Source organism: Rhodococcus sp. MS16, from assembly GCF_013277795.1.
In the GTDB taxonomy this organism is placed as follows: Bacteria; Actinomycetota; Actinomycetes; order Mycobacteriales; family Mycobacteriaceae; genus Rhodococcus_F; species Rhodococcus_F globerula.
On record NZ_VBTM01000010.1, the window covers coordinates 55,478 to 113,148 of the forward strand.

The following is a 57,671-nucleotide window of genomic DNA, read 5'->3' on the forward strand; positions in this document are numbered from 1 at the left end:
TCCCTGGCAACGTCAGCAGTAGCCGGTGCAACCGTAATCGACTGCGCTGCTTCGATTATCGGACTGTCCAACAGCGGCTCCAATAACCCGATCACGGTATAGGAGCTGACAGCACCTGCCAACATTTCGGGTGCGTCCACGATGTGACGGGCAACAGCTTCGGGCAAGTGTGCGGTGGTCTGTACAAAGGGAATGCCCTCGTGAAATCGGCGAAATACCACCGTATACACCACATCCGTATCCAACCGGAGCCTGCTTGCCGCTTCGATGTCCACACGCCGAACCAGTGGCGCGACGACTTCCATTGTCGTGTCCTTCGACAGGTTCATCAGGTCTTCGATGGACCCCAGATGCCGCAGATACTGGCCGGTGTTCTCCGTCACGAACGTGCCACGACCCGGGACCCGATACACGATGCCTTCGGAAACCAGGTCGTGGAATGCTCGTCGAACCGTCTGGCGGCTCACGCCGTGCCGCGCCGCCAGTTCGGATTCGGTGGGTAGCTGAAGGCCGTCGCGGTAAGTTCCGGCGGATATCTGCTGACGAAGCTCACGGGAGAGGCGTTGATACGCCGGCTCCGTCTCTCTTTCCTTACCGCTCATAGCATTCAGATTCTACTGGCTCACCGAGTGGTCACAGACCACCGCGCGCAACCAGCTGCGCGACGATGACATTGCGCTGAATCTCGTTGGTGCCCTCGCCCACGATCATCAGTGGGGCGTCCCGGAAGTAGCGCTCTACGTCGTATTCCGTCGAATAACCGTAGCCACCGTGAATGCGAACCGCGGACAACGCAATTTCCATGGCAACCTCGGACGCATACAGCTTGGCCATTCCGGCTTCCATGTCGCACCGCTCGCCGCTGTCGTACTTCTCTGCCGCGTGCCAGGTCAATTGCCGAGCCGCGGTCAGCTTCGTCGCCATGTCCGCGAGGTAGTTACCGATCGACTGATGCTTCCAGATCGGTTTGCCGAAGCTTTCACGCTGCTGCGCGTAGGCAAGCGAATCCTCGAGTGCAGCGGTCGCAACACCGAGCGCCCGGCAAGCCACCTGGATACGGCCGGTTTCGAGGCCCTTCATCATCTGACCGAAGCCCTTACCGGGCACGCCGCCGAGGATCGCATCTTCGGAGATGCGGTAGTTGTCGAAGGACAACTCGCAGCTCTCGACGCCCTTGTAGCCGAGCTTGGGGAGATCACGGGAAACGTTGAGCCCCTCGCCCTGTTCGACCAGGACGATCGAGATACCGGCATGCCGCGGACTTGCCGAAGGATCCGTCTTGCACAACAGTGCGATCACACCGGATCGCCGCGCATTGGTGATCCAGGTCTTGGCTCCGTTGATGACCAGATCGGTACCGTCACTCTTGGCGTTGGTTGTCATCGCCTGCAGATCGGAGCCACCACCCGGTTCGGTAAGAGCCATGGTGGCTCGAATTTCACCGGTTGCCATCAGCGGCAGATACTTCAGTTTCTGTTCCTCGGTGCCGAACAGGGTGATGAGCTTGGCTACCACCGTATGGCCACCCATTGCACCCGCTAGCGTCATCCAACCTCTGGACAGCTCCTGGGTTACCTGCGCATAGCAAGGCATCGATACAGGGCATCCACCGTATTCCTCGGGAATGGCGAGGCCGTAGATCCCGATCTGCTTCATCTGGTCGATCCACTTTTCGGGATATTCGTTCGCGTGCTCCACCTCCTGCACGGAAGGCTTGACCTCGCGATCTATGAACGATCGCACCGTGTCGACCAGGAAGGTCTCTTCGTCGTTGAGCTTGAGCATGAATCCGCCTCGACATTGTTCAAAGTTTGTACGGCCATATTTAGCCATTGTTGGCCCTTTGTCAACACTTCGCCTTGACAGTCACCCGCAAATGCTGCCAGCATCGTGGGAAAACCAGTGCAATTCTGGAAATAGCCACGCAATTTCGACTGATTCACGGCAACTCACCACATTTTCAACTGGCCGTACATTTGGGCCCTGATCGAGGTAATCGACACACGTGACTAACAACGAGTACCGATCTGTCCGACGCCGCACCGCCCTGGTCGCTCCCGGATCAGACGAGCGCAAAGCACGCAAAGCACTGAACTCGACCGCGGACGAGGTGATCCTCGATCTCGAGGACGCCGTCACCACGGCCAATAAACACACCGCCCGCGAGCTTGTCACCGAACTCGTTCGCGAGTTCGGCGCTTCCCGAACCGTGTCCGTACGCGTCAACGGACCGACGACCCCGTGGTTCGTCGCCGACATGACCGCGTGCGGCCTACTCGGCAAATCGTTGACCAGTGCGATAGTCCCGAAGGTGGAATCTGCCGAGGAACTCCTCGAAGCGCAGCGACTTCTCGTGGCAGCAGGCGGACACTCCGTTACCCTGCAAGCGCTCATCGAGACGCCGTTGGGCGTCTCGAACGTCGACGCCGTCACCCGATCGACGACGCGCCTGCAGGCAATCGTCATCGGATACGCCGATCTCGGTGCAGCACTGGGACGCTCGCGGACCGCTCTCCCGGAGCACTGGCTGGCCGTGCAGGACAGAATTCTGATCGCCTGCCGCACTGCCGGTATCGCTGCCATCGACGGCCCCTTCCTCGGGATCACCGACGACGACGCCTTCCGCCACTCCGCGGCCTGGACCAGCGCGCTCGGATTCGACGGAAAGTGGGTTATCCACCCGGCGCAGATCGATTCCGCTACTGCGGCATTCACACCATCGGACTCCGATGTCACCGACGCCCGACGCGTCTTGGGCGCACTCGAAGAAGCCGAAGCCTCCGGCGCCGGCGCCGCACAACTCGACGGCCAGATGCTCGACGAAGCCGTCGCCGTGGCAGCGCGTCGCACACTCGCCCGAGCAGAAGGAGTCAGCGCATGAGCGCACAGAATGGGAGCGACCATTACGCCGCCGAGCACTATGTCGGTGGACCGTATTTCGACGAACTCACCCACGGGCAGGTTTTCGACGAAGCTCCCGCCGTCACGCTGACGAGTGGCCTTGCCGCCACCCATCAGGGCATCCTCGGCGACCGGATGCGACTTTCCCTCGACGCCCATCTCTCGACTGCAGTCACGGGAAGTGCTGCACCCGTTGCCAATCCTGGTTTGGTCACCGACATCGCGATCGGCCAGTCCACGGTGGTTACCCACCACGTGAAGGCCAACCTGTTCTACCGCGGACTGCGATTCCACCGCTTCCCACTACTCGGCGACACCCTGTACACGCGTACCGAGGTGGTAGGACTGCGCGAAAACTCGTCCAAGCCCGGCCGCGCCCCCACCGGCCTTGCGGCACTGCGGATGACGTCCACCGACCAGAACGGCAACACCGTTCTCGACTTCTACCGATGTGCGATGCTGCCACTGAGCGGCAATCCTGACGACGGGCGCACGCGGCACGACGACGATCTGTCGTCCATCGGCCCTGACGCGCTCGCCCCGTACGTGACGCCGAAAGACTGGAACCTCGACGCTTACCGAAACAAGGTTCCCGGCAAGCACTTCGATCAGGCACTGGTCGGTTCGATCCACCGCAGCAGCGGCGACGTCGTCTCCAGCGCACCCGAACTCGCCCGGTTGAGCCTCAACATCGCGGCGACACATCACGACGAACGCGTCGGCGCCCATGGCCGTCTTGTCTACGGTGGCCACACCATCGGTATCGCCCTCGCGCAGGCAACTCGGGCACTCCCGAACCTGGTCACCGTTCTCGGATGGCATTCGTGTGATCACACCGGACCCGTCCACGAAGGCGATACGCTCACGAGCGAACTCCGCGTCGAGAGCGCCACTCCACTCGAACACGGCACAGCCGTCGAGCTTCGATCACTTGTTTACTCCCACAACAGCTCTGCCACCGACACTCCCGTGCTGGACTGGCGATTCACAGCTCTGATGGCATGACCGACACGCTAAGGACCATCATGACCACCCAGAACACCTCCGCTGGCCCGTTGGCCGGACTCCGCATCATCGAGATCTCCAGCTTCGTCGCGGCTCCCCTGTGCGGGCTGACCCTCTCCCAACTCGGCGCCGAGGTCATCCGAATCGATCCCATCGGCGGCGCTTCCGATTACAACCGTTGGCCGGTGACCGACCAGGGCGAGAGCATCTACTGGACGGGCCTGAACAAGGGCAAGAAGTCACTCGCCGTGAACATGCGCTCCGACGAGGGGCAGGAATTGGTGCAACAACTCGTCACCGCGCCCGGCCCCGGCAACGGCATCCTGGTCACCAACGCGGGCGGGCGCGCGTGGATGAGCCACGCCACCCTCGCCGCCCTGCGAGAAGACGTCATCACCCTCGAAATCCTGGGCCGCCGCGACGGCTCCCCCGGAGTCGACTACACCGTCAACGCCGGGTTGGGATTTCCGATGATGACCGGGCCTGCAGACCACGCCGGCGTCGTCAATCACGTACTTCCGGCCTGGGACATGGCCTGCGGGTTGCATGCGGCACTGGCAATTACATCTGCAGCACGCAAACGGGACGCCACCGGCGAGGGTTCACAGATCACCCTCCCCCTCGAAGACGTCGCGCTCGCAACGGCGGGCACACTCGGGTACTTCACCGAGGTCCAGATCAACGGACACAGCCGCACGTCCGGCGGCAACGCGGTGTACGGAACGTACGGAATCGATTTTCTCACCAGCGACAACGAACGTTTCATGATCGTCGCGCTGACCACCCGCCATTTCCGTGACCTCACGGCCATGACCGGAACAACCGAAGCCGTCGAAGCCGTCGAAGCTGCCTTGGGCGCAGATTTCACCACCGAAGCCGACAGGTACACCCACCGCGAGGTGCTCACCGCACTGTTCTCGCGTTGGTTTCGTGAACACAGCGGTAGCGAAGTTGCTGCAGCACTGGACAAGACATCGATCCTGTCCGAGCGCTACCGGAGTTTCGAAACGGTTGTCGAATCCGGCGAACTCGAAAAGAACCCGATGTTCACGACGCTCGAACAACCTCGTATCGGTTCCTACCTCGCCGCCGGTCATCCCGCATCATTCAACGGAACTCACTTCACGACCGGACCCGCCCCGGTAGTCGGCGAAGATTCCGTGACCGTACTGGCCGAGATCCTCGGCACGACTGCAGATCGTGCGGCCGAGCTGGCAAAGAACGGCATAGTCGGCACTGCCTCACTCTGATCACCCGCATACAACTTCGGCCTCGGGAAACCCTCCCGAGGCCGAAGTTGTAGGTACACAAGAACTGTCAGAGGCCAAGATCTTTTGCAATGATGGTTTTCATGACTTCACTTGTACCACCGTAGATTCGCGTGACGCGTGTATCAGCGTAGAGGCGAGCGATGGGGTACTCGGTGATGTACCCGTACCCACCGTGCAACTGGAGGCATTTGTCGATTACTCGACCGGCCGCCTCAGTACAGAACAGCTTTGCCTTTGCTGCATCGGCGATGGTCAGCGTGCCACGGTCATGACACTCCAGTGCGTTGTCGGACACCAACTGGATTGCATCAACTTCGGTAGCGCACTCCGCCAGAACGAATTTGGTGTTCTGGAACGCCGCAACCGGCTTGCCGAAGACCTTGCGATCCTTGACGTAATCGATGGCAAATCGAAGTGCTGCTGTGGCCGTCGCGGCCGCACCGAAAGCAATGGTCAATCGTTCTTGAGCCAGGTTGTGGGTCAGATAGCCGAAGCCGTAGCCTTCTTCGCCGAGACGATCCTCGACAGGCACCTGGACGTCGACAAACGACAGCTCCGCGGTGTCCGAGGTCTTGAGCCCGATCTTGTTGATCTTGCGCCCCACCGAGAAACCCGGTGACGATGTATCGACCACCAGAATCGACAATCCACTACGACGGTTCTCCGCGGTACTGGGCGCGGTCCGGCACACCACCAGAATGCGATCGGCAAGCACGCCGCCGGTGATGAACGTCTTGGCTCCGTTGAGCACATAGTGCGTACCGTCCTCGGACAGCTTGGCCGACGTCGCGATGTTCGCCAGATCCGAGCCCGTTCCCGGTTCGGTCATCGCAATCGCGAACATCAGATCGCCGGATGCAAACCCGGGCAGCCACCGATTCTTCTGTTCCTCGTTTGCGTACTCGAGCAGGTACGGCAGGATGAGGTTCGTATGGACCGACTGCGAGCCGAACGACGCCCCGGCCGCGGCAACTTCCTCAGCTACGACGACATTGAACTTGAGCGAGGACTCACCGCCTCCGCCATATTCCTCCGGAACCTGAATTCCGAGTACGCCCAGCTCACCCAACCGGCGATAGAAATCACGGGGCGGGTGACCGTCTTCTTCCCACTTCTCGTGGACTGGCGTCACTTCCTTCGCGATGAAATCGCGGACGGTTGCCCGGAATGCCTCGTGATCCTCGTTGAACACGGTGCGCTGCATGTATGAACTCCAGTCGGTCAAGGGAAACGAGGGTGATCCTTTTTCTCACCTTGCCTCAATTTGCTGCGTGCGATCCAACACCCATCACCTATGTGTCCGATAGGGCATTCCAATACCCCCTGACCTGCGATACATAGGTAACCGCTATCGTTCCGATCACCGACGCGACATTGCCGAAAGTGATCCAGAACACGTTGAATAGGACTGCCGGCAACGCACACAATCGATCGCTTCGAGGCCGTGCTTCGATCACGATCGCCACCGCCTACCAACCTCGAAGGGACGCCCGTGACCAACATCGCGCAGCATCGTAACGACGTCCAACCAGAATCGTCTGTCGTCCCGGTCTTCGGCACCCGCAAGCGTGCATGGACGATGACCGGACTGGTCGTCTTCCTCTACGTCGTCAACTACGCCGACAAAGCAGTCCTCGGAATCATCGCTCAGCCGCTTGCACGTGAGCTCGGACTGAAGTCGTCGCAAATCGGCATGGTCGGCTCACTGTTCTTCCTGATGTTCTGCATCGGTGGCTTCATGGCCGGACCCCTGAACAAGTACCTGACCCTTCGTTGGGCGCTGCTGATCTTGGCGGCGATCTGGTCCGTGGTCATGCTCCCCCTCGTTCTCGGCGCAAGTCTCGCAATGCTGATCGTCTCGAGGATGCTGCTCGGACTTGCCGAAGGACCCAGTTCGGCTCTGATGCACACCGCCGCATATTCGTGGCACCCACCGGCCAAGCGCGGCCTTCCCGGCGCGATGCTCGCCGGATCCGCTTCCGTCGCAAAGATCGCCCTCGCTCCCGTGCTGACGTTCATCGCCGTTCATTACGGTTGGCGCGCAGCAGTTCTCTCGCTCTCCGTTCTCGGTCTGGTGTGGATGGGTTGCTGGCTGGCCGGTTGGTCCGAAGGACCGTACACGAGCAAGGCAGTCAAGGCGACCAAGCAAGCAGATACCGAAGAAGCAGTCGAGACGACTGCAAAAGCAGTCACCGAACCGAACGTTCCGTGGCGCAAGATCCTGCTCTCCCGCACGTTTGTCAGCTGCTGCTTCCTCATCGCCGCCATCTACGCGCTGACCACCGTCGTCCTCACCTGGCTGCCGTCGTACTTCGAGGTCGGCCTCGGTTACAGTGCGATGCAAGCCGGTTCGATGTTTGCACTGCCGTCGATCGTGGGCCTGATCCTCATGATCACCTCCGGTTCCGTCACCGACAAGTTGATCGGCCGCGGTTTCACGTCTCGCACAGTTCGCATCATCGTTCCCTGTGTCGGCGTTCTGATCTGCGGATCGATTCTCCTGTTCCTCCCCCAGATCTCCGCTCCCGCCCTCGCGGTCGCCATGGTGTCGATCGGCTACGGATTCTCGGCAATCACTTTCCCACTCATCAACGCCGCGATCTCCGAACTGTGCCCGCCGCAGCAGACTGCCGGAACCATGGGATTCTTCCTCGCCATCATGTCGATCGGTGGCCTGATTGCGCCTTACGCAACGGGAGTCATCGTGGATAACGCCGCAACGGCTGCCGACGGTTATGCCCAGTCCTTCCAGGCAATCGGCATCATCGGCGTCATTGCAGCGGTTCTGGTACTCGTCTTCGCCAATCCCGACCGCGACCGAAAGCTCATCCGCGGCTGAGAACTCCACTCATAGCCATTCGCTAACAAAGCCATTCACCGAAAGACATTGCCGGGTCGGCCTTGCTCGTGATCGACTCGAAGCACGCCCCGACCGCACAGTCGCAACACCGGGCACGAACAGCAGGAGAGACACATGCGAGATGCCGTCATCGTCGACGCAGTACGTACACCGATCGGCCGACGCGGCCGCGCCCTCTCGGAGATCCATCCGGCGGATCTGTCTGCACACGTGCTGCGTGCACTCGCCGAACGGACCGGACTCGACGCGGCAACGGTCGACGACGTGATCTGGGGATGCGTCAGTCAGGTCGGCGAACAAGCCGGAAGCATCGCCCGCACAGCCGCACTCGCCGCCGGTTGGCCCGACAGCGTTCCCGGGGTCACGCTGACCCGCGCCTGCGGATCGAGCCAACAGGCAGTCTCCTTCGCCGCGGCCACCGTCATCTCCGGTCAGAACGACGTGGTCGTAGCGGGCGGCGTCGAGTCGATGTCGCGAGTGCCGATGGGAACTGCCAGCAAGAACGGTGAGCATTTTCCCGCTTCGGTACTCGAACGATTCGGCGTCGACGGATTCAGTCAAGGAACCGGCGCCGAGATGATGGCTCGCAAATGGGCACTCACACGGACGGCTCTCGACGAATACTCCCTCCGCTCACACGAACTCGCGGCGCGCGCTACCGATGCGGGTGCATTTACCGGACAGATTGCTCCGATCGCCGACTTATCTCAGGACGAAGGAATTCGGCGAGGAGGAAGCCTGGAGTCGCTCGCGAAACTGCCGGCAGCGTTCGACGCAGACGGAGTGATCCACGCCGGCAACTCTTCTCAGATTTCCGACGGAGCGGGCGCCACACTCGTCACGACCAGTGAGTACGCCCGAGCACGTGGCTGGAAGCCCCTCGTCCGTATTCACACAGCAGTTGTCGCGGCCGATGATCCTGTCATCATGCTCACCGGTCCGATTGCCGCCACGGCAAAGGCATTGGAGCGGTCAGGGTTGTCCATCGACGACATCGGCGCCTTCGAGATCAACGAGGCATTCGCGCCCGTCCCACTGGCCTGGTTGGCGGAAACCGGCGCCGCCATCGATCGTCTGAATCCGCTCGGCGGCGCGATCGCGGTCGGCCACCCGCTCGGAGGATCCGGCGCAATTCTGATGACTCGGCTCGCGCATCACATGCGCGATAACGGAATCCGTTACGGACTGCAGTCGATGTGCGAAGCCGGCGGCATGGCCAACGCGACAATTCTCGAATTGATCTGACCCGACGTCATTGTCCGGTCTACTCGTCATCCAGCAGGAAAGAAGAACTTAATTCATGAAACTCGAGGGACTTTCCACCGCGATCACCGGCGGCGCTTCAGGTTTGGGCCTGGCAACCGCTCGACGGCTACTCGACGCCGGAGCACACGTCACGCTGATCGACCTGCCTTCGTCCGAAGGTAAGCAGATAGCAGCCGATCTCGGGGCTGCGGCACAATTCGTCGAGGCCGACATCACCGACAGCGAACAATTCACGGAAGCACTCGACGCGGCGCACGCACGCGGTGGCTTACGCGCTGTTGTCCATTGCGCGGGTGCCGGACGTCGCATGCGCATTCTCGACAAGGACGGAAAAGCCGGATCGGTCGAGGATTTCGAGTTCGTCGTCAAACTCAATCTCGTCGGTTCGTTCAACGCACTCCGTCTCGGCGCCGAGCGGATGGCAGAACTCGATGTCGTGGACGGTGAGCGCGGCGCCATCGTCATGACGGCGTCGGTCGCAGCCTTCGAAGGTCAGATCGGCCAGATCAACTACACGGCATCCAAAGCCGGGATCGTCGGTATGACCGTCACCGCTGCCCGCGATCTCGCCAGCCGAGGTATCCGCGTCAACACCATCGCGCCAGGCATCATGGACACACCATTGCTGGCACGTCTGCGCGAAGACGTGCGGGCAGGCCTCGAAGCCTCGGTTCCCAATCCGTCGCGGTTGGGCCGCCCCGACGAGTTCGGCCAGCTGGCGGTATCGATCCTCGAAAACGGCTACCTCAACGGCGAAACCATCAGACTCGACGGCGCTATCCGGATGGCGCCCAGGTGACGGGCGGGGGCATGACTGCCAATCCACAACTGCGCCACAATATGCAGTATCCAGACACCACCATGGCGTACTGGGCGCCCAGCATGGCGGCTCTCTACGGTGACCGCCTCGCCGTCGTGGACGGTGAGCGTACATGCACGTTCCGCGAACTCGGTGAGCGCAGTGCACAATTCGCCGGCGCGCTGCGACAGTCCGGGGTCGGTGTCGGTGATGTCGTGTTGCTGCACCTCGGAAACTGCGTCGAGTTCCTGCAGGCTTACTACGGCTGCCTGCAGGCCGGGGCAACGGTCACGTTGGTCAACCCCTTGCAGCCGGAACCGGGATTGCGCAAGCAGATCGAGGAGACGTCGGCCGTCGCTGCGGTCACTCAAAGCGCACAGCTGCACACACTCCTCGGGGCAGCGTCGGGAACCTCCGTCCGCACGATCGTCATGGTTCAGGACCCCGACGTCGCCGTTGACGCACCGGAGCCCGTCGTCGCGTTCGGCTCCTTCATCGCGGGTCTACCCACCGAATTCACCCCTGCCTCCGTCCGAAGTGACGACGTCGCGCACATTGCGTTCACCGGCGGCACCACCGGAGTCTCCAAAGGCGTTCGCGTTCTTCACCGCAACGTAGTCGGCAACGTCACCCAGATGTGTGGCTGGCGAACCGGGCACGAGTTGGGCGTAGGTGCCGACGGACTCGTCACGCCGCGGCCCATCGACGGCCTCGACGTGCTCGGGCCGACGCCGGGAACGGGGGCGACTATCGTGGTCTCGCCTCTCTTCCACGCACATTCGTTGCTCAACACGTCGTTCCTGTTGATTTCCGGGCTCACTCAAGTATTTGCCGGCCGGTTCGAACCCGGTCGGATGCTCGAATTGATCGAAAAGCACGGCGCCACCTATCTCACCGGCTCACCAGCCATGTGGCACGCACTGTCGGTCCACCCCGACGCGAACGTGCGCAACACCGACAGCGTCTGCGTCGTGTCCTCGGGCGCCGCCCCGATCGACAGCGTCACGCTAGCAGCTCTCCGCCGCGCATTTCCCAAAGCTCTTGTCGTCGAGGGTTACGGGCTGACCGAGGCGACCTGTGTTGTCACGGCAGCTCCGCTGATCAACGGTTCGGAATACCGTCAGGGCAGCGTCGGGTTCCCGATCTTCGACACCGAGATCCAGATTCGCGACCAGATCGACAGGCACACAGTGCTCGCCGAGAACGAACGCGGCGAACTGTGGGTACGCGGACCTCAAGTCACCGACGGCTATCTCGGCCACCCGGAAACCACTGCACAGCAATTTGTCGACGGGTGGCTGGACACCGGAGACATCGCATACGAAGATTCGGACGGATACCTCTTCATCTGCGACCGCGCCAAAGACATGCTCATCTACAAGGGGTACAACGTCTATCCCCGTGAACTCGAGGAAATTCTGATCTCGCACCCCGCAATCTCGACGGCTGCGGTCGTCGGCCGCGAGGTGGGAAGCAACGGTCAAGAGCCGGTGGCTTTTGTCGTGATGATTCCCGGAGCTGAATTCGACGCCGAGCAGATCAAGTCGTTTGTCGCCGAACAGGTGCTGCCGTACAAGAAGATTCGCGAAGTTGTCGAGGTCGAACTACTCCCCACCTCCGCCGCGGGCAAGGTCCTCAAGACCGACCTTCGCTCGAGGCTTCTCGAATCCGTCGACAAGACAGGTGGTTCCTAGATGACAACCTTCGCCGATCTGACCTCTCGGTTGCGGGTACCGGTTCTCGCCTCACCGATGTTCATCATCTCGACTCCAGACCTCGTCATCGCACAGTGCACCGCTGGGATCATCGGGTCGTTCCCGGCACTGAATGCTCGCCCACAATCAGCGCTTCGGGATTGGTTGAAGCTGATCACAGTGGCGCGTGAGGAACACGATCGTGAGCACCCGGAAAATCCGTCCGCACCTTTTGCTGTCAACCTCATCGTCCACCGGTCCAACAACCGACTGGAAGAGGACCTGGCAACCATCGCCGAGTTCGAGGTGCCCATCGTCATCACCTCGCTCGGCGCTCGCACCGACATCAACGATGCCGTTCATTCGTACGGCGGAATCGTCCTTCACGACGTCATCGACAACCGCTTTGCGCGCAAGGCCGTCGAGAAGGGTGCCGACGGACTGATTGCGGTAGCTGCCGGTGCCGGTGGTCATGCCGGTACGCAATCACCGTTCGCTCTGATTCGCGAGATCCGGGAGTGGTTCGCCGGTCCAGTTCTGTTGTCTGGCGCCATCGCTCACGGAGATTCGATTCTCGCTGCACTCGCTGCGGGAGCCGACTTGGCCTACGTCGGCTCGGCATTCATCGCAACCGAAGAGGCTAACGCCGATCCCGCGTACAAGGAGATGATCGTGGGTTCCGGGGCTTCCGACATCGTCTACTCCAACCTGTTCACCGGAGTACACGGAAACTACCTGCGCGGCAGCATCGAGGCTGCGGGATTGGACCCGGACAACCTAGCCGAATCCGATCCTTCCGCAATGAGTTTCGCGACGACCGACACCGATGCCAAGGCGTGGCGCGACATTTGGGGCGCCGGTCAGGGAATCGGACCGATCGACGCTGTCCTTCCGACACACGCAGTGGTCGAGCGTCTCGCCGCCGAGTTCGATGCTGCGCGCGAACGCATCTGCCGTCTCTAGCCCGGCAGGCATTCGTGCACCAAGTCCACGAATGCCTGCCCCACCGGAGAAAGGATGGACGGGTCGAAGACAAGCCCGTACGTCCGCAGGAATCTCGGCTCACAGGCCCGCTCCACAACCTGTCCCGGCATCGACTTCGCCACGGCACGCTCGACCAACGACCCGCCGAGCCCGGCAATGACCATGGGCAGCCTCGATTCCCGCTGCTCAGTGACGACGGCGAGCTCGGTTCTCGTCCCAGCCTTGCGAATCGAGTCTTCGATAGCGTCGCCCATCGCTGCTCCGCGAGGAACAAAAACCATGGGAATGTCGGGCATCTCGGCAAGGCGCACCGGCCCCTCCGGAAGTTCGGTTCCGACAGGATAGACCAGTCGATAGTCCTGTTCGCCCAGCTCGATGATCTCGAATCCCTTCGCTGCTTCGAGTGGCAAATGGGCAACCGCGAATTCGCAATGGCCGTCACGGATCAGAGAATCGAGATTGTCTTCACGCTCCAACTCCGAAAACCTCACTCGCGCCCGGGGATACCGAATGCAGAACTCGGCGATCAGATCGACGATGGTCCCGGACGTGAGAGCGGGAAACGCCATGATGTCGAGTCGACCGACGACGGCGCCGTCAGCAGCAGTCAACTGCCCCTCGGCGGCAGCAACATCGCGGAGCACCTGACGGCTCGGCCCGACCAGACTGCGTCCGGCCGCACTGAGCACCATCCCCCGCCCGATCCGATGGAAGAGCCTTACTCCCAGTTCGCGTTCCAGCCCGCGCAGTGCCTGAGACACTGTCGGCTGAGCGACGCCCAGCGCGGCAGCCGCACCACTGATTCCCTTGTTCTCGACAACCGCGAGAAAGTACTCCATCTGCCGAAATTCCACAGTTCACTCCCTCGCCGTGGATCCTGCAGCAGCGGTGGCCATTTCGGCTGCTGTTGCGATGAAAGCGGCGGCCGCGGGTGACTGCTCACCGGCGCGATAGACAAGACCGACGTCTCGGGCCAGCGGCGGATCGAACGAGAACGCGAGCACATCCTTCATCTGTTGCTGCGCAACCTTTCTCGGCACAACCGTGGCTCCGATGCCCCGACGCACGAGTTCCCAGGTGGTCACGGGGTGCACACAATCCACCACGACGTTCTCTGCACCGGCACTGAGCAGAGAACGGAATTGGTTCGATTGATCTCCGAGATCTACCACCAGTGGCAGAGCATGGAGGACGTCGCGCCGAACCGGATCGACCAACGGTTTCACAAGCCTGTCGGACAACGACACATGTGTGGCGAGCACCATCTCCTGGGTCGTTATCGGTGCGGTGACCAGACCTTCGTATCCGATACTCAGATCGGTGACTCCGACCTCGGCGGATCCACGCCTCAGGGCAGTATCCACTCCGGCCGGCCCGAAGGTATCGAGAACCCGCACGACAATCTTCGGAAAGTTGGCCCGGAATCGCCGAACCAACTCGACCATCGGATCGATCGAGAATGCCGAGTACGACACGACGTCGACACGACCGAACTCGAGTTCACGGACGGCGGTCACCTTGGCCTTCGCGCGCTCGACGTCGGCAAGGATTCGCCTGGCCGCGAGATCGAATGTGCGGCCCGCATCGGTGAGGACCAGACGTCTTCCCGTCCGGTCGAACAAAGTGGCACCCAATCGGCGTTCAAGCGTACGAATCGCCTGAGAAAGCGAAGGTTGCGAAATGTAGAGAGACTGAGCCGCCTTCGTTATCCCACCGTGGTCGACAACAGCGACGAAGTAGGTAACAAAGTGCAGATCCACTCACCCATCATACGACCAGCGATGCATCCCTCATTCCACTCTAGGTGCCCCTGATACCGCCCACTCTCCGGTGAAGACCGGTTCGCGCTTTTCCACGAAGGCTCGAACTGCGTCGGTAGCGTCCGTCGCGAAATTGACGGCCTGTGCCCTCGCCTCGTTGTCCAACGCCTCTCGTAAGGTCAGCGAGGTGTGCTGCTCGAGCATGGCAGCAGACTGACTCAATGCGGCAGGCGGACCGTCAGCCAACCGCTGCGCAAGTTCGGCCGTGTGTTCGTCGAGTTCGGCCGGTTCGACCAGATAGGTCACCAATCCGAGTTCGTAGGCTTCCCGTGCGTCGATCGTCTCGGCGAGCATCACCAAACGTTTGGCTTGCTGGACGCCGACCAGCCTCGGCAGGATCCACGACCCGCCGAAGTCGACGGACAACCCCCGTTTGGCAAAGATCTGACTGAACTTCGTACCCTGTGCCGCCACCACGAAGTCGCAGAGCAATGCCATGTTCCATCCGGCTCCGACCGCAAACCCTTCGACCTTCGCCACCAGGGGCTTGGAAAACTCACCCAGTGCGATCGCGGTTGCGTTGATGACTCGCATGCGATCGAGCGGGTGCGACGAGCCTCGCTTGTCGAGATCGGAGCCCGCACAGAAGGTGCCGCCCGCGCCGGTCAGGATCACGGAGCGAATCTGCGAGTCCTCCTGAAGTTCGTGCAGTGCCTCGCGCAGAGCGATCCAGGCCTCGAGGTCCAGGGCGTTGCGACGGTGTGGTCGGTCGAGCACGATCGTGGCAACAGCGCCGATGCGCTCGACACTGACGGCCGCACGCTCGATGGTTTCGGCACTCACGAGCCACTCCACACGGGAGAACGCTTCTCGGCAAATGCCGTGGCGCCTTCCTTGGCATCACGGGAAGCAAAGACCGGATCGATGAATTCGCGCTGCGCGACAAAAGCATCCGGGTCGGTGTACTTCGCGGACATCGAGAGGACCTGCTTGGTTGCTCGAACTGCCAATGGACCGTTTGCCGCCACCCGCGCCGCAAGTTCACGTGCGACCGCCAGTGCTTGTCCAGGTTCGGCGAGCCGATTGACCAGCCCGTGATGATGCGCCAACGTGGCGCTGAGCGGGTCACCGGTGATTGCGATCTCCATGGCCAGCTGATACGGCAGGATCTTGGGCAGACGCAGAAGACCGCCGGCGGCAGCGGCAAGCCCCCGCTTCACTTCGGGCAAGCCGAATTTCGCATCGGTAGACGCCACGATCAGGTCGGCCGCCAAGGCCAGTTCACAGCCGCCTGCCAGCGCCCAACCCTCGACCGCTGCGATCAGCGGCTTCGACGGCGGGGCCTCGGTCAATCCGGCAAATCCACGACCGGGGAGTGACGGCCGTTCTCCGCGCGCGAATCCCTTGAGATCCATACCGGCGCAGAAGGTTCCACCAGATCCGGTCAGAATGCCGATAGTAAGATCTGACCTCGCCTCGAACTCGTCGATCGCCGCAGCCAAGGCTTGTGCAAGTTCGAGGTTGACCGCATTCTTGGCCTCGGGTCGATTGAGTGTGATGACGGCGATGCCGTCGGCGAAGTCGGTGAGCACAACGCTCATGTTCGGTTCCTACTTCCGTGATGAGAATTTTTGAATGGTCACAGCGATCGAAGACTCCATCGCACGGGCGAACGGCCGGACGCGGTCACCATCTCGCGCTTGGCCAACACCACCAGATGAGCGTGGGTTTCGCGGACTGCCAGGCGAAGTAGTCGCGGCGACATCTGATCGAACGGGCGAGACCAGGAGATCGTGCGCGACAGTTCCCAGGCCGTCGATTCGGGATCGGCCGCAACGGCCGCAACGATTTCCGACAGCCTCGCCTCGTGATGTCCCATCAACTGACGTGCGCGATCGGCGATCCCGCGGAATCGATACTCGTGTGCGGGCAGCACCTCGCATTCACCCAAGGCTGTTGTTGCCTCGAGTGAGAGCAGGTAGCGATGCAGCGGATTCTCGAGTTCACCGGGAACCGTGGAGATGTTCGGACTGATCCGCGGCAGCATGTGATCACCGCTGAACAACAAGCCCCTGTCCTCTTCCACGAAGCAGAGGTGTCCGGGTGTGTGCCCCGGCGTCCATTGCGCGCGGAGATTCCATCCCGGCAGATCGAGTGGATCTCCATCGCCCAGAACAACGTCGATTGATTCATGCTCGCCGAACCGCACCAGATCGACCCGAGACGCGTCGAGTACTGCAGTCGGCGCTCCGAGTTCGGACAGTTGCACATTCCAGCCGGTGATGTCCTCGCGTGCCTGTTCGGGACCGTGGTATCCGAGTAGCGTCGCATCAGCCACATGCATTGCCAGTGTTGCGCCGCTGACTTGCCGAAGACGCGGCGCCAGACCGAAGTGATCGGGATGCAGGTGTGTGATTGCCGCATACCGCACTTCGGAAACGTGGTAACCGATCGACGCTATGCCGTCCACGAGAGCCTGCCACGACTGTTCGTGATCCCAACCGACGTCGATGAGTGCAAGTCCGTGGTCGAGCGCGAGCGCGTAGACGAGCACGTAACGCAAAGGGTTGTCCGGCATAGGAACCGGAATCGACCACAAACCGTCCCGTACCTGTTCCACCGGCGGAAGAATGTTCTTCGCCCAGGCCTCGCGTTGTGCGACGCCGACGTCTTCGGTCACGATCACAATGCTTCTCCGCTCGCACTCAGCGTGGTTCGCAGGCTCGACTTGAGCAGTTTCCCGCTCGCATTGCGAGGTAGGGAGTCCACGAAATGGATCTGTCTGGGCTTCTTGTACGACGCCAACCTCGCTGCGCTGAAGGCGATCAGCTCGTCGACGCTTGGCACGTCTGCACCGTCGACCAGTTTGATCACCGCGGTGACGGATTCACCCCAGCGCTTGTCGGGAACCCCGACAACTGCTACTTCGGCAACCGAAGGATGCTCGGCCAGAATCGATTCCACCTCGATCGGATAGACGTTCTCGCCGCCGGTGATGATCATGTCCTTGAGACGGTCGGTGACAAACAGGTAGCCCTCGTCGTCCAGGTGCCCGGCGTCGCCCGTTCGAAGAAAGCCGTCGTGCGTGAACAATTCGGCGCTTTCGCGTTCACGTCGCCAGTATCCGCGCGTGTTGTTTCTGCTGCGCGCGACAATTTCTCCGGATTCGTTGGGCGGCAACTCCTCGCCCGTCATGACGTCGCGAATGGAGATCTCCACGCCGATCATCGGCTTTCCCGCCGACCGCAGTAACCCGGAGCGCGGCCCACTGACGTGATGGTCGTAGGCACGAAGCACGGACACAGACCCCGTTGTTTCGGTCATCCCGTAGCGCTGAACGAATTTGCAGTTCAGAACATTCATAGCGTGAGCGAGGAGCGCCGGCGTGATGGGCGACGCCCCATACGCAACCACCTCCAAGCTGGACAGATCGAAACCCTCGAGAGTGGGCAGATCGACCAGTGTCTGAATTACCGCCGGTACCAGAAATGCGTGGGTGACATGGTGTGTTGCAATGGCTTCAGCCACCCGGGCCGGCGCCATGTCGCCGAGCAGAACCATCGGCACCCCGGCCGACAGACACGTACTCATCCAGCCGGCACCAGCGATGTGAAAGAGGGGAAGTGCGTCCAGAGCCACTGCATTCGAACCGAATTCGTACACCTCGAACCCCACGGGTTCGTTGTACAAATTCCGGTGTGTGGCCACGACGCCTTTGGGGCGGCCGGTGGTCCCGGACGTGTACAGCTGCAGAACCGCGGTGTCCGGATCGTGCCCCAGTCCGGGGTCGATACCCGTCCCGGACGCCACGAACTCTGCCCAGGTTCGCGAATCTGTCACGCCCCCTTCATCTCCCACAGTAGCAACCGTCACCTCCGGCAACACTGCGGAGATCGCGGCGGCCCCTACTGCGAACTCGTCGTCGACGATCAAGACGTCGAGTTCTGCGTCCTCGGCGACGTCCACGAGCTCCCGCGGACTGAGCCGCCAGTTCAACGGAATGAAGACCGCGCCCGCCTTTGCACACGCGATGAAAGTTTCCGCGCCTTCGAGGCCCATTCGCAGTAGTGCTCCGACACGAGCACCGCCATTGGAAACCCCCACAAGTGCACTCGCCAACGCATTGGTCTCGGCATCGAGATCGGCACACGTCAATGTCCGGTCGCCGCACGTGATCGCGGGGTCGGATGGTCGCGCCAACGCCGAGTGACGTATCCGGTTGGGCAGGTGAAGCTCGCTCACATCATGCTCCTGAGATTCGGCGGTACTGGAACAGTCGACCATCGCTATGGCCCGCGCCACAAAGACGAGTAGGCGCACCGAGCCATAGCTCAGACCTATATCGGCAGGTCGAAGGATGTCATCACAGTCGAGACGGCATCATCTGGGAGAATTCGTCAGATGCAGGCACCCGGGATGGACATTCGCAGCGCGCAGTACCTCGTTGCCGTTGTCGATCACGGCGGTGTCACCGCCGCCGCGAACGCACTGCACATCTCCCAGCCGTCGCTGTCACAGGCGGTGCGCAATCTCGAACGGACTCTCGGTTCCACACTGTTCGAGCGCACTGCACGAGGCTTGATCCCCACCGCTGCCGGAGCAGCCGTCGCCGACGCTGCTCGGACACTACTGCGTGACGTCGCCAAGGCCGAGACCGCAGTCGCTGCGGTAATCGCACTGCAATCGGGTGAACTCACCATCGCTGTTCAATCCGACCTTGCGCTCGACTCGGTCGCCGATCTGGCTGGTCAGCTTCACCGCACCGCTCCGGGTATCACCTTCTCCACAACCGCGGCGCCCAGCGCCCACGAGGTGCTGGCCTTGGTCCGGTCGGGCAGGTGCGAACTCGGTTTTCTCGAACGCGATCTCGCGGACGGACCGTCGGACGGCCTTCTCGAGATCGAGACCAGCGCTCAGGAGATGGTTCTGTCGATCCCACCGGCACTTGCAGCCGACCTTCCCGATCCGGTGCCCCGCACGTCGATCGGGGCCCTGCCCATGATCGTCGAAACACGGACAAGCCGTCGCAGCTACCCGGTCGGAGGCGACTGGGTACTCGTCAACGTCGTCGCCGAGGTCCCCGATCGCCTGGCCGTTCGTGAGATGGTCGGCCACGGTGTCGGCGCCGCACTACTGCCCCGCTCCATCGCCGAGCAGGACTCCCCCGCGGCGAGCGTTCGATCGCTGGACCCACCAGTCATCCGACGGACACGCATCGTCTTTCGTGACGGTCCGTTGTCACCGGCTGCGGCGGCGCTGGTTTCGAATCTCCCTACCGCTCATAGTCCTTCGACAAACAACTTTCCCAACGGCGACAATCTCTCCGGATCGAACTCGATGCCGTAGGTCAGCGAGATCACTGGATTCAACGGGAAAATCTCGGCCCCCGACGCAGCTGCACGTTCGGCAAGCGAACGTTCCATGAACGCCATACCCAAACCGGCGAGGACAAATTCCCCGACGGTTTCCCGCTGCGCAAGTTCCGTCGACATCCGTGTTCTGGCACCGGCAGCATGCAAGGAAGACTCGATGACGATCCGGGCCTGTGAGTGCTTCAGCACCCCGACCACGGGAAGATCAGGAAGCGCGGTCAACGAGACAGGCTCTCCCACAGCAGGTTTAATTCCACGTGGCCAGACCGAGAGCGGCGCCTGCGGGGGAAGAGCAAGCCAGTAGTCGTTCACTCCGATGACGTGTGTCGACAGTTCAGACATCTCCGGTGGCCAATAACTGAAAACCAGCTCGCACACCCCGTCAGCCAATACCTGTTCGGCGGTATCGCCGCGTGGGAGCTCGCTGACACGCACCGTGATTCCCGGGCAGCGTCGACGGAAATCGGCCACGATCCGCGCCACCGGCCCCTCCAGTCCCTGAGCGGCAGAGCAGATGTCCAGGCGGCCCTTTGGTTCGATATCCACCCCGATCGCAGCAGTGGACGCAGCTGCGCTACTTCGCATCATTTGCCGAGCGGGCCCGATCAGTGCGCGTCCGGCCGACGTCAAGACAAGACCCCGACCGACGCGGTGGAAGAGTTCGACGCCCAGTTCACGTTCGAGACCGCGAATACCTTGCGACAACGACGGCTTGGTCACCGACATGGACTGCGCCGCCGTCGCCAAGGACTCCCCGCCTGCAACGGCGAGAAAATACTCGATCTGACGTAGGTCCACCCGTCGACTTTACGACGGACACCAAAACGCGGTTCAGTTATACGAGCGCAACAGTCCCTTGCTGATGATCTGCTTCTGGATATCGCTGGTGCCCTCACCGATCAGCAGGAAGGGCGCCTCACGCATCAAGCGCTCGATCTCGTACTCCTTGGAGTACCCGTAACCGCCGTGAATACGGAAACTGTCCTGAGTGACTTCGGCACAGAACTCACTGGCCAGGTACTTCGCCATACCGGCAGCAACGTCGTTTCGTTCGCCCGAGTCCTTGAGCCGAGCCGCATTCACCATCATCAGATGGGCCGCTTCGACTTTGGTACCCATCTCCGCGATACGGAACGCGATGGCCTGATGCTCGGCAATCGGCTTACCGAATGTCTCACGCTGCTTTGCATACGTCACCGCAAGTTCGAAAGCACGCTGCGCGATACCGCACGCACGCGCCGCCACATTCACCCGGCCGACCTCGACACCATCCATCATGTGCCGGAACCCGACGCCGGGCTTGCCACCGAGAACCGCGTCCGCGCTGATCTCGAAACCGTCGAAGACCATCTCGGTCGTGTCGATTCCCTTGTAGCCCATCTTCTCGATCTTGCCGGGGATGGTCAGGCCGGGAAGAACTTCACCGAACCCCGCAGGCTTCTCGATCAGCAACGTCGTCAGATTGTTGTGCGCCTTCTCCGCGCCTTCGTCCGTCTTCACGAGCACAGCCACCAGAGTCGACGAACCACCGTTCGTCAGCCACATCTTCTGCCCGTTCACCACGTAGTCGCCGGATTCGGTGCGTTTCGCCTTGGTCGAGATGGCAGCAACGTCGGAACCCAGTGCCGGCTCCGACATCGAGAAAGCACCGGTGAGCTCCCCGGTAGCCAGCCGCGGCAGATAGTTCGCCTTCTGCTCCGGTGTCCCGTGCGCCGAAATCATGTGTGCCACTATGAAATGGGTGTTGATGACACCGGACACGCTCATCCAGCCGCGAGCCAATTCCTCGACGCACAGCGCGTACGTCAGGAGGGATTCTCCGATGCCACCGAACTCCTCGTCGATCGTCAGACCGAACAGACCCATGTCTTTCATCTGCTTGACGATGTCCGTGGGATACGTGTCGGTGTGCTCGAGTTCTTGCGCGGCGGGAATCACCACACGATCGACGAATTCCCGCACGGCACCGATGATGTCGTTCTGCGTCTCGGTCAATCCTGCAGTCTGCGCCAAACGCGTCACTGTTCCACCTGTTCATCGAGGGAGATCCTCCGACCATTCAATCCCCGAAACTCAGGGGTGTCAAAGTTCGACAACCATACGAATGGTTAGGGAAAAACTATGTCCGAGCAGCACTTCTACCGCTGTTGACAACCACTGCGCGCATGCTGAATATTCGAGGGCACGCGTTCGTATTTCTCTAAACGCACATTCCTCGTCCACACTCTCCCGACAGGCGCATTCCATGTATGACGCAGTCATCTGTGAACCCGTTCGTACGCCAGTAGGCGGATTCGGCGGGGTCTTCAAAGACGTTCCGGTAACCACGCTTGCAGCCACCGTGATGCGGGGACTGATCAAGCGGACCGGACTCCAGTCCGCCGATATCGACGACGTCGTCTTCGGTCAGGGTTACGCAAACGGCGAGGCCGCTGCCATCGGGCGCATCGCAGCACTCGATGCCGGACTGGATATCTCGGTTCCCGGCATTCAACTCGACCGCCGTTGCGGATCCGGTCTGCAGGCAATCATCTACGCGGCCATGCAGGTTCAGACCGGCATGAGTGATCTTGTGATCGCCGGCGGTGCCGAAAGCATGAGCGGCGTCGAATTCTATTCCAACGACATTCGTTGGGGTACGAAGAAACCCTCGGTCGAGTTCCACGACCGCCTGGCCAAACCCCGCACTAACTCGGGAGGCGTCAATTTCCCGGTCGAAGGCGGCATGATCGAAACGGCCGAAAACCTGCGACGCGAATATGCGATCTCACGCGACGAACAAGACCGCTACGCGCTTCGCTCGCACGAGCGTGCCGTGAACGCACAGGACAAGGGATACTTCGACGAGGAGATCATTCCTGTCACCGTCCCATCCCGCCGCGGCGACGCGAAAGTTGTTACCCAGGACGAGCATCCGCGTCGAGATGTGCAACTGTCCGACCTCGCCGCACTGCGCCCGCTGCGTAGCCGCGTCGACCCGGACGCGACCGTTACCGCCGGAAATGCCTGCGGGCAGAACGACGGCGGCGCGGCGGCCATCGTCACCACGCCCGCCAATGCCGAACGACTTGGATTGCGCCCCTTCGCGAAGCTGGTCAGCTGGGGCGTCACCGGCGTCGAACCGAACCGCATGGGCATCGGCCCCGTTTCTGCGGTGGCAAAAGCGCTCTCACGGGTCGATCTACAACTCTCCGACATCGATTTGATCGAAGTCAACGAGGCATTCGCCGCTCAGGTCCTCGCGTGCGCCCGCGCCTGGGGTCTGAGCGAGACGGATCTCCTCGAACGGTTCAACGTCAACGGTTCCGGCATCTCACTGGGCCACCCCGTCGGCGCTACCGGCGGACGAATCCTCGCGAACCTGCTGCGTGAACTCGACCGTCGCCAGGGCCGCTACGGAATCGAATCCATGTGCATCGGCGGCGGCCAGGGCATCGCCGCGGTCTTCGAAAACCTACGACGATAAAACGTTGGGGCGCTATCCGATCGATCCGCCTCGGTGAAGGTCGGCGATCTGATCGGCCGTGCGCCCCAACTCCGTCAGAATCGACTCGGTGTGCTGACCAAGGGAGGGCACATCACCCATCTTCATTTCCACGTCGGAGAAGGTCATCGGGGGTAGCACAGCGTCGATGGGCCCAACTTCTGTTCCCACGGATCGCCACCGCGAACGCTCGTCCAGCTGAGGGTGTTTCAGCAATCCGCCCATGTCGTTCAACGCTGCTGCGGGCACACCGGCAGCGGCCAGACGCTTATCCAGTTCTGCGGTCGAATACAGCCGCGTGAGTGATCCGACCATCTCATCCACCTCGGCTCGATTCTCGACCCGGACGATATTGGTGGCATATCGCGGATGATCCACCAGATCTTCCCGCCCGAAGACGTCGACCATGAGCGTCCGCCATCCGCGCTCGTTCTGGACTCCGATGAGGATCTCACCATCCGACGTCGGGAACGAATCGTAAGGAACGATGGCCGCATGCCCGAGCCCGACTCGCGGAATCTGCTTGTCCGCATACATTTTCATGTACATCGGGTGGCCGAGCCATTCGACGGTCGCGTCGAACATCGACACGTCGACCGTTGCGCCTTTGCCAGTTCTCTCCCGACGGAACAAGGCACCCAGTATCGATGTCAGCGCGTACATCCCGGCTGCGATGTCGGAAACCGGAACACCCGTTTTTGTTGCTGTCTCGGGTGTTCCGGTCACGGAGATCATTCCGGTCTCGGCCTGTACCAACATGTCGTACGCCTTGCGCTCACGACGTGGTCCGGCGCTGCCGTATCCCGACATGTTGATCACGATGAGCCGAGGGAACTCTGCTCGGAGCGTGTCCGCACCGAAGCCCAGTCGATCTGCAGCATCCGGGGCGAGGTTCTGCAAGAAGACGTCGGCTTCCGCGATGAGATCGAGCACGACTCGACGCCCGGACTCCGACTTGACGTCGACGGCAATCGATTCCTTGGAACGATTGAGCCACACGAAGTGCGAGCCCTGACCGCGCACCGCGCCGTCGTAGTGACGAGCGAAGTCGCCCTCACCCACCCGCTCGATCTTGATCACGCGAGCACCCATGTCCGCGAGATGCCGACTGGCGAGCGGCGCCGCAACGGCCTGTTCCAACGCCACCACGGTAATCCCGTCGAGTGGGAGATCCGAATGCGACTGTCCCATGTCAGAGTCCATTCCTGAATTGAAGCACGCGCCTCAGATGTGGCGCCCGCCCGTAATTTCCAGGACGGTACCGGTCAGGTAGCTCGACATATCACTCGCGAGGAACACCACCACGGACGCAACCTCGGACGGTTCCGCGGCACGACCCATCGGAATTTCGGCCAGCTTGCTGTTCCAGACGCGCTCCGGCATCGCTTCGGTCATCGCTGTGCGAATCAGTCCGGGCTGGACAGCATTGACCCGAACATTCTTGAACGCAACCTCTTTGGCAGCAGCCTTCGTGAGACCGACGATTCCGGCTTTGGCGGCCGAGTAGTTGGTCTGGCCCAACATGCCGACCTTGCCGGAGATCGACGAGATGTTCACGATCGATCCCGTCTCACGCTCGCGCATGCGGGCCGCGGCTGCGCGAGTTCCGTTCCAGGCACCCTTGAGGTGGACGGCAATCACGTCGTCGAAGTCCTGCTCCGTCATGTTCCGCATTGTCGCGTCGCGAGTCATGCCGGCATTGTTGACCATGACATCGACTGGGCCGAAAGCACTTTCAGCTAGATCGAGCATTGCCTCGACCTGGTCGGAATGGCGAACGTCGCACGAGATGAACCGCGCCACGGAATCGCCACCGAGCTCAGCTGCGGCAGCGACGCCGACAGTCTCGTTGATATCGCCGATCACCACGGTGGCGCCTTCTTTGATAAAGGTTCGGGCAATTTCGAACCCGATACCCTGTGCGCCCCCGGTCACTACTGTCACCTTGCCGTCCAACAGTCCCATGTCCACTCCATTCGTCAGTTGAAGAAAGTACGTGCTGTATTACTTCGCTTGCTTCTTCGCTTGCGACACAAGACCGCCGCCGAGTATCAACCGCTGAATTTCACTGGTTCCCTCGTACAGGCGTAGCAACCGCACTTCCCGATAGATCCGTTCGACAGGAACGCCCCGCATGTACCCGCTGCCACCGTGGATCTGGACAGCGAGGTCAGCTACGTTTCCGACCATCTCGGTGCAGTAGAGCTTTGCCGCAGACGGTCCGAGTCGACGGTCCTCGCCGCTGACGTATCGCGCCGCAACCTCACGGACCATTGCCCGGCCGGCCATCACACCTACTTGTTGATCTGCAAGCATCGCTTGGACCAATTGGAAGTCACCGATCACAGTCCCACCCTGTTCCGTGACAGTGGCAAAGGCGACAGATTCGTCGAGGGCTCGCTGGGCTGCTCCCACCGACAATGCGGCAATATGAACGCGTCCACGTGCCAAGGAAGTCATGGCAGCGCGATATCCGGTGTCTTCGTCGCCCCCGACCAGGGCCGATGCGGGGACGCGCACGTTGTCGAAGCTGACCTCGGAGGTCCAAGCACCTTCCTGACCCATCTTCTTGTCCTTCGGCCCCACCGTGACACCTTCTGTATCGGCCGGGACCAGGAAGACAGCGATACCGGGACCGTCGGAGTCGGCCGGACGCGTGCGTGCGAACACGACAAACAGTTGCGCTGTCGGGGCATTGGTGATGAACCGCTTGTTGCCGTTGATCACCCAGTCGCTCCCGCCGCGGACTGCCTTGGTGCGCAGGCCGGCGGGGTTGGATCCCGCGCCCGGTTCGGTCAGTGCGAAGGACGCGACTACCTCACCCGACGCGATGCGTTCGAGCCATTCAGCCTTCTGCTCATCGGTGCCGAAGCCGACGAGTACCTGCCCGGCGATGCCGTTGTTGGTGCCGAACATCGAGCGCAGAGCAAGCGACGTGTACCCGAACTCCATCGCGAGTTCGACGTCTTGCGTGAGGTCGAGGCCCAGACCACCCCATTCCTGGGGAATGGCGTAACCGAACAGTCCGATATCGGCGGCCTTCTTCCGGATGTCCTCCGGAATGGCATCGGTATCGGCTATCTCCTGCTCACGAGGGACAACTTCCTTCCGGATGAATTCCCTTGCCGTCGCCAAGATATCGGCGAAGTCGTCCGCGTCGACCTGCATACCCACCACTCACCTTGCTCGTTCCACGTTAATGCGTCTTCCGAAGTCAATCCGGTCGAGCATTATGAGTCAAAGACTTGAAAACGAACCGAAGGTAAGGCGATGCCTATATCGACGCGATCGAATCGATCAGGCCCCAGTCGAGCGCACGCTCCGTATTGATCGCAGCACCGGAGAGAAACAGGTGGTAGGAGCGCCAACGCCCGATCCGGCGCGGGATGGACACAGTGCCACCCGCTCCCGGAATCAAGCCCATCGAGATCTCAGGCAGGCGGAACACCGTATCCGGGTGCGCACACACATCGGCGGCAAAGGCCGGCACCTCGATGCCCGCTCCCACGCAACTTCCGTGAACCTGTACCTCGATTCGATCGGACAGCCGGGCCATCAGCCGCGCGGCTCCCGATCGCGTTCGAATCAGATGCGCGATCGCCAGATCCGGAGTGGTCCCGAACTCGTCGAGATCACCTCCCGCGGAGAACGACGGCCCAGCGCCGTCGATCAGAACCTTCTCGATGCCGGGGTCCATCACGGCGACCTGTAATGCTGCGACCAGCCCGTCACGCACCTGCGCCCCGTAAGCGTTCCGACGTTCCGGGCGGTTGAGCGTGATGTGCAACAACCCATCTCGACGCTCGATCAGCACCGGTTCCTGCGGAGCTGGGGGCGGCAGCGGCCGTGGTCCTCGACCAGTGAGCCACCGCTCGAAGTCCGGAGTGCCCAACAGCGTCGAGTAGGCCAGAGATTCCACGTCAAGCGCTGCGGGGATCGACAGGTTTTCACCCAACCGCAGAACCTGCGAGGCAACAACTGACGCATAAGGATTTTCTTGGAAGCGGTCGAAGACCGACGCCAGTTCAGCGTCGGGATCTTCGACACCCACAAACTCTCGGACGTTCTCGGTCAATACCGTCGACACCGTCGAGTCGAGCGAACGCGCCAGTGTTCTTGTTGCGGCATCCGGTGTACGGCCCGTGTACCGCCCGAGAACAACACGGTCGGATCCGAGGACTTTCGCCGACACCGCACGGGCTTCGTCCTCTGAGAACTCCTCGTCCAGGTCGACCAGGACCACTGGATTATCAAGTGCGCCACCGTCTGCAAGAAGTGGAAGATCGATCCTGCCGTCGAGAATGTCCTGCGGCGACAGCGCGTGCATCTGGTTGACCATCTTCATCCTTCTCGAGCGCCGAATCATTGCTCGGCTTCCTGCACCCGACGGCAGTTCTGCACGCGGGATACCTTTTCCGGTAATACTTTTCGGAGTGTAACATCGGAGAATGTTTGCCTGGCCCGACGACGCTGACGAGGACCGCCGCGTTCTCGACTGGCTCGGCAGCGGGATAGTGCCACTCACCGGCTCGCCCGACGAATCTCCCAGAATTCCCCCGGGAAACGCCGCCACCCTGGCACGGCACCTCGGTGAATTCATCAACGGCAACGAAGACGGAGCCCGCTTTCTTTCCGAACGCGCGGCATTCACCGGATTCACCCGCAGCGGTTCAATCTCTCTCGGAGGCAGTTGCCGCCTCCTCCCTACACAGGACGGCTGGGCAGCCGTGTCCTGTGCCCGACCGGACGACCCGATTCTGCTCGGTGCACTGATCTCCGCGGAGATCGATGATGATCCCTGGCCGGCGGTAAGTGCCTGGTTAGCCGAACAACCCGGAGCCGAGTTGGCCGAGCGCGCAGCCCTACTCGGGTTGGCGGCTGCCCCGGTCGCATGCCCAACTGCGTCAGTTCCCGCGCCCACTACCCGGCGATCGGTCAAGGATCTGCTTGTTGTCGACTTCAGTGCACTGTGGGCGGGTCCTCTGTGCTCACACCTACTCGGAGCCGCGGGCGCGCGGGTCGTCAAGGTGGAGACCCCGACCAGGCCGGACGGAGCACGTCGCGGTAACAGCGAGTTCTACGAACTACTGCATGCCGGGCACGAGTCCGTCGTCCTCGATCCGAGTGCCTCTCCCGACAGGTCGGCGCTGGCGCAGCTCGTGGAACGCGCAGACATCGTTATCGAGGCGTCGCGGCCACGCGCACTCGCGGGCTTCGGGCTCGACGCAGAAGCTGCGGCCGCATCCGGTACCACCTGGATCTCCATCACTGCGGCAGGAAGAAACTCCGCTCGCATCGGATTCGGTGACGACATCGCAGCATCAAGTGGTCTTGTTGCACAAGATAATTCAGGTGCGCCCGTATTTGTCGGCGACGCGATAGCCGATCCCCTGAGCGGACTCATGGCAGCCGCCCTCGCCATGTCGGAGACGCCCACCGGCGCAGGATACCTCTGGGACCTCTCGATGGCCGACCTCGTCGCGTCGACGCTCACCCAGGGAACCGATGCTCCGTTGCCCCCATCGTGCATTGTGGCTATTCCGGAGAAACGCCAGTACGTCGGCAGTGCGTCCACCTCCGGCTCTGACACACACGCCGTTCTCCGCGGCCTCGGAATCGTCGCCCCGTGAACCATCTGCTGATCACCAATTGTTCTGTCGGTGGCCGTCACAGCCTCGACATTCGCATCACGGGCGGCGTGATCACGGAGATCGGCCGCGGACTGACTCGCCACGGCGAGGACGTCCTCGACGCCGACGGCAATCAGATCATTCCCGGCCTGTGTGATCACCACATCCACCTACATGCGCTGGCTGCCCGACGCAGTTCCGTGGAATGTGGCCCGCCGGCCGTCCGAAATTCCGGAGAACTAGCTGCCGCACTACAGGTTTCACCAGGTTCCGACGGCTGGGTGCGAGGTGTCGGATACTTCGAATCGGTAGCGGGCGATCTCGATCGCGATGCCCTCGATCATCTTCACGCATCACGACCTGTTCGTATCCAACATCGCAGTGGCGCAATGTGGGTGCTCAACACAGCGGGCGTCGTTGCAGCCGGATTGGAACCGGCTGACCATCCCGGTATCGAACGCGATGCAGCCGGAAAACCAACCGGCCGAGTGTGGCGCGCAGATTCCTGGCTCCGAGCGCAGATTCCGGGAAATGCCCCACCGCCGATACGCGATGTGGCGACCGAACTGTCGAGACTCGGCGTCACTGCGGTAACTGATGCAACGCCGGACCTCGCTCCGGAGAGCATCGAATCCATCTGCGCAGCAATGTCTTCGGGAGAATTGCCACAACGGGTTCATCTCCTCGGCGTGCCACTGGGTGTCTCACTACCGTCGACGGAACCAACCGTCGGCCCGTACAAGATCGTGCTTGCCGATTCCGGACTTCCCGATCTCGAACAGCTTGCCGCCGTTATCGAGTCCGCACACTCCATCGGGCGAGCGATTGCAGCACACAGTGTCAGCCGCGAAGCTCTGCTGATCTTGCTCTCCGTACTAGGCGAAATCGGCACGATCCCTGGTGATCGGATCGAACACGGGGCGTTGATTCCGATCGAATCCATTTCCGAGATCAACCGCCTCGGTTTGGCTGTCGTAACCCAGCCGGGGTTCATTGCCGATCGCGGTGACGACTACCTCGAACATGTTGCTGCCATCGACCACCAGGATTTGTACCGTTGCCGATCCTTGCTGGATGCATCTGTTCCGGTGGCGTTTTCGAGCGACGCACCGTACGGACCACTCGACCCGTGGGCAGTTATCGCAGCGTCACAGGCGCGGTTGACACCCGCGGGCACTGTTCTGGGCGATGCGGAGACAATCGACTACAACACCGCACTGGACGCCTATCTCGGCCGTCCTGGGGATCCAGGCGGCCCACCGCGCCGGGTAGAAGTCGGCGCAGCGGGCGATCTGGTTCTGATCTCCCGCTCGCAGCTGCCGTCAGTACTCGCAACCATCATCGGCGGCAAGCAGGTCTACTAGACCGTGCGCAGTTCCCGCTTCAACAGCTTCCCACTTTGATTCCGGGGAAGTTCCTCCACAAATCGAATGTGCTTGGGCACCTTGAAGGGAGCGATCTTTTCCTTCACGTAGGCGATCAACGCCTCCGGCGTCATGGCGTCTTGACCGTCCTTGAGAACAACGATTGCGGTGATCGCTTCGATCCACTTCTCGTCAGGTGTTCCGATGACGGCAACTTCGGCAACACCGGGATGCGTGTAGATGGCGTCTTCGACTTCACGGGATGCGACGAGAATCCCGCCCGTGTTGATGACGTCTTTGATGCGGTCGACGACGGTGATGAACCCTTCACTGTCACGCACGACGAGGTCGCCGGAATGGAACCAGCCGTCGCGGAAGGCTTCTGCGGTTGCTTCCGGGTTTTCCCAGTAGCCATTGCAGAGTTGCGGTGAACGGTAGAGAACCTCACCAGAGACACCGTCCGCAACATCGTTACCCTCGGCGTCGACAACACGGGTTTCCACGAAGAACACTGCCCGACCGCACGACGACGGCCGATCCGCGTGCTCGTCCGGCTGCAGAACTGCTGCCAGCGGGCCGATTTCGGATTGTCCGAAGCAGTTGTAGAAACCGATGTCGGGGTAGCGCTCGCGCAGACGGTTCAGCACGGTGACCGGCATGATCGACGCACCGTACTGCGCTTTCTTCAGCGACGACAGATCCCGGGTGTCGAGATCGGAATGATTGGCGAGCGGCACCCAGACGGTAGGAGCGAGGAAAAGTGAGCCGATCTTGTCGGCTTCGATGCGGCGCAGAATCTCCGGGATGTCCGGTGCCGCCATCACGTTGACCGTCGCACCGACGGACAGGTACGGAAGCATGAACACGTGCATTCCCGCAGAGTGGTACATGGGCATGCAGATCAAGGGGTTATCTGCCTTGTCGAGCCCGAGCGCGATCACCGACGACACGTACTCGTGGACCAGAGCGGCGTGAGTCATCATCGCGCCCTTGGGCTTCGACGTCGTTCCCGATGTGTAGAGCAACTGCGCGAGATCCGTTGACGAGGCTCGCGGTTCGAAGTCCGGGACCTCACCCGATGTGCTGATGGCGACCACTGAATTCGTGTCGTCCCGCAGCGGCACAACGTGGTCGATATCGAGATCGCCGCGCACGGAGTCCAACGTCGGCAACAATGCCGGATCCACCAGAACGGCCCGAGCGCCGGACTGCGCAACCAGGTAGCGCAGTTCATCACCCTTGAGCGCGTAATTCACCGGAACGTGGACCAATCCTGCCCGGCAACTCGCGAGGAACCCGATGACATACGCGTCGGAGTTGGTTCCGTACGCGGCCACACGATCGCCGTGCTGCAAGCCGAGGTCGACGAGGTGCGCCGCGACCCGCGTTACCGCCTCGTCGAGTTCTCGATAGGTGCGCGAGCGATCCTCGAAAACAATGGCCACCTGATCGGGGTACTTGGCTGCCGAGCGCCGAAGCACTCCGTCGATGGTGTTGGTACGCGGGTCCAGGCTCATGAACGATAGATTATCGGACGTCCAACTAATGCGAAAGGGCTCGGCTCACTTGTTCTGCCACTGCGGCACCCGCTTATCCACAAACGCCTGCATACCTTCCTGAGCGTCGCAGGTCACGGCGTTTGTTGCCATCGTTTCCGCCATTGCCTCGTACGCCTGCGCCTGGGGCAGATCGATCTGCTGATAGAACGCCTGCTTACCGATCCGAACCGTCAGGGGGCTGGCGGTCGTGATCTTCGCAGCCAAGTCGCGCACTTCCCGGTCGAGGTCAGCCGGGTCGACCACGAAGTTCACCAGACCCCAATCAGCCGCCGTCTCAGCATCGATGGTTTGGCCCGTCAGCAGCATCTGCATCGACCGTTTGCGGCCAACTGCCCTACTCAGGGCCACCATCGGCGTGGAGCAGAACAACCCGATCTTCACCCCGGGTGTACCGAAGACAGCATTCGACGCCGCCACGACAAGGTCACACGACGCCGCCAACTGGCATCCTGCCGCGATTGCCGGTCCCTGCACGGCAGCGATCACCGGCTGGGCGATCTGCTGGACCGTTTCCATCATCTCGGTGCAGCCGTCGAATATCGCGCGCTCGTCATCGAGGGTGCGGCCGATCATCTCCGTCAGATCGTGGCCGGCCGAAAACACGGGCCCCTCGGCCCGCACGACAACGATGCGGACTCGCGGATCGGCGGAGAGTTCCCGAAGTCCCGCTGTCACCTCGCTCATGGTCTGCGCCGAGAGCGGATTGCGCCGCTGCGGCTGATCGAGCGTCAGAAATCCGATGCCCGTCGACTCTTCGACTGATGTAGCTACCGCACTCTCGTTTATCTGCGTCTTCGACATGCGTCCTCTCTACCAATCGAATCCGTCCCGGTCAACGAGACGAAACGGGCAGCTCGCACCGAAGCGTCGATACCTTTTCAGTTAATACTTCGCCACTACGAGGAGTGCCCATGAGCACCGACGCCATCATCACCACCGACCTTGCGCAGATCCTGCAGGCGCAACAGGACGCCACCCGCGCCGCGGGAGCGCCGACTGCAGAAGAGCGTCGCCGGCGCATTCAACAGGTGATCGACCTGCTCGTGGCGAACCACAAAGACTTGACCGAAGCCATGAACGAAGACTTCGGTGGACGCCTCCCGGCCTACTCGGTCATGAATGACGTTCTCGGATCGATGGTTTCACTCAAGCACGTCCGAGATTCCCTTGAAGACTGGATGGTTCGCTCTCCGCGCTCCACCGGCGCCGTCCAGGATCAGCTGGGCGCCAAGGCTTACGTCGCGTACCAGCCCAAGGGTTCCATCGGCATCATCGGCACCTGGAACGCGCCCCTCTTCACACTCTTGAGCCCCCTCGCCTGCGCACTCGGTGCCGGTAACCGTGCCGTTCTGAAGCCCTCCGAAATCGTGCCGCACACCGCTGCCGTCCTGGCCGACGCTGCGGTGCGCACCCTCGATCCACTCGAAATCGCCGTCGTCACAGGCGGACCCGATGTGGCCGACAATCTCACGTCACTGCCCTTCGACCACCTGGTCTTCACTGGAAGCACGTCCATCGGCAAGCTGGTGATGGCAAACGCCGCGAAGAACCTCGTGCCGGTCACCCTCGAACTGGGCGGAAAGTCGCCGAGCGTCCTGGGCAAGAGCGCAGACTTCGCCGAAGCTGCACACCGACTGGCTATTGCGAAGTCCACCAACGGCGGTCAGCTCTGCGTCTCCCCCGACCTGATCTACGTTCCGCGTGAAGGCATCGAACGATTCATCACCGCGTTCGCAAATTCGTTCACCGGCCTCTTCCCCACCGTTGCCGACAACACCGACATGGTCTCCATCGTCAACGACCGCCATCTCGCCCGCATCGAGGGATACATCGCCGATGCCGCGGATCGTGGGGCACGCATCATCACGGTTCCCGACGAAGAACTTTCGGCCGACACGCGTCGACGCCCACTGCGGATGGTCGTCGATCCCCCGGCCGATGCCGAGATCATGAAGGAAGAAATCTTCGGGCCGGCCGTCGTGATCTTGCCTTACGACGAGATGGATGCCGTTGTCGCCGATATCAACTCGCGCCCGAAGCCCTTGGCTCTGTACTACTTCGGCACCGATCTCGACGAGAAGGAATCGGTGCTCGAGCGCACCAATTCCGGTGGCGTCACGATCAACGACGCGATGGCGCACCCAGGTCTCTCCGACGCACCGTTCGGCGGCGTCGGCGCGTCCGGAATCGGCCACTACCACGGCCGCGAAGGATTCCTCGAGTTCAGCCACGCACGGACGGTTCTCGAAGCAGCAGAACATGATCCGCGCGGCGAGTGGGGCATGTTGCCGCCGTACGGTGACAGCTTCGAGCAGATGATGCTGGCTCAGGTCACACCTTAGGGGCACAGCCCCTGTGCGCCTTTCCGCTAGTCGCCGCGACCGGAAAGGCGCACGGGCGCAGCCCAACTGCCGAGCAGAGGCGCGATCTGCGCTATGTCGGCGACACCAGTCGCGGCGTCGATAACCACGTCGTACGCATCATCTTCGGGCGCATCGAGATGTAGCCCGTTGATCGAATAGAAGACAAAAGCAGCAACCCACGACAATCGCTTGTTCCGTCGACCAATGCATGATTCCGGACGAGGGACTGCAGCAGCGCAGCTGCTTTGACATGAATGTCCGGATAAGCCTCGTCACCGAAGACCGTTGCACTCGGTCGATGCGCGGCTGATTCGAGCAAGCCGACATCCCGAACCTGCAGACCGCCGAGCTCATCACAAAGCACTAAAAGATCGTCGACCGTCAGATACCGAATCACTGTGAGAGACGGTCGAGCAACGGGCCGTACTCGGAAATGGCGGCGCGGGCAGCTCGTCGAACTTCGGTATCTTGACGCAGATGTGCCGCTCGATCAGCAATTGCCCTGATCACGGCTTCCTGCTTGCTCATATTCGAATGATGCCGCTCTGATACCAGCACCGAAAGCGGCAAAGTTACCAGTTAAGCGCTACCGAAGTGCAGCGAACCGAGCGCTCAAAAACTCGACCAACTGCCATGGCTCCGTGTCCGGCGAATCGAGCAAGGCAATCAGTCCGTCCTTGTCGGCAGCAGCGATCGGTTCGATTCCCCCGAAGGTTCGCATAGCGCTGCCGGCGGGCAACACCCGCGCACAGACCAACGAACCAGCTTCGAGGTTCAGGCTTCCCCACTCGTCGGCGACGTCGTACGCCACATCGGTTCGGACATCGCGCAACGTCAGCGATGTACCCGGCACCGTCGACGCAACCTCGTACACCGACTGCGGTACCTGCAACCACTGCTGCGCCAGTTCCAGTTCGTCGGCCGGCAGCAGTTCACCGCGTCGCTCGACAAACACTCCGAAGATGTTGCTGTCGAAAAGTGCTGTGTCGACAGCCAATCCACCCTCGAGCGCACGAGTCAACGCGTCGTCGTCATCCCAATGCTGGGCGCGAACCTCGGCGAGGTCGAAGACAACATCGAAGTACTCGGGACTGCGGGAGAAGAGTTGCGCCTTGATGTACAACCAATTTGCCCGGTCGTCGAAGGTGATCTCCGACTTACCCAGATGGCAGACCTTGTACTTGCGTCCGGATCCACACCAGCACTTGTCATTACGGCCCAGCTCAGGATGTTCGGCCGGCGCATAGCGCGCGAGAACGTCGTGCAGAATCTCCGACTCTCCGCCTTCGATCCGACCCAACAACGCAAGCGCCCGCGTTGCGTCGCTCCGATCCGCCGCGAGCAACGCAAGCTCGAAAATCGCCGGCACCCAATCAGGATCGCGATCGAGCGCGCTCTCGTAGTAGGCCTCGGCCACAATGATCTTGCCGAGACGATCTGCTGCCTTACCTGCGAGCCAGTACGCGGCGGGCTTTACCCGGCGCGGCCCCTTGTCGGCCAGCGCCGTAGCCACCGCGTGCAGGATCTCGTCGTGGTCGTCGAGTTCGGACAACAATTCAAGTGCCGCAGCAGCTGCCGGCGGTTCGGCAACGGCCACATAGATCTGCGGGTTCTCCGTGATCTGCGCACGCGCCCAGTCGCCGATTTCCGACGTGTCTTCCGGGAATTCGAGATGCGCAGCCGACACGAGATCGACCAGCGCGATAACCGCAGCTGCTTCGTCGGGGTGCAGGTTGTCGCGAATCTCGAGCATCCGCGCGCGGTTCGCCAAATGGAACGCCTCGAAATCGAACCCTTCGATCGCGACGTAATCGCCGTCGCGAACATAGCCGGCCGATTCGAGCAGTTCCCCCAGCGGAGCGGCGGGCTGACGGAACAGTGTCGGCTCCTCGAGCATCAACTGCCAGACAATCGCGTCGAGTGTTTCAGCGCCGGTATCGGTGAGGATGTTCGCTAGGGCGTCCGCAAAACCGGGTGTCGGATCGACTACGTCGGCAACGGTACAGAGCGTCAACTCACGATCTGCGACGAACAGCCCGATCAGATCGCCTGCCGCGCATTCCGACAATGCGTCGGGGGCAAGCAGAAAACCTTCGTCAGCCGGGAACGTCGGGTCGTCGATGCCGCGTTCGGCCAGGGCGGCGTCGTCGAGCCCACGATGTACGACGCGAATCTCCCGATCCTCGGTGTCATCGAAGCTGTCGAGAAAAACACGCAAGACCATGAGATCGGGGTTTGCGTCGAGAACGCCAGAGCTGATCTCGGCGTCGGTGAGGCGATGCGTGAGTATCCGGTGCTCGAACAGTGTGTCGAGCGCGGCGTAGCGGGACCCGGTCAGATAGCCCAACAGCGGATCCTCGACGTACTCCACGAACTCCGTCATGTCGTCCGGCGTTCCATGCCCGGCGTCAGCCAGCAAGTTTCCCCAGTCAGCAGCGGTCTGGGGGCCATGTTCGCGCAACAACTCCATCGCAGCTTCGGCGATCAAGTCATTGGGGTCCATAGGTTCGCTCACCTATCCAACTTTATCCGGTAGGCCCCGGCACGAGTATTCCGCATCGACCAGCGTCGACGCCCTCAGCTCAGCACTCTGATCAGCTCGGCGACATCGTGATGATCCCGCCCTAGAACCTGGAGCACATTGGCGGCCTGCAACTCGGAAGACACGATGACGCTGCCGACAACCTGGGCGCTCGAACCTGCAGGCAGAACGCGAGCACACACCAGATCACCGGGCTCGAGATCGGCGGCACCACTGACAGTCACGGTGTCGCCGGTCCGGCGATCCAGCAGCGTGTTCATCTCGGTCACCTCGAACACGGAACGCTCGACATCGAGCCATTGACGTGCCGTCGCCACCTCATGTTCGGTGAGTAAATTTCCGCGGCGGGTGACGAACTGCGCGAAGATTCCACCCTCGAACAGCGCGATGTCCAAGGCCGGCCCGTCGAAGATACTCCGATCGTCGTCATCGCTGCCGGCGGCGACAAGATCGTCGAACTGAACCACCATGTCGGCAAATTCGGAGGAAAACGCGAACATGCACGCCTTCTTGTAGAGCCAGCGGCCGTCTTCTCGAACCGACTCGTCAACCTTCCCCAGATGGCAGACCTTGTATTTTCGGCCGGATCCACACCAGCACTTGTCGTTTCGTCCCAGCTCGGGATGCTCTACCGGAATGAACTCCTGCAGTACTTCGTACAGGGTTTCCTCGGATCCACCGTCGATCCTGCCCAGCAAAGACAGTGCTCGGGTCGCGTCGCTCCGGTCGGCGGCGAACTGAGCCAATTCGAAAAGTGCCGGACCCCAGTCAGCTTCCCATTCCAGTGCCTTCTCGTAGTGCGCTTCCGCGTCGAGAACGCGTCCGAGACGATCAGCCGCCTTACCTGCCAACCAGTGTGCCGCCGGCTTGACGGCCTTCGGACCGCGTTCGGCCAGCTCGCCGCCAAGCGCTTCGAGGATCATGTCTGCGGTGGGGTCCTGGTTCCGGAATCCCAGATCGAACGCCGCCACAGCTGCGCCCGCATCCGCAAGGGCGGCAAACGAATCAGGAACAACACCGACATGTCGACGTGCCCAGTCACGAAGGTCGAGATTCTCGATCTCGGCGTCGACATATCCGCGCTGAGCCAGGTCGACAAAAGCTACAACAGCTACGGCTTCGTCGTGCGTGAGATCGTAGGTCGACGCAATCTCTGCGGTCTGAATCTGAACTGCGTAAGCAGCGAAGTCGAATCCATTGCGTGCAAGGAGTTCTCGTTGATGCTCGTATCCTGCCGCGGCAAACATCTCGCCCACCGGAGTACTGGGAACAGTGAACAACGACGAGTCCTCGACAGCAAGTTGCCAACCCACCGCCTCGAGCGCTTCCACACCGTTTTCGGCGAATATCTTCTCGAGTGCCGGCGCCAGATCCGGCTCGTCTTCGACATCCGCCTGCCACACCGTCAGCTCACGGTCTTCGATGGCAATCGCGATCAGATCACCAGCAGTGAAGTTGGCCAAAGTCCCGCGGGGCAAGGCAACAACACGGCGACTGAAAGCAGCGTCGATTCCGCGCTCTCGCAACAAGTCTTGTTCGAACTCTGCCTCGACAACCCGAACTTCGCCGTCGATACTCGACGCGAAACGCAACACCGGTTCGAGGTCAGGCGTCGCCTCGAGCACCTCCGACGCGATCTCGATTTCGCTGAGCCTGTGCGTGAACACCAACCCTTCGAGCAGCTCGTCCAGAGCGACATACTTGCCGCCGGGGAGGTACCCGATCATCGGATCATCAAGGTACTCGAGCACTTCGGCAATGTCGGACGGCGAGCCGAACTCACTGACACACTGCGCCCATTCTTCGAGACTGAGCGGACCGCGCTCACGCAGAGCGGTCATCGCAGCAGTAGCGAGGGCATTGTCGTCGACTTCGTTCACCACCCAATAGTAGGCGAGCGCGCAGGCTCGCCAATCTGCCTCGACTAGCCGAGTCCACTGACCCCTTCACCCAACACCATCGCGCCGAGCAGAGCCAGGATCACCGTCATCATGACAGCGTTGTTGGCGGCCATCCACGATTTTGCCGAGTCGAGCATCGACGCGGCACGCTCGCCGAATACGAGGTTGACCACAACCGGTGCGGCGACTGCGGCGCTCGCAACAATCGTGAACACAACAGCGGCGATGGCTTGCTCAGCCACAACGTAGGTTCCGGCGGCTATGGCCGCGCCTCCCGCGACGGCCAGTGCAGCATTCTTGGGATTGGCCGCTGAGAGCAACGCGATCCCCAGGGATTTCAGCGGGCTGAGCGAACTGACACTCGACATCCACTTCGGCTGAGTGGCTTCTGCGTCGCCCCGTGGCCGGGATCGCCATTGCCTGAATGCGAGCGCGAACAAGGCTAACCCCAGCACTATCCGGACGACACTTGCCCACCGCGTGGTCTCGGATTCGGGTACGGCGGTGTCGACAAAAGCGATAGTCAGTGCCACCACAGCTCCGATGCCCACGACCCAGCCGAGAATGAAGGCTGCAACCGAGCGTCGTGCGTCTGCAGTGACCAGCATGAGAACCACAACTGCCATCGGCACGGACACAATCGCCAAGCCGACTGCAACGGGCAATGATTGACCTAGCGCATCAAGCACGTGGGTCCTCTCGGTTAGTTAGCGCTCATAGCCCTTGCGCATATCATCTACTATCCGAGGCTGGTCGAGCGTCGACGGTTCCATGTCGCGGCGCGGACGGTCCCGCGGGAAGACGGAAGCCGACGCCAAAGTAGGTCCGTCGAGGAAGCGTAATTCCGGAGCGCTTTCAGGCAGACGCAATTCCGGTGGCACTCCCCCGGACTGAGCAAGTACGTATCCCCAGTCACCAAAACTGGGAACGAACACGTGGTACGGGGAGACCCCCAAACCAACTGCGGATACCGTAGACACTGTTCGCCAATAGGCATCGGGCGTCGAATAGGGACTGCCCGACTGGACGACCATCAATCCGCCCGGATTGAGCGCTGCCGCGGCCAAACCGTAGAACTCCATCGAATAGAGCCTGCCCAATGCCGGGGTATCAGGATCGGGCAGATCGACGATCACCGAGTCGAATCCGGGTTGAGGCGCCTCGCGCAACCACCGAAAAGCATCATCGAGCACAACGTGTACGCGTGAGTCTTCGAGTGCGCCGCCGTTCAACGATCGCAGTCGGGTGTTCGCCAGTTCGATGACGGCAGGATCGAGCTCCACCTGCACAATTTCCTGAACGCTGGGCATCCGCAACACTTCCCGTGCCGCAAGTCCGTCTCCGCCGCCCAAGATCAGTACCCGTTGCGGATTGTTCGAGAGCGCCGGATACACCAGAGACTCCGTGTAGCGGTGCTCGTCGACGCTCGAGAATTGGAGATCTCCGTCGAGGAAGAGCCGGACGTCGTTCTTACGTTCCGTGACAACAATTTCTTGATACTGCGATCGCGATGCCGCGACCACAGGGTCGGTGTACAAGCGCTGACGGGCCGTGGTTTCGATGTCGGAAGCGGCGATCAACAACCATCCGATCAGGCTCGCGGCCAACAACATTGCCACGACGGCAATCAGTCGGGCGCGCAAGCTGAGCTGCCACCGCAGCAGAATCAAGGCAACGACTGCCGCAGCGACGAGGTTGATCATGCCGGTAATTGCTGCGCCCCGGATCATCCCGACCCACGGCAACAAGACAAACGGCCAGAGCAACCCGCCGATCAGCGCACCCAAGTAGTCCGCTGCATTCAGATTGGCGAGCACTTTTCCGGCACTTTGTGCGTCGTTGTCGGTGCGTCCGGATTGCAGCAACGTCATCAGCAGTGGCACTTCCGCACCCACGAGAATGCCGATCAGTGCCGTGGCAGCAACAAGAACTGCCCCGCTGGAACCAAAGAACGTGAAGGTGACGTAGAGCGTGACCGCGCTGAATCCCCCGATGATGCCGAGCAGAATCTCCACTGTGACAAAGGAAATAGCCGCGTGCCCCAACAACGGTTTGGCGGCGAGGGCACCGATACCGAGCGCCGCAACGAATCCGGCGACAATCAGTGACGTCTGTGTGATTCCGCCGCCAGTGAGACTGACCGACAGAGTGAGCAGTGCCAACTCGTAGATCAGTCCGCAGGCAGCGCAGGCAGCGACGGCGGCAAGGAGCAGCACCCGCGCCCGAGCAGTGAGCACAGCGTGTGAATCGGTGACAGTCATCAGGTGAGAGCAGCGGCGTTCACCAAGCCGATGGACAGCAGGGTCACGCCCACCGCCCAGGCCGCACCGCACATCTTCGGATCCTGTACCAGCGCAACCAACTTACCCGGCAGGAATGCATTCATCAGTCGCAGCGCAATGGCCTGGAGAACAATTGCGAACAGACCGTACACGGCTGAATCCGCAAGTCCCTGGGCAAATCCGTCGGAACTGGTGAGAATGGCGGTCACGACGATAATGGCAAGCGCCAGATGGTTGGCACCCAGAAGAATTGCCGCATTCGGATTCTTGTCGACGTACACCTGGTGGCGGAGATTGCCCGGCGTCATAAGATCGAGAACCAGAAATCCGGTGGCCAGAACTGCAACTCCGACTACGAAGTACGCCAGCGTCCCCAGAACACCACCGACCAGCAGAGCTGGGTCAACAGTGCCGATTTCCACAGTTTCAGCAGCAAGGTTGGCGTTCACGAAGCTCTCCTGAGTTTGGTCCGATTGTCACTTGATGTGGTCATTTCGCACTTCCCGATCCACCGCTGCCGCTGCCGCCACCGGCCGGTGATCCCGGATTGAATCCTGGTCCCAGATAGGCATATCCGCCGCTGCGGTATGTGCCGTTGATGTCTTCGACCTTGATGGTGCTTCCCCCTGCTGCTGCGCTGACGGTAACGATGTCGTCGTCGTAACGCAGGTACTCGTTGCCGCCGTCGGCGCTGCGGGCCGCAGGTTCTTCCGCATCGACGATCCGCGACACCGTCGTACCGACAGGATCTTTCGACGAATACACAGCGACGTCGCCGGTTTGCGAACTCTTGGAATAATTGTCCGCAATGAAGTCCTTGACCGCGTTGCCGCACGACGACAGCACACATGCCATGGCGATCATGACGGGAACAACCCATTTCCTGCCGATCACGGATGCCACCTACTTCTGGTCTTCACAATGACTCCGGTCCCCTCCCCTGGGTACAAATGCCAACTCTGCCAAGCCCATCCATGCCCCAGGCTGCTGCCGAACAACACCGTGACAGCGGTGTCGTCTCCGGGAAACGAACCGCAAATCCAACCATCTGCCGCTGCCTGCACTTTCAGGCGGGCAGCCTCGGCAACGAACTCGGTTCGATCGAGAGTCTGCGTGGAAGATTCGAAACGATACGGTCCCAGAACTTCAGCACCCGGCAGTGGATCGCCACCAGCTGTGACCGCATCGCAGGACACCTGCTCGGTCAAGGTCTCACCACCCGAGCGTGCCGTCACCACATGCGATGCCCCCAGCACTCCCAAAGTCAAAGCACCGTCGACTGTTTCGATAACAAGCTGGGCCAAGGCCGGTGGCGCAGGTGCGTCCACCACAAGGCCGAGCGCAGACGCATCCACGTCGGTGGGCTCCACGTCGAGGAGATGCACACTCACTGCGGAGGGCCGGAATGTATGACGGTCAACTCTGCACGGGTGACTGCGCGGCCGGTGGAAACCTCCCACGACTGGCCGCGCGCCCACTTCTCGAATGCAATGAGCCCGGTTTTGTCAGCAGTTGCATAGTCGGCGTAGTCCATCACGCCCGACGGCGCGGTTCCTGTCGTGCCCTCGGCTGTGAATCGTGCGGTTCCGCTTTCGATCCTGCGGTGCACCTTGTCGTCGAGAATGACGTCGCCACTCGGCTCGAGGTTGGTGCCCTCACGCCGCATCCACAGCGTCATCTCGAGTTCACCCTCGTCATCTTCGACGGTCAGCCAGCGGCGGCCGGTCGAACCGTCGAGAAGGTGCTCGCGCCAGATGTACCCCTCTTCGTCGAGGGTGATGGTCCCGCGAACCACGTGATCGATCCCCGCGTAGGTGACGATGTCTCCGACACCGATCTTGTGGGGGTCGTATACCTCCGGATAGTCCGCAAGCGGGTCTACACGCCCCACCGGAGCGCTCTTACGACCACGCAGAACCACGAAGGCCACTGCCGCGATCACAACAAGTATCAGTACAACTATCAGCACGTTCGTCAACGGTCACTCCGAAATCGTCGGGCTCGGCAAGGGCGCCGGGGCAATACCCTACCGATCGCTACTCGCCCGAGCGTCCATACGTCGCTGCACCCGATCCCGCTCGATGCCGATTTCGGACAAACGGCCGTGCATACCCAGTCACGTTTCCCTGAAACCCGTTGGACGGATTCACTTTCGATGTGGATATCTCGGAATCCTCGAGGGCCCTCGCGCGTTGAACAACTATGGCCAACTACAAAACAGTCAATCCCGCGACAGGTGAAACCGTCAGGGAATTCGATACTTTGGATGACGCCGGAGTGGAAGCCGCACTGGAAAAGGCTCATAACGGCTATCTGAACTGGCGAAAGAGCGCGCCGACGCAACGCGCGCAGATACTGACCAGAACCGCCGAACTGTACAACGAACGTGCCGACGAACTGGCACGCATGATCGCCCTGGAAATGGGCAAGCCCGTTCGCGAAGCCAAGGGCGAGGTACAACTGTCCGCGGCGATCTACCAGTGGTACGCCGATCACGGACCGGCGTTGCTCGCAGAAGAACGACTCGATGTTCCCGGTGCCGAAGAGTCTGTGGTGTACCGACGCCCGATCGGGGCGCTCGTCGGCGTCATGCCCTGGAACTATCCTTACTATCAGGTCGCCCGGTTTGCGGCGCCCAATCTCATGCTCGGAAACACCGTCATCCTGAAGCACGCGTCCAACTGCCCTCAGTCGGCGCTGCTGATGGAGGAGATTCTGCAGCAGGCAGGCCTGCCAGAGGATGCATACGTAAACGTTTTTGCGAGCAACGAGCAGATCGCAGACATGATCGCTGACCCCCGTGTGCAAGGTGTCTCGTTGACCGGAAGCGAACGCGCCGGGACCAGTGTTGCGGAAACGGCGGGGCGCAACCTCAAGAAGGTGGTACTCGAGCTCGGTGGTTCGGATGTGTTCATCGTCCTCGACTCCGACGACATGGACGCCACAGTCAAGGCGGCAGCCAAAGCACGATTGTCCAACGCTGGTCAGGCGTGCAACGCCGCCAAACGATTCATCGTCGTCGAGGACTTCTACGACGATTTCACTCGGAAACTGACCGCGTCGTTCCAATCCGTCACGGCCGGCGATCCGCTGGAAGCGGATACGGTCCTCGGTCCGCTGTCGTCCCAAACCGCAGCAGATACATTGCTCGAGCAGGTTCAAGACGCCGTCGACAAGGGCGCAACGCTTCTGACCGGTGGAGCTAAGATCGACCGACCCGGCGCCTACGTCCAACCGACATTGCTCACCGATGTCACCCCGGACATGCGCGCCTACAGCGAAGAACTCTTCGGGCCGGCGGGCGTGGTGTACAAGGTGAAGTCAGCGAAAGATGCCGTTGACCTTGCCAATTCGTCGGTGTACGGGTTGAGCGGATCCGTCTGGAGTACCGACCTGGACGCTGCTCGTGCGGTCGCCGCCGATCTCGACGTCGGAATGGCCTTCGTCAACGAACACGGCACCACCCTGCCCGGCCTTCCCTTCGGCGGAGTCAAGCGGTCCGGAGTGGGACGTGAGCTCGGCCCTTGGGGTATGGACGAATTTGCCAACAAGAAGCTGATCCGCGTGTCCAAGAAATAGGAGCTTTACGTTCGACCTGACAACTTTTCGACGGCGGCCGGATAGTCGGCCAGGATCTGATCGCGTGCGTCGTACAGATACCGCTGCAGCAATTCGACCGCCGTCGCATTGTCACCGGCTTTCAACGCGCTGTGTATCTCGTGATTCCGGGCGAGATACGGCGAGTGGAATCGGTGTGCGTCGTCCATGACGTGAAAGACCAGTCGCAGTTCGTTCCACACGCCGCCCATCAGTTCGTCGATTCTGCTGCTGTTACTCAGACCAGCGATAGCGCGATGGAAATGGATGTCGGCCGTTCCCACTCCGGTCCAGTCATCGGCGGCCAGACGTTCTTCTGCGAGCTCGAGCGCGGCGGTGACATCACCGAGATTGCCTGTTTCCGGATCGAAGTCTCGCACTCCCGCCGACTCGACCACCCGACGGCAGATGTACAACTCGGCGATGTCGTCAGCTGACGGGACTCGAACGAATACGCCACGGTTGAGTTCGTGTGAAACCAACCGGTCTTCGATGAGGATCTGGAACGCCTCGCGCACGGTATTTCGGGAGACATCCAACGCCGCGCAGATGTCGGGCTCGGACAGTCGTGCGCCCGGACGAAAGCTTCCGTCGATGATCAGCTCGCGCAGAATCCCGGCGACCCGCGCTGTTCGACTGGTGCGCTCGAGGAGCCCTCGATGGGCGGCCAACGCGGCGTTAGCATCCTCTTTCGGGGGATTCAGGCTGGTCAAGTGCACTCCTAGTGGTTTGTTGCTGCCCTCATCATAGTGAGAGCGGGGCGTCCGGACGGCCTACGGCTGCCCTCAAAAGTTTCCAGCACATTAATTATCCCTTCATGGGATTGCAGGATCGTTGAACGATTTTGTACGTTGGGAGTCCTGACATTCCATCTTCACGCGAGGTACCGATGACCGCTCCGATTCAAACCGCAGGTGCCCCTCCGCGCCCGTTCGACTGGTTCCGCACGCTTGGACCGAAGGGCAAGAAGGCATTCGTCGGCGCTTTCGGCGGCTACGGTCTCGACTCCTACGACTTCCAGGTTCTCCCTCTCGGGTTGGCCGCGATTGCCGCGTACTTCTCGATCACGACGGGACAGGCCGGTCTGCTGACCACCGTCACGTTGGTGGTTTCCGCGCTCGGCGGTGTTCTCGCCGGCATCCTGGTCGACCGCATCGGACGTGTCCGCACCCTGCAGGTGACGGTAGCGACCTACACGATCTTCACGGTCCTGTGCGGATTTGCACCCAACTTCGAGACGCTGCTCATCTTCCGCGCGTTCCAGGGTCTCGGCTTCGGCGGCGAATGGGCTGCCGGCGCAATTCTGGTGGCCGAATACGCAAAGCCCGAGTACCGCGGCCGAGCGGTCGCCTTCGTCCAGAGCGCCTGGGCGGTGGGCTGGGGTTTGTCGGTCATCATCTACACGATCGTCTTCCAACTCTTCGATCCCGACATCGCGTGGCGCGTTCTGTTCTGGACCGGAGTCATCCCCGCCTTCCTCATCATCTGGGTGCGCCGCAACCTCAAGGACCCGGAAGAAATCACCGAGAAGCGTGAGAAGAAGGCCGACAAGGGTTCTTTCCTCGCCATCTTCCGCGGCCCGATGCTCAAGACCACGCTGTTTGCTTCACTTCTGGCCACCGGAGTCCAGGGCGGTTACTACACACTCGCGTCGTGGCTTCCGACTTACCTGAAGAACTCACGCGGCCTCGACGTCGTGGGCACCGGCGGCTATCTCGCGATCCTCATCAGTGGCGCATTCCTCGGCTACGTCAGCGGCGGCATCCTCACCGACAAGCTCGGCCGTAAGCGGACCATGCAGTTGTTCGCCACCTTGTCTGCCGTGTTCATGGTTCTCTACACACAGGTTCCCGACGGCGCCAACACCCTCATCATGATTCTCGGATTCCCGCTGGGCTTCTGCACGTCGGCGATCTTCAGCGGATTCGGTTCGTTCCTCTCGGAGCTCTACCCCACCGCGCACCGCGGTACCGGTCAGGGCTTCACCTACAACTTCGGTCGCGCAGTCGGTGCGGTGTTCCCCGCCATCGTCGGTTTCCTCGCAGCCAGCAGTCTCGGTATCGGCGGCGCCATGATCTTCGGCGCCATCGGCTACGGCATCGCTGTCCTGGCACTCTTCGGACTACCCGAAACCCTGGGACGCCAACTCAACTGATCGGTGTCTTCAGGAAAGAGGATTGGACTTCACCATGATCGAGAATCGCACCAACCCGGATCCACGCTCGGCTCGCGCGGGATTCAGAGCCGGAGACGTGTTCCCCACGTCGGGAATCGCACCGGGCTTCGCCCAGACCAATCTCATTGCGGTCCCCAAGGACTGGGCATACGACGTTCTGCTCTTCACGCAGCGGAACCCCAAGCCCTGCCCGGTACTCGACGTCACCGACGCCGGGGATTTCACGACGATTCTCGCTCCCGGAGCAGACATCAGGACGGATTTCCCGCTCTACCGCGTGTGGGTCGACGGCGAACTGACCGCGGAGATTCCGGATGCGACGCCATACTGGCGCGACGATCTGGTGGCATTTCACATCGGCTGCAGCTTCACCTTCGAACACCCTCTGATGGCCGCCGGGATCCCGCTTCGACACGTCGAGCAGAACCGAAACGTCCCGATGTACATCACAAATCGCGAATGCCGACCCGCCGGACGGGTCAGCGGGCCGACAGTAGTCTCGATGCGTCCCGTCCCCGCAGACCAGGTCGAACAGGCCCGCTCCATCACCGCGCGTATGCCCGCGGTTCACGGTGCACCCATCCACATCGGCGATCCAGCCGAACTCGGCATCTCCGATCTGAGCCGTCCCGACTTCGGCGACGCTGTGGAACTCCAACCGGGCGACGTACCGATGTTCTGGGCCTGCGGCGTCACTCCGCAAGCTGCGGTCATGGCGTCGAAACTCCCGTTCGCCATCACTCATGCTCCCGGGCATATGCTGGTCACAGACGCCCCGGACAGCGATTACACCCTGGATCTGGCATGAACATCGACCTCAATTGTGATCTCGGAGAAAGCTTCGGAGACTGGCGTATGGGCGACGACGCGGCGCTCCTCGACATCGTGACGAGCGCCAATATCGCGTGCGGATTCCATGCCGGCGATGCGGCCACCATGCGACGGACCTGCGAGATGGCGGTCGAACATTCGGTATCCATCGGAGCGCACATCGGTTTTCGGGATCTGGTCGGATTCGGCCGACGGCACATCGACATCACACCAGGTGATCTGTTGGACGAAACTCTCTACCAGGTCGGCGCACTGGCAGGATTCGCTCACTCCGCGGGGTCTTCTGTCACCTACGTCAAGCCCCACGGCGCGCTCTACCACTCCGCATCGAAGAGTCCCGAACTCGCCGACGCTATCGTGACCGCCATGACCGAATTCTCGAATCACCTTGCGCTGCTGGGACCACCACAGTCTCATCTGCAGAAAGCTGCGGAAGCACACGGCGTCGACTTTGTCGCCGAGGGATTCGCGGATCGCACGTACACCCGGTTCGGGACGCTGACCCCGCGCAGTGAACCTGGTGCCGTCATCTCCGATCCGAACGCCGCGACGGCGCAGGCGATCGACTTGGCCAGCAGCGGAACTGTTCTCACCTCCGACGGGATCGCCATCCCGATGTCGGTGAAAAGCATTTGTGTTCACGGCGATTCGCCTGGCGCCGTTGCCATGGCCAATGCCATCAAGGCCGGCCTGATCAACTCCCGCATTCGGGTGGAGTCGTTCACATGAGTCGCCCGACTATCCTCCCGGCCGGTGAACACGGGCTCCTGGTGGACCTCGACACCGAGGCCGACGTTCTGGCATTCACCCATGCGCTCACGCGCAACACTCCGGCTGGAGTGGAGGATTTCCTGCCCGCCGCACGCACGGTTCTCGTGATCTGCAAGCCCACGGCACATGTCACTGCGGTGCTCCATGAACTGAACGAACTGGCACGCACCATGTCCGAGGCAATCCCGGACGAGCGCGGCGACGATACTCCCTTCACCGTCTCTGTCCGCTACGACGGACCCGACCTCGACGACGTAGCAAGGATCCTGAAAATGAGCCGCGCCGAGGTCATTTCAGCTCACACCTCGGCGGAGTGGCGCTGCGCCTTCATCGGATTTGCGCCGGGATTTGCCTACCTGACGTCCGGCGACGCTCGGCTCGACGTCCCGCGTCGAGCCCAATCACGCACCGCGGTGCCCGCCGGCGCCGTTGCCCTGGCCGGTGGATACAGCGCGGTATACCCGCGAGCTTCCCCGGGCGGCTGGCAGATCATCGGCAGCACCGACGCCGTGATGTGGGACTTGGACGCAACACCGCCTGCCGCCGTACAGCCCGGGCGTCGGGTGCGATTCGTCAATGAGGACAAGCGATGACCGGGGTGGAGATACTCGAAACCGGTCCGCTGAGCTTGGTTCAGGACCTCGGTCGAACCGGTCATCTGCGCTCCGGCGTCGGCGTGTCCGGGGCTGCCGACAGACGATCCTTGCGACTCGGCAATCGACTTGTCGGCAACTCCGAAGACGCTGCCGGAGTGGAAATTCTGATGGGTGGCCTGAGTCTTCGCGCGCAAGAGCAGATCACCCTGGCCTTCACCGGAGCCCCCGCACAGGCGTACCTCGACGGCATCCCCGTCGGACATTCGAGCGTCATCGTCGCGGACCCCGGTCAGGTAGTCCGCTTGGAGTACGCGCCCACCGGCCTACGGACGTACCTGACCGTCCGGGGCGGAATCGCGGTGCCCAAGATTCTCGGATCACGCAGTACCGACACGCTTTCCGGAATCGGTCCGGCGCCCCTCAAACCCAACGACGTGCTTGAGGTCGGGCCCACTCCAGTCGCATTTCCGCTCCTGGACGTGGCACCTGTTCAGCCGGTTACAAACGGAACACTCGACATTCGGGTGATCTTCGGGCCGCGCGCGGATCGTTTTGCCAATCCGGAAACCCTGATGCAGGGGCGATGGTCAATCTCCACGGACTCCGATCGCATCGGTGCCCGGCTCGACCGCGTCGGCGATGACGCACTCCTGCAGCGGGTTGACGGACTCGAATTGCCGACCGAAGGCGTTGCGCTCGGTTCGATCCAAGTGCCGCCCAGCGGCCAACCCGTGATCTTCCTGGCCGATCACCCCATCACCGGCGGATATCCCGTTGTCGGTGTTGTGGCCGACGCCGATATCGACCGACTCGGCCAGGCCCGCCCTGGTCAGCAGATTCGCTTTATCGGTTTCTGACGTAGAACACGCAATCAACCTGGTGCGACGTGATCGACGCGGCAATAGTTTCGGGTGTTATGGTCGGTTCCGAATAATCGGAGCGAGAAAGATCGAAAAATGGTTGGTGAACTCGACATCTCCGGGTAATACCCGGCACTGACGGCCACCGGTAAGCGCTTTCGGAGCGCTGCCGCAGTGGCCATGTTGTCGTTCACCACATCATTTCTTTCGCGGAGCAGCTTTGACGCGCCCGCGCGACACTCGAGGTCTCATCATGTCCGATTCATACATTGTCTGTTCACACCTGTCGTTTGCCTGGCCTGACGACACACCGGTTTTCGAGAAACTGTCCTTCAGTGTGCCCGGCGGCCGGACCGGGCTGGTAGCACCGAATGGCGCCGGAAAGAGCACCCTTCTCCGGTTGATCGCGGGTGACCTGCCCATAGGCGGTGGCAGCGTGTCCGTCGACGGGCTGCTCGGGTACCTTCCGCAGAGCTTGCCGCTGACCGGCGACCTCACCGTTGCCGAGGTTTTGGGGATCGCGCCGATCCTCGCGGCGTTGGACGCTGTCGAGTCGGGGGACGCCGCCGAAGAGCACTTCACCACGATTGGTTCCGACTGGGACATCGAGGAACGTACCGGCGCCCAACTGGACCGTCTCGGCTTGGGAGACCTGTCGTTCACCCGCCGACTTCACACGCTCAGCGGGGGCCAGGTCGTCTCGCTCGGTCTCGCTGCGCAACTGCTGCGTCGCCCGGACGTTCTGTTGCTCGACGAACCGACGAATAACCTCGATCTCGATGCGCGGCACAAACTCTACGGCGTCCTCGACGATTGGAACGGTTGCCTGCTACTGGTCAGCCACGATCGTGCTCTGCTGGACCGAATGGACCGCATCGCCGAACTCGACAATGGTGAAATTCGTTTCTACGGTGGAAATTTCACCGAATACGAAGGCGCCGTGAACGCTGCACGGGAAGTTGCCGAAAAGAACATTCGCAATGCCGAGCAGGACGTCAAGCGGGAGAAACGGGAATTGCAGCAGGCCCGCGAACGCGCTGCTCGTCGCGCAAGCAACGCAGCACGCAACCTCGGAAACGCCGGGCTACCGAAAATTTTTGCCGGGACGATGAAACGCAATGCCCAGGAGTCTGCCGGCAAGGCAAACGAGACGCATAACGCCCGCGTCGATTCGGCCAAGGCCCGACTCGATACCGCGGGGCGAGCGTTGCGCGATGAACAACGAATCACGTTGGAACTGCCCGGCACCGATGTTCCTGCGGGCCGGACAGTGTTCCTGGGCGAACGGATGCAATTCCGTTTGGGCGATCGGGAGGTCTTCGCCGACGGCGGGGCAGATCTGGCGATCCGCGGACCTGAGCGAATTGCGGTGACCGGTCCGAACGGCGCGGGCAAATCCACGCTGTTGCGGATCATCAACGGCGAACTGACCCCGAGTGGCGGCAAGATCGCACAGGCGCAGGGCCGCGTTGCGTATGTGTCACAGCGACTCGACCTACTCGATGTGAACCTCACCGTCGCGGAGAACCTGGCTGCTTTTGCCCCGGACATGCCGGCACCGCAGCGGATGAATCTGCTGGCACGCTTTCTCTTTCGTGGATCTCGCGTTCACCTTCCAGTCGGGGTCCTCTCCGGTGGTGAGCGGTTGCGAGCGACCCTCGCGTGCGTGCTGTTCGCCGAGCCGGCACCTCAATTACTACTACTCGACGAACCGACCAACAACCTCGACCTTGTCAGTGTCGGGCAGTTGGAGAGTGCGCTCAATGCCTATCAGGGTGCCTTCGTGGTCGTCAGCCACGACGAACGGTTCTTGTCCGAGGTGAAGGTCGAACGCTGGTTACGTCTGTCGGAGGGACGTTTACGCGAAGTCGCCGCACCGGCCAATGTCACCCTTGGTGATGAACATGCCTGAAACAGCGTTGATTGCACAAGATCTCGTCCGCACGCTGGGAACGCGGCGGGTACTCGACGGCGTCTCACTCACCGCGGCACCTGGTGATCGGATTGGTCTCATCGGCGAGAACGGCGCCGGGAAGTCAACTCTGTTGCGGGTGCTCGCGGGTACGGACGAGCCCGATGCGGGCAACGTGGAGCGACCGTCTGATCTCGCGTTCCTGCAGCAGGAAATGGTGTACGACAACAAGACGACGATCGCCGACGTACTCGATACAGCCCTCCGGGACGCGCGCGAGATCATCGCCGAACTCGACAGAGCTGCACAGGAACTCAGCCATGCGCCCGAGGATCACACTGCCGCCGACGCCTACACGGATTGCCTTGCACGCGCGCAGCGACACGAGGTGTGGGATGCGGACCGGCGGGCCGCGATGATTCTTGGCGGGTTAGGTCTCGGACACCTTCAACATGAACGCCTCCTCTCGTCGTTGTCAGGTGGTCAACGCAGCCGGCTGGCCTTGGCGGCTCTGATGATTCGCCGACCATCCGCGCTGTTGCTCGACGAGCCGACGAACCATCTCGACGACGAGGCGGCATCGTTTCTGGCCGAGCATCTTTGCGGCCTGTCCGGGGTTGTCGTCGTGGCCACTCACGACCGCGCGTTCCTCGACGCCGTCTGCACGGATCTGATCGACCTCGACCCCGCTCTGGACGGCCCCACCCGCTACGGCGGTAACTACACCGCGTATCTGTTGCAGAAACGCGCCGAACGGGAACACTGGCAACGGCGATTCGATCAAGAGCAGGAGGATCTGGACGCGTTGCGCTACGCGGCCGGTGTCAGTGCATACGAGGTTGCGCCGAATCATGTGAAGCGCGACAACGAAAAAATGGGATACGGTCACGCCGGGGGTCGAGTACAGAACCAGATCGCACGCCGGGTTCGCAGTGCCACCCGCCGGCTCGACAAGCTGGAACGAGACCAGATTGAGCAACCCCCGGAGCCTCTTCGATTCAGTCCTGGCGTGTTCATCACCCAGGCTGAGGACGAAATCCTCCTGTCATTGCAGCAGGTTCGAGTTCCTGGCCGAATGACGATGGACAGTCTCGATATCTCATCCACCGACCGACTACTGGTCATCGGAGCGAATGGTGCCGGGAAATCCACCTTGCTTGCAGTACTCGCCGGCGCGCTGGACCACACCGGCACGCTGGCGCGAAAACCCGACCTGACGATTGGTCTTTTGGCGCAGGATACCGCGTTCGATCGGGCTGACCGATCTGCGCGGGAAATCTATGATCTGACGCTCGGCGCGGAGATTGCCGAGAAGATTCCGTTGGATTCCCTTGGCCTGTTGGCGGTTTGGGATCAGGAGAAGTTGGTTGGCGAGTTGTCCGTCGGTCAGCGTCGCCGGCTGGCGTTGGCACTGCTGGTGGCCCGTCCACCCGAGTTGCTGCTTCTGGACGAACCGACCAATCACCTGTCCCCGAGCTTGTGTGATGAACTCGAGGACGCCATGGGCACCGGTCCGGGCGCGATCGTGCTGGCCAGCCACGATCGGTGGCTACGATCCCGCTGGCAAGGAAAGGAAGTCCGAATGCGCGGGCTGGAAGCGGGGTAGAGGCACTCGGGCCAGTTGTTGTCGGACACAACCGTCACACTGGAGCAGTGAGAGTTGTCCTGGTTCCCGGTAGTACGACGTCCACGGGAGCAGTCACCGCGACGGTTGTTCGCACCGACCCCGACGGGACTGCCGTCGGCGACCGCGTCGAATATCCCGATCTGGTTGCCGCGGTCCAAGCTATCGAGAGTGCCGAGCATCCACGGTGGGTCTGGCCGAGCACAGCGTCGGTCTACCCGATGTTGCTGCGCGCCGGCGTCCACGTACAGCGCTGCCACGATATTTCGCTGACCCGCGCGATCCTGAGCATGCGCGCGGGTCAGCCGTCACCACCGGCCGAGGAGTCCGACGACGACCGTCTCGGCTTGTTCGACACCGCTCCCGTCCTCGATCCTGATGGTGTTGTTGCGGAGTTCGCGGAGCAACGCACTGTCATCGGCGCCGACGCGCGCCTGGATCTGCTGATTGCCGCAGAATCAGCCGGCGCGCTCAGTGCTGCTGAAATGACGCACGCCGGTTTGCCGTTCTCGACGCGGAAGCACCGCGAACTCCTCGAGGAGAGACTTGGCCCCCGGCCAACGGGGTACGACCTCCCCGTTCGCATGCAGGAACTTGCCACCCAGATCAGCGACGCCTTCGGGCGGACGGTGAACCCCGCGTCGTCCGTCGAGATCACCGAGGCATTCGGGCGCCAGGGCATCGAACTGCCGTCGACGCGCAAGTGGTTTCTGCAGGAAGTTGATCACCCGGCGGTTCCGTTGCTCCTGCGCCACCGTGAACTCGCCAAGCTGTACAGCACCAATGGCTGGCAATGGATGGACAGTTGGGTGCGTGGCGATCGCTTCCGCCCCATCTACGTTCCCGGTGGTGTTGTCTCGGGCCGGTGGGCAAGCCGAGGCGGCGGCGCCCTTCAGATTCCGAAGACCATGCGCTCGAGCGTTGTTGCCGATCCCGGGCACGTATTCGTGGTGGCCGACGCCGGTCAACTCGAGCCCCGGATTCTGGCTGCCATGTCACGCGACCGCCGCATGATGGCGGCAGCCGGTGATGACGATCTGTACGCTCTCGTTGGCGCCGAGGCATTTGGCGGCGACCGCGCCAAAGCCAAAGTTGCCATCCTCGGAGTGCTCTACGGCGCCACCGCCGGTGAAGCCAAAGCGCTACTCACGTTGCTGCGCAAGCGTTTCCCCGTAGCGGTCGAGTACGTCGAGCAGGCTGCCAAAGCCGGCGAGCGCGGCGACGTAGTGCACTCTCTGCTCGGCCGAGCGTGTCCCCCGCCGTCTCCCGATTTCTATTCACACGGCGACGCTCACGCGCGCGGCCGTTTCACCCGCAACTTCGTGGTGCAGGCAACGGCCTCGGAATGGGCTCTGTGTCTCCTCGCCGACCTGCGGCGACGCCTCGCCGAGGACCCGGACGGCGAATTGGTGTTCTTCCAGCACGACGAGGTTGTGGTGCACACGCGAAACCCCGAGTCCGGCACAGCTCACGTACTGGCTGCGGCAGCATCGGCAACTCGACTGCTGTTCGGCGACACGGTTGTTCGATTCCCCATGGACGTCGGGGTCCGCGAAAGCTACGGAAAGAGCAGCGTCTAGCCCGCTCGGATGTCGTCGAGTTCGTGAACGCGTGTGCAGCATGCGTCGAGCAGGTCACGATCGTGGCTGATGAGCAGCACCCCGATACCGTGATCCGTTGCCCGCCGCTCGATCAACCGAACGATGGTGGCGGTGGTCGCGGCGTCGAGCATCGCGGTGGCTTCGTCGCAGATGAGGTAACGGGGTTGCTGCGCCAATGATCTCGCGAGCGCCGCGCGTTGAAGCTGGCCGTCACTGACCTGATGCGGGCGACGCGCCAGCAAGTCGGGTGTGAGTCCGACTTCCGAGGCCAGTGCTTCGATGTCGATATCGCGGCGCGCGATGTCGGCGGGCTGCCCGATGATCCGTGCCAGCGTCTGCCGGGGATCAGTTGCGGCGCGTGGCGATTGGAAGAGCATGGACACAGCCCCTCTGAACTCAGCGGGAACACCGAACTTGGTTCCTGCAACGCGAGAACCGTCGATCTGCACTTCGCCGGACCACGGCGCGTCCAGCGACGCGAGAATCCTTGCCAGCGTCGATTTTCCGGTTCCGGACGGCCCGGTCAACCCGATCAGATGGCCGGCCGGGATCTCGAGGGAGACATTCTCGAGGACGGGACGCCCGCGCTCGTAGCCACCGGTGACATCCAGGGCGCGCAAACTCATCGTGCACTCACCTCCCGGCGGGTTCGGTACGTGCGCTCTCCGAACGTGACCAGTTCGGTTGGCCCACCGGATTGCGCGGACTCGGGTCGGCGCAGGTAGTAGACGCACTCGTCCGGAAGATTCGTCAATTGAGGGGGTGATCCGGGGATGGGATTGAGCCCGCGAGACGGCAAGGCTCCGAGCAGGTCTCGGGTGTAATCGTGAAGCGGCTCCTGCAGAACCTGCGCAGCCGGGCCAATCTCCATGATGCGCGAGGCGTACATGACGGCCAACCTGTCTGCGATCGCAACTCGGGTCAACGACGCCAGATCGTGAGTGATCAGCAGAACCGCGGCACCCGCATCGGCGCACTCGCGCAGCAGGCCGAGAACATGATCGGTGAGCGCGCGGTCCAGGTTGGCGGTCGGCTCGTCGGCCACGACCACCGACGGGTCCCCGGCCAACGCGCCGGCAATGGCAACCCGCTGCGCCATGCCACCCGACAGTTCGTGCGGGTAGCAGTCGAGGGCGGAAGGTTCGAGACCCACTCGCTGCGCCAAGCCGTCGCAGGTGTGGGCGGTTCCGAGTGCGTCGATTGTCTCCTGCAGTTGCGAGCGTGCCGTCCGCACCGGCGTGAGATATGTTGCGGCAGATTGTGGCACGAGTGCGGCATGACTACCACGGAAGGGTGTTCCGGAAAACACGTCGATGTCGTCGACGGTGATGGTACCGGTGCGCTGAGTGCCAGGCGGCAGCATGTTCATCACCGATGTTGCGATGATGGACTTGCCGCAGCCGGATTCTCCGACCAGCGCTGTGACAGTCCCAGGCGGCACCGCAAGGTCGATGTTGCTGGCAGCGTGAACAATCGAGCCCCCGGGCAGCGGAATCCGGACGGTGAGCGCATCGATTCGAAGGCCGGTATTCACAGTCGAAGCTCCGATGGCCGAGGCGGCGCGAGCTTCGAACGCAATGCCGAACCGGCCACCGCCACCGCAACGGTAGTGACCACCAGAACGGCTGCGGGAAACACCAGCGTCCACCAACCACCGAGCAGCAGAGAACTGCGAGCCTCTTCCAGAAGTGTTCCCAGACTGGGCTTGTGGGGCGGAAGGCCGAATCCGAGGAACGAGAGCGTCGACTCGTGCCACACGGCGTGCGGCAGCAGGAGGACCACCGCGATCAAGGCCTGCGGCGCAGCAGCCGGAACCAGGTGGCGAGTGATCACATGTCTCCGGCTGGCTCCGGCGAGGACGGCTGCGTCGATGTACGGGCGGTCACGCAAATTCAGGATCTCGCCGCGGATGATGCGAGCTACCTGGGTCCAGTGTGTGAGTGCGATCGAGAGAACGATGGCGAGGATACTGCCGCGGAACATCGCGACGATGACGATGCCGAGCAGCAAGTGCGGGAGGGCGTTCACCGCGTCGGTGCCGCGCATGACAACTCGGTCCACCCAGCCGCCGAGGAGTCCGGCAGTGGTGCCTACCGCCACCCCGATCACCGTGGACAACAGTGCGCAGGCGAGAGCGATCAGCAACGACGTCCGGATACCGGCAGCGACTCGAACAAACAGGTCTCGCCCCGCAGAGTCGGTGCCGAAGGGATGCGTGAGCGACGGAGCCATCCGGGCCTGCGCGAAGTCGGTGACACGGTCGTCGACGTCGGCGATCCACGGAACCAAGCCGGCGTAGAGCGCGACGAGGATCAGGACACCGACGGCGATTGCGAAGCGGCGCTTAGCCATCTGTGCTCACCCTCGGGTCGAGGAGGGCAACAACCGCATCAGCGAGAAGCGAGCCGAGCATGACCGTCAGAGTTGTTCCGACCGTGAGGAACGCGAGCAACGCCATGTCGAGGTCCCGAGCGGAGGAGACGATGGCACCGGCAATTCCCGGCCAACTGAACACTTCTTCCACCAGCACCGCACCGACGACAAGTTCGGGCAATCGGACTCCGATGATGTTGACGAACGGCGCAAGGGACGTCGGCATGATATGACGTTGTGTGATGGTGGAAGCCGGTATTCCGCGCGCCACCGCCCCGGCGACAAACCCTTCA

General features: G+C 61.8%; 53 protein-coding genes and 1 pseudogene (2 of these 54 running past the window's edge). 22 read left to right on the plus strand and 32 right to left on the minus strand.

Annotated elements, in window-relative coordinates; translation table 11 throughout:
- Together FEZ60_RS21875 and FEZ60_RS21880 are read right to left on the minus strand one after the other, a co-directional pair.
- Positions 1-602, minus strand: the 5' portion of a protein-coding gene (locus FEZ60_RS21875; protein ID WP_033233266.1) for a GntR family transcriptional regulator. The gene continues 145 nt to the left of window position 1, outside the view; 602 of the gene's 747 nt are visible here — the first part of the coding sequence; the start codon lies at positions 600-602; the stop codon falls past the left edge of the window.
- Between the two features lie 31 nt (positions 603-633).
- Entirely contained in the window at positions 634-1,785 is a 1,152-nt protein-coding gene (locus tag FEZ60_RS21880) for an acyl-CoA dehydrogenase family protein (protein WP_033233268.1), read from the minus strand.
- Between the two features lie 220 nt (positions 1,786-2,005).
- Between FEZ60_RS21880 and FEZ60_RS21885 the strand changes: the two genes are divergently transcribed.
- Genes FEZ60_RS21885 through FEZ60_RS21895 form a run of 3 tightly spaced genes read left to right on the plus strand, consistent with a single transcriptional unit; the run spans position 2,006 to position 5,156 of the window.
- Positions 2,006-2,881 (plus strand): aldolase/citrate lyase family protein, encoded by an 876-nt coding sequence (locus FEZ60_RS21885; protein ID WP_172936980.1) that lies wholly within the window; start codon positions 2,006-2,008, stop codon positions 2,879-2,881.
- Complete coding sequence (locus tag FEZ60_RS21890) at positions 2,878-3,906, plus strand: MaoC family dehydratase (RefSeq protein WP_172936981.1); 1,029 nt, start codon at positions 2,878-2,880, stop codon at positions 3,904-3,906. Before FEZ60_RS21885 ends, FEZ60_RS21890 begins: the two co-directional genes overlap by 4 nt.
- A 20-nt stretch (positions 3,907-3,926) precedes the next feature.
- Positions 3,927-5,156, plus strand: coding sequence for a CoA transferase (locus FEZ60_RS21895; protein WP_172936982.1), 1,230 nt, complete (start codon positions 3,927-3,929; stop codon positions 5,154-5,156).
- A 67-nt stretch (positions 5,157-5,223) separates the two neighbouring features.
- On the opposite strand, the gene FEZ60_RS21900 is transcribed toward FEZ60_RS21895, so the two are convergent.
- On the minus strand, positions 5,224-6,381 hold the full coding sequence (locus FEZ60_RS21900; protein WP_172936983.1) for an acyl-CoA dehydrogenase family protein: 1,158 nt from the start codon (positions 6,379-6,381) through the stop codon (positions 5,224-5,226).
- A gap of 288 nt (positions 6,382-6,669) precedes the next feature.
- On the opposite strand from FEZ60_RS21900, the gene FEZ60_RS21905 reads away from it, so the two are divergent.
- From FEZ60_RS21905 to FEZ60_RS21925, 5 genes are all read left to right on the plus strand, one after another.
- The gene (locus FEZ60_RS21905; RefSeq protein ID WP_239654633.1) at positions 6,670-8,016 is read left to right on the plus strand and encodes an MFS transporter; all 1,347 of its coding nucleotides are present in this window, start codon (positions 6,670-6,672) and stop codon (positions 8,014-8,016) included.
- A gap of 135 nt (positions 8,017-8,151) precedes the next feature.
- Positions 8,152-9,282 (plus strand): thiolase family protein, encoded by a 1,131-nt coding sequence (locus FEZ60_RS21910; RefSeq protein ID WP_141485165.1) that lies wholly within the window; start codon positions 8,152-8,154, stop codon positions 9,280-9,282.
- A gap of 55 nt (positions 9,283-9,337) precedes the next feature.
- The gene (locus tag FEZ60_RS21915; protein ID WP_033233280.1) at positions 9,338-10,102 is read left to right on the plus strand and encodes an SDR family NAD(P)-dependent oxidoreductase; all 765 of its coding nucleotides are present in this window, start codon (positions 9,338-9,340) and stop codon (positions 10,100-10,102) included.
- Between the two features lie 11 nt (positions 10,103-10,113).
- On the plus strand, positions 10,114-11,796 hold the full coding sequence (locus FEZ60_RS21920; protein ID WP_172936984.1) for an AMP-binding protein: 1,683 nt from the start codon (positions 10,114-10,116) through the stop codon (positions 11,794-11,796).
- Entirely contained in the window at positions 11,797-12,759 is a 963-nt protein-coding gene (locus tag FEZ60_RS21925) for a nitronate monooxygenase family protein (protein WP_172936985.1), read from the plus strand. It begins immediately after the preceding gene.
- On the opposite strand, the gene FEZ60_RS21930 is transcribed toward FEZ60_RS21925, so the two are convergent.
- The 6 genes from FEZ60_RS21930 to FEZ60_RS21955 are packed head-to-tail and all read right to left on the minus strand — an operon-like array spanning position 12,756 to position 18,782.
- Complete coding sequence (locus tag FEZ60_RS21930; RefSeq protein ID WP_033233289.1) at positions 12,756-13,634, minus strand: LysR family transcriptional regulator; 879 nt, start codon at positions 13,632-13,634, stop codon at positions 12,756-12,758. The two genes, FEZ60_RS21925 and FEZ60_RS21930, sit on opposite strands and share 4 nt — an antisense overlap.
- A 3-nt stretch (positions 13,635-13,637) precedes the next feature.
- Complete coding sequence (locus FEZ60_RS21935; protein ID WP_033233291.1) at positions 13,638-14,540, minus strand: LysR family transcriptional regulator; 903 nt, start codon at positions 14,538-14,540, stop codon at positions 13,638-13,640.
- Between the two features lie 30 nt (positions 14,541-14,570).
- Positions 14,571-15,383 (minus strand): enoyl-CoA hydratase-related protein, encoded by an 813-nt coding sequence (locus FEZ60_RS21940; protein WP_172936986.1) that lies wholly within the window; start codon positions 15,381-15,383, stop codon positions 14,571-14,573.
- Positions 15,380-16,141 (minus strand): crotonase/enoyl-CoA hydratase family protein, encoded by a 762-nt coding sequence (locus FEZ60_RS21945; RefSeq protein ID WP_172936987.1) that lies wholly within the window; start codon positions 16,139-16,141, stop codon positions 15,380-15,382. Before FEZ60_RS21945 ends, FEZ60_RS21940 begins: the two co-directional genes overlap by 4 nt.
- A 38-nt stretch (positions 16,142-16,179) precedes the next feature.
- Positions 16,180-17,226, minus strand: coding sequence for an MBL fold metallo-hydrolase (locus FEZ60_RS21950; RefSeq protein WP_095887171.1), 1,047 nt, complete (start codon positions 17,224-17,226; stop codon positions 16,180-16,182).
- Entirely contained in the window at positions 17,223-18,782 is a 1,560-nt protein-coding gene (locus FEZ60_RS21955; RefSeq protein ID WP_172936988.1) for an AMP-binding protein, read from the minus strand. The genes FEZ60_RS21950 and FEZ60_RS21955 overlap by 4 nt, the downstream gene beginning before the upstream one ends.
- Positions 18,783-18,941: 159 nt before the next feature.
- Between FEZ60_RS21955 and FEZ60_RS21960 the strand changes: the two genes are divergently transcribed.
- Entirely contained in the window at positions 18,942-19,886 is a 945-nt protein-coding gene (locus FEZ60_RS21960) for a LysR family transcriptional regulator (RefSeq protein ID WP_172936989.1), read from the plus strand.
- On the opposite strand, the gene FEZ60_RS21965 is transcribed toward FEZ60_RS21960, so the two are convergent.
- Entirely contained in the window at positions 19,820-20,710 is an 891-nt protein-coding gene (locus FEZ60_RS21965) for a LysR family transcriptional regulator (RefSeq protein ID WP_095887173.1), read from the minus strand. The two genes, FEZ60_RS21960 and FEZ60_RS21965, sit on opposite strands and share 67 nt — an antisense overlap.
- A gap of 33 nt (positions 20,711-20,743) precedes the next feature.
- On the minus strand, positions 20,744-21,934 hold the full coding sequence (locus FEZ60_RS21970) for an acyl-CoA dehydrogenase family protein (protein WP_095887174.1): 1,191 nt from the start codon (positions 21,932-21,934) through the stop codon (positions 20,744-20,746).
- 223 nt (positions 21,935-22,157) lie between these two features.
- On the opposite strand from FEZ60_RS21970, the gene FEZ60_RS21975 reads away from it, so the two are divergent.
- A complete protein-coding gene (locus FEZ60_RS21975; protein WP_172936990.1) occupies positions 22,158-23,378 on the plus strand; it encodes an acetyl-CoA C-acetyltransferase in 1,221 nt (406 codons plus the stop codon).
- Positions 23,379-23,390: 12 nt separating this feature from the next.
- Here the strand turns inward: FEZ60_RS21975 and FEZ60_RS21980 are convergent, their stop codons facing one another.
- The 4 genes from FEZ60_RS21980 to FEZ60_RS21995 all read right to left on the minus strand — a co-directional run bounded on the left by FEZ60_RS21980 (position 23,391) and on the right by FEZ60_RS21995 (position 27,735).
- Positions 23,391-24,587 (minus strand): CaiB/BaiF CoA-transferase family protein, encoded by a 1,197-nt coding sequence (locus FEZ60_RS21980; RefSeq protein WP_172936991.1) that lies wholly within the window; start codon positions 24,585-24,587, stop codon positions 23,391-23,393.
- 33 nt (positions 24,588-24,620) lie between these two features.
- Positions 24,621-25,361: a 3-oxoacyl-ACP reductase FabG gene (gene fabG / locus FEZ60_RS21985; RefSeq protein ID WP_033233311.1), complete on the minus strand. Its 741-nt coding sequence runs from the start codon at positions 25,359-25,361 to the stop codon at positions 24,621-24,623.
- A gap of 39 nt (positions 25,362-25,400) precedes the next feature.
- Positions 25,401-26,564: an acyl-CoA dehydrogenase family protein gene (locus FEZ60_RS21990; protein ID WP_116102709.1), complete on the minus strand. Its 1,164-nt coding sequence runs from the start codon at positions 26,562-26,564 to the stop codon at positions 25,401-25,403.
- A gap of 106 nt (positions 26,565-26,670) precedes the next feature.
- Positions 26,671-27,735, minus strand: a complete 1,065-nt coding sequence (locus tag FEZ60_RS21995) for an enoyl-CoA hydratase/isomerase family protein (RefSeq protein ID WP_172936993.1) — start codon at positions 27,733-27,735, stop codon at positions 26,671-26,673.
- A 109-nt stretch (positions 27,736-27,844) separates the two neighbouring features.
- Between FEZ60_RS21995 and FEZ60_RS22000 the strand changes: the two genes are divergently transcribed.
- Positions 27,845-29,026 (plus strand): CoA transferase, encoded by a 1,182-nt coding sequence (locus FEZ60_RS22000; protein ID WP_172936994.1) that lies wholly within the window; start codon positions 27,845-27,847, stop codon positions 29,024-29,026.
- A complete protein-coding gene (locus FEZ60_RS22005) occupies positions 29,023-30,390 on the plus strand; it encodes an amidohydrolase family protein (protein ID WP_172936995.1) in 1,368 nt (455 codons plus the stop codon). The genes FEZ60_RS22000 and FEZ60_RS22005 overlap by 4 nt, the downstream gene beginning before the upstream one ends.
- Here FEZ60_RS22005 and FEZ60_RS22010 read toward each other — a convergent pair.
- Together FEZ60_RS22010 and FEZ60_RS22015 are read right to left on the minus strand one after the other, a co-directional pair.
- Positions 30,387-31,907, minus strand: a complete 1,521-nt coding sequence (locus tag FEZ60_RS22010; protein ID WP_172936996.1) for an acyl-CoA synthetase — start codon at positions 31,905-31,907, stop codon at positions 30,387-30,389. The genes FEZ60_RS22005 and FEZ60_RS22010 overlap by 4 nt on opposite strands.
- Before the next feature lie 45 nt (positions 31,908-31,952).
- On the minus strand, positions 31,953-32,750 hold the full coding sequence (locus FEZ60_RS22015; RefSeq protein WP_033233380.1) for an enoyl-CoA hydratase: 798 nt from the start codon (positions 32,748-32,750) through the stop codon (positions 31,953-31,955).
- A 110-nt stretch (positions 32,751-32,860) separates the two neighbouring features.
- Between FEZ60_RS22015 and FEZ60_RS22020 the strand changes: the two genes are divergently transcribed.
- On the plus strand, positions 32,861-34,291 hold the full coding sequence (locus tag FEZ60_RS22020) for an aldehyde dehydrogenase family protein (protein WP_172936997.1): 1,431 nt from the start codon (positions 32,861-32,863) through the stop codon (positions 34,289-34,291).
- A gap of 26 nt (positions 34,292-34,317) precedes the next feature.
- Here the strand turns inward: FEZ60_RS22020 and FEZ60_RS22025 are convergent.
- The 10 genes and pseudogenes from FEZ60_RS22025 to FEZ60_RS22065 form a co-directional block, all read right to left on the minus strand.
- Positions 34,318-34,709, minus strand: a pseudogene (locus FEZ60_RS22025) (type II toxin-antitoxin system death-on-curing family toxin).
- Complete coding sequence (locus tag FEZ60_RS32960) at positions 34,706-34,840, minus strand: hypothetical protein (RefSeq protein ID WP_275942463.1); 135 nt, start codon at positions 34,838-34,840, stop codon at positions 34,706-34,708. The pseudogene FEZ60_RS22025 and the gene FEZ60_RS32960 overlap by 4 nt, the downstream one beginning before the upstream one ends.
- A gap of 58 nt (positions 34,841-34,898) precedes the next feature.
- Positions 34,899-36,827 (minus strand): SEC-C domain-containing protein, encoded by a 1,929-nt coding sequence (locus FEZ60_RS22030; RefSeq protein ID WP_346343397.1) that lies wholly within the window; start codon positions 36,825-36,827, stop codon positions 34,899-34,901.
- A 62-nt stretch (positions 36,828-36,889) separates the two neighbouring features.
- A complete protein-coding gene (locus FEZ60_RS22035; protein ID WP_172936998.1) occupies positions 36,890-38,734 on the minus strand; it encodes an SEC-C metal-binding domain-containing protein in 1,845 nt (614 codons plus the stop codon).
- Between the two features lie 44 nt (positions 38,735-38,778).
- Positions 38,779-39,444 (minus strand): GAP family protein, encoded by a 666-nt coding sequence (locus FEZ60_RS22040; protein ID WP_033233383.1) that lies wholly within the window; start codon positions 39,442-39,444, stop codon positions 38,779-38,781.
- Positions 39,445-39,462: 18 nt separating this feature from the next.
- Positions 39,463-41,016, minus strand: a complete 1,554-nt coding sequence (locus FEZ60_RS22045) for a polyamine aminopropyltransferase (protein WP_045065045.1) — start codon at positions 41,014-41,016, stop codon at positions 39,463-39,465.
- The gene (locus tag FEZ60_RS22050) at positions 41,016-41,486 is read right to left on the minus strand and encodes a DUF350 domain-containing protein (RefSeq protein WP_033233385.1); all 471 of its coding nucleotides are present in this window, start codon (positions 41,484-41,486) and stop codon (positions 41,016-41,018) included. The genes FEZ60_RS22045 and FEZ60_RS22050 overlap by 1 nt, the downstream gene beginning before the upstream one ends.
- A gap of 40 nt (positions 41,487-41,526) precedes the next feature.
- Complete coding sequence (locus FEZ60_RS22055) at positions 41,527-41,901, minus strand: DUF4247 domain-containing protein (RefSeq protein WP_045066723.1); 375 nt, start codon at positions 41,899-41,901, stop codon at positions 41,527-41,529.
- A 26-nt stretch (positions 41,902-41,927) separates the two neighbouring features.
- The gene (locus FEZ60_RS22060; protein WP_033233387.1) at positions 41,928-42,428 is read right to left on the minus strand and encodes a DUF2617 family protein; all 501 of its coding nucleotides are present in this window, start codon (positions 42,426-42,428) and stop codon (positions 41,928-41,930) included.
- Positions 42,425-43,015, minus strand: a complete 591-nt coding sequence (locus FEZ60_RS22065; protein WP_033233388.1) for a DUF4178 domain-containing protein — start codon at positions 43,013-43,015, stop codon at positions 42,425-42,427. The genes FEZ60_RS22060 and FEZ60_RS22065 overlap by 4 nt, the downstream gene beginning before the upstream one ends.
- Positions 43,016-43,239: 224 nt before the next feature.
- Between FEZ60_RS22065 and FEZ60_RS22070 the strand changes: the two genes are divergently transcribed.
- Positions 43,240-44,616 (plus strand): NAD-dependent succinate-semialdehyde dehydrogenase, encoded by a 1,377-nt coding sequence (locus tag FEZ60_RS22070; protein ID WP_033233389.1) that lies wholly within the window; start codon positions 43,240-43,242, stop codon positions 44,614-44,616.
- A 5-nt stretch (positions 44,617-44,621) separates the two neighbouring features.
- On the opposite strand, the gene FEZ60_RS22075 is transcribed toward FEZ60_RS22070, so the two are convergent.
- Complete coding sequence (locus FEZ60_RS22075; RefSeq protein WP_245005842.1) at positions 44,622-45,353, minus strand: GntR family transcriptional regulator; 732 nt, start codon at positions 45,351-45,353, stop codon at positions 44,622-44,624.
- A 170-nt stretch (positions 45,354-45,523) separates the two neighbouring features.
- Between FEZ60_RS22075 and FEZ60_RS22080 the strand changes: the two genes are divergently transcribed.
- From FEZ60_RS22080 to FEZ60_RS22115, 8 genes are all read left to right on the plus strand, one after another.
- A complete protein-coding gene (locus tag FEZ60_RS22080; RefSeq protein WP_033233390.1) occupies positions 45,524-46,789 on the plus strand; it encodes an MFS transporter in 1,266 nt (421 codons plus the stop codon).
- Between the two features lie 34 nt (positions 46,790-46,823).
- The gene (locus tag FEZ60_RS22085; protein ID WP_172937000.1) at positions 46,824-47,618 is read left to right on the plus strand and encodes a putative hydro-lyase; all 795 of its coding nucleotides are present in this window, start codon (positions 46,824-46,826) and stop codon (positions 47,616-47,618) included.
- Entirely contained in the window at positions 47,615-48,370 is a 756-nt protein-coding gene (locus FEZ60_RS22090) for a 5-oxoprolinase subunit PxpA (protein WP_172937001.1), read from the plus strand. Before FEZ60_RS22085 ends, FEZ60_RS22090 begins: the two co-directional genes overlap by 4 nt.
- Positions 48,367-49,005 (plus strand): allophanate hydrolase subunit 1, encoded by a 639-nt coding sequence (locus FEZ60_RS22095; RefSeq protein ID WP_172937002.1) that lies wholly within the window; start codon positions 48,367-48,369, stop codon positions 49,003-49,005. Before FEZ60_RS22090 ends, FEZ60_RS22095 begins: the two co-directional genes overlap by 4 nt.
- On the plus strand, positions 49,002-49,865 hold the full coding sequence (locus FEZ60_RS22100; RefSeq protein WP_172937003.1) for a biotin-dependent carboxyltransferase family protein: 864 nt from the start codon (positions 49,002-49,004) through the stop codon (positions 49,863-49,865). Before FEZ60_RS22095 ends, FEZ60_RS22100 begins: the two co-directional genes overlap by 4 nt.
- A gap of 256 nt (positions 49,866-50,121) precedes the next feature.
- The gene (locus FEZ60_RS22105; protein ID WP_172937004.1) at positions 50,122-51,780 is read left to right on the plus strand and encodes an ABC-F family ATP-binding cassette domain-containing protein; all 1,659 of its coding nucleotides are present in this window, start codon (positions 50,122-50,124) and stop codon (positions 51,778-51,780) included.
- A complete protein-coding gene (locus FEZ60_RS22110; RefSeq protein WP_172937005.1) occupies positions 51,773-53,386 on the plus strand; it encodes an ABC-F family ATP-binding cassette domain-containing protein in 1,614 nt (537 codons plus the stop codon). The genes FEZ60_RS22105 and FEZ60_RS22110 overlap by 8 nt, the downstream gene beginning before the upstream one ends.
- A gap of 47 nt (positions 53,387-53,433) precedes the next feature.
- The gene (locus FEZ60_RS22115) at positions 53,434-54,984 is read left to right on the plus strand and encodes a bifunctional 3'-5' exonuclease/DNA polymerase (RefSeq protein ID WP_172937006.1); all 1,551 of its coding nucleotides are present in this window, start codon (positions 53,434-53,436) and stop codon (positions 54,982-54,984) included.
- Here FEZ60_RS22115 and FEZ60_RS22120 read toward each other — a convergent pair.
- The 4 genes in view from FEZ60_RS22120 to FEZ60_RS22135 are tightly spaced (each overlapping or abutting the next) and all read right to left on the minus strand, a layout consistent with a single transcriptional unit that may run on beyond the window.
- Entirely contained in the window at positions 54,981-55,631 is a 651-nt protein-coding gene (locus FEZ60_RS22120) for an ATP-binding cassette domain-containing protein (protein ID WP_045065066.1), read from the minus strand. The genes FEZ60_RS22115 and FEZ60_RS22120 overlap by 4 nt on opposite strands.
- Complete coding sequence (locus FEZ60_RS22125; RefSeq protein WP_172937007.1) at positions 55,628-56,539, minus strand: oligopeptide/dipeptide ABC transporter ATP-binding protein; 912 nt, start codon at positions 56,537-56,539, stop codon at positions 55,628-55,630. Before FEZ60_RS22125 ends, FEZ60_RS22120 begins: the two co-directional genes overlap by 4 nt.
- A complete protein-coding gene (locus FEZ60_RS22130; protein ID WP_116102676.1) occupies positions 56,536-57,357 on the minus strand; it encodes an ABC transporter permease in 822 nt (273 codons plus the stop codon). Before FEZ60_RS22130 ends, FEZ60_RS22125 begins: the two co-directional genes overlap by 4 nt.
- On the minus strand, positions 57,350-57,671 hold the final stretch of the coding sequence (locus tag FEZ60_RS22135; RefSeq protein ID WP_172937008.1) for an ABC transporter permease. It continues 716 nt past the right edge of the window; the window shows 322 of its 1,038 coding nt (coding positions 717-1,038); its start codon lies beyond the right edge, outside the window; the stop codon is at positions 57,350-57,352. The genes FEZ60_RS22130 and FEZ60_RS22135 overlap by 8 nt, the downstream gene beginning before the upstream one ends.

Excerpts from the sequence above, each read along its gene's own strand:
- FEZ60_RS21880 (WP_033233268.1), bottom strand. The coding sequence starts at position 1,785 with ATGCTCAAGCTCAACGACGAAGAGACCTTCCTGGTCGACACGGTGCGA.
- FEZ60_RS21890 (WP_172936981.1), top strand. The coding sequence starts at position 2,878 with ATGAGCGCACAGAATGGGAGCGACCATTACGCCGCCGAGCACTATGTC.
- FEZ60_RS21895 (WP_172936982.1), top strand. The coding sequence starts at position 3,927 with ATGACCACCCAGAACACCTCCGCTGGCCCGTTGGCCGGACTCCGCATC.
- FEZ60_RS21900 (WP_172936983.1), bottom strand. The coding sequence starts at position 6,381 with ATGCAGCGCACCGTGTTCAACGAGGATCACGAGGCATTCCGGGCAACC.
- FEZ60_RS21910 (WP_141485165.1), top strand. The coding sequence starts at position 8,152 with ATGCGAGATGCCGTCATCGTCGACGCAGTACGTACACCGATCGGCCGA.
- FEZ60_RS21915 (WP_033233280.1), top strand. The coding sequence starts at position 9,338 with ATGAAACTCGAGGGACTTTCCACCGCGATCACCGGCGGCGCTTCAGGT.
- FEZ60_RS21920 (WP_172936984.1), top strand. The coding sequence starts at position 10,114 with ATGACTGCCAATCCACAACTGCGCCACAATATGCAGTATCCAGACACC.
- FEZ60_RS21925 (WP_172936985.1), top strand. The coding sequence starts at position 11,797 with ATGACAACCTTCGCCGATCTGACCTCTCGGTTGCGGGTACCGGTTCTC.
- FEZ60_RS21945 (WP_172936987.1), bottom strand. The coding sequence starts at position 16,141 with ATGAGCGTTGTGCTCACCGACTTCGCCGACGGCATCGCCGTCATCACA.
- FEZ60_RS21960 (WP_172936989.1), top strand. The coding sequence starts at position 18,942 with ATGCAGGCACCCGGGATGGACATTCGCAGCGCGCAGTACCTCGTTGCC.
- FEZ60_RS21975 (WP_172936990.1), top strand. The coding sequence starts at position 22,158 with ATGTATGACGCAGTCATCTGTGAACCCGTTCGTACGCCAGTAGGCGGA.
- FEZ60_RS21980 (WP_172936991.1), bottom strand. The coding sequence starts at position 24,587 with ATGGGACAGTCGCATTCGGATCTCCCACTCGACGGGATTACCGTGGTG.
- fabG (WP_033233311.1), bottom strand. The coding sequence starts at position 25,361 with ATGGGACTGTTGGACGGCAAGGTGACAGTAGTGACCGGGGGCGCACAG.
- FEZ60_RS21990 (WP_116102709.1), bottom strand. The coding sequence starts at position 26,564 with ATGCAGGTCGACGCGGACGACTTCGCCGATATCTTGGCGACGGCAAGG.
- FEZ60_RS21995 (WP_172936993.1), bottom strand. The coding sequence starts at position 27,735 with ATGGTCAACCAGATGCACGCGCTGTCGCCGCAGGACATTCTCGACGGC.
- FEZ60_RS22000 (WP_172936994.1), top strand. The coding sequence starts at position 27,845 with ATGTTTGCCTGGCCCGACGACGCTGACGAGGACCGCCGCGTTCTCGAC.
- FEZ60_RS22010 (WP_172936996.1), bottom strand. The coding sequence starts at position 31,907 with ATGAGCCTGGACCCGCGTACCAACACCATCGACGGAGTGCTTCGGCGC.
- FEZ60_RS22015 (WP_033233380.1), bottom strand. The coding sequence starts at position 32,750 with ATGTCGAAGACGCAGATAAACGAGAGTGCGGTAGCTACATCAGTCGAA.
- FEZ60_RS22020 (WP_172936997.1), top strand. The coding sequence starts at position 32,861 with ATGAGCACCGACGCCATCATCACCACCGACCTTGCGCAGATCCTGCAG.
- FEZ60_RS32960 (WP_275942463.1), bottom strand. The coding sequence starts at position 34,840 with ATGAGCAAGCAGGAAGCCGTGATCAGGGCAATTGCTGATCGAGCGGCA.
- FEZ60_RS22045 (WP_045065045.1), bottom strand. The coding sequence starts at position 41,016 with ATGACTGTCACCGATTCACACGCTGTGCTCACTGCTCGGGCGCGGGTG.
- FEZ60_RS22055 (WP_045066723.1), bottom strand. The coding sequence starts at position 41,901 with ATGATCGCCATGGCATGTGTGCTGTCGTCGTGCGGCAACGCGGTCAAG.
- FEZ60_RS22070 (WP_033233389.1), top strand. The coding sequence starts at position 43,240 with ATGGCCAACTACAAAACAGTCAATCCCGCGACAGGTGAAACCGTCAGG.
- FEZ60_RS22080 (WP_033233390.1), top strand. The coding sequence starts at position 45,524 with ATGACCGCTCCGATTCAAACCGCAGGTGCCCCTCCGCGCCCGTTCGAC.
- FEZ60_RS22085 (WP_172937000.1), top strand. The coding sequence starts at position 46,824 with ATGATCGAGAATCGCACCAACCCGGATCCACGCTCGGCTCGCGCGGGA.
- FEZ60_RS22090 (WP_172937001.1), top strand. The coding sequence starts at position 47,615 with ATGAACATCGACCTCAATTGTGATCTCGGAGAAAGCTTCGGAGACTGG.
- FEZ60_RS22095 (WP_172937002.1), top strand. The coding sequence starts at position 48,367 with ATGAGTCGCCCGACTATCCTCCCGGCCGGTGAACACGGGCTCCTGGTG.
- FEZ60_RS22100 (WP_172937003.1), top strand. The coding sequence starts at position 49,002 with ATGACCGGGGTGGAGATACTCGAAACCGGTCCGCTGAGCTTGGTTCAG.
- FEZ60_RS22105 (WP_172937004.1), top strand. The coding sequence starts at position 50,122 with ATGTCCGATTCATACATTGTCTGTTCACACCTGTCGTTTGCCTGGCCT.
- FEZ60_RS22110 (WP_172937005.1), top strand. The coding sequence starts at position 51,773 with ATGCCTGAAACAGCGTTGATTGCACAAGATCTCGTCCGCACGCTGGGA.
- FEZ60_RS22120 (WP_045065066.1), bottom strand. The coding sequence starts at position 55,631 with ATGAGTTTGCGCGCCCTGGATGTCACCGGTGGCTACGAGCGCGGGCGT.
- FEZ60_RS22130 (WP_116102676.1), bottom strand. The coding sequence starts at position 57,357 with ATGGCTAAGCGCCGCTTCGCAATCGCCGTCGGTGTCCTGATCCTCGTC.